At 63.6% G+C, this 55560-nt stretch carries 58 protein-coding genes and 1 tRNA gene (1 of these 59 only partly in view); 21 read left to right on the top strand and 38 right to left on the bottom strand.

Features of this window, described 5'->3' with window-relative positions:
- Window positions 1-1190, bottom strand: the 5' portion of a protein-coding gene (ftsY, locus tag KG088_RS05395; protein ID WP_213824596.1) for a signal recognition particle-docking protein FtsY. The gene continues 76 nt to the left of window position 1, outside the view; the window shows 1190 of its 1266 coding nt (coding positions 1-1190); its start codon is at window positions 1188-1190; its stop codon lies beyond the left edge, outside the window.
- 91 nt (window positions 1191-1281) lie between these two features.
- On the opposite strand from ftsY, the gene rsmD reads away from it, so the two are divergent.
- Both rsmD and KG088_RS05385 read left to right on the top strand, forming a co-directional pair.
- Window positions 1282-1923 carry a 16S rRNA (guanine(966)-N(2))-methyltransferase RsmD gene (gene rsmD / locus KG088_RS05390; protein WP_213824479.1) on the top strand — a complete coding sequence of 214 codons (642 nt, stop codon included), beginning with the start codon at window positions 1282-1284 and terminating at the stop codon, window positions 1921-1923.
- 76 nt (window positions 1924-1999) lie between these two features.
- Window positions 2000-2203, top strand: a complete 204-nt coding sequence (locus KG088_RS05385; RefSeq protein WP_213824478.1) for a cell division protein ZapB — start codon at window positions 2000-2002, stop codon at window positions 2201-2203.
- An 18-nt stretch (window positions 2204-2221) separates the two neighbouring features.
- Here KG088_RS05385 and KG088_RS05380 read toward each other — a convergent pair whose 3' ends face one another.
- The 8 genes from KG088_RS05380 to KG088_RS05345 form a co-directional block, all read right to left on the bottom strand.
- Window positions 2222-2671 carry a GNAT family N-acetyltransferase gene (locus KG088_RS05380; RefSeq protein WP_213824477.1) on the bottom strand — a complete coding sequence of 150 codons (450 nt, stop codon included), beginning with the start codon at window positions 2669-2671 and terminating at the stop codon, window positions 2222-2224.
- Entirely contained in the window at window positions 2664-3521 is an 858-nt protein-coding gene (locus tag KG088_RS05375; protein ID WP_213824476.1) for a hypothetical protein, read from the bottom strand. The genes KG088_RS05380 and KG088_RS05375 overlap by 8 nt, the downstream gene beginning before the upstream one ends.
- Window positions 3518-3829: a BolA family protein gene (locus tag KG088_RS05370; RefSeq protein WP_213824475.1), complete on the bottom strand. Its 312-nt coding sequence runs from the start codon at window positions 3827-3829 to the stop codon at window positions 3518-3520. The genes KG088_RS05375 and KG088_RS05370 overlap by 4 nt, the downstream gene beginning before the upstream one ends.
- A 54-nt stretch (window positions 3830-3883) precedes the next feature.
- A complete protein-coding gene (locus tag KG088_RS05365; RefSeq protein ID WP_213824474.1) occupies window positions 3884-5308 on the bottom strand; it encodes an MFS transporter in 1425 nt (474 codons plus the stop codon).
- Between the two features lie 70 nt (window positions 5309-5378).
- The gene (locus KG088_RS05360) at window positions 5379-5765 is read right to left on the bottom strand and encodes a hypothetical protein (protein ID WP_213824473.1); all 387 of its coding nucleotides are present in this window, start codon (window positions 5763-5765) and stop codon (window positions 5379-5381) included.
- Window positions 5766-5847: 82 nt separating this feature from the next.
- Window positions 5848-7392 (bottom strand): lysine--tRNA ligase, encoded by a 1545-nt coding sequence (gene lysS / locus KG088_RS05355; RefSeq protein ID WP_213824472.1) that lies wholly within the window; start codon window positions 7390-7392, stop codon window positions 5848-5850.
- A gap of 39 nt (window positions 7393-7431) precedes the next feature.
- A protein-coding gene (gene prfB / locus KG088_RS05350; protein WP_406565592.1) for a peptide chain release factor 2 occupies window positions 7432-8530 on the bottom strand; the annotation gives its coding sequence in 2 pieces (ribosomal slippage) (window positions 7432-8454 and window positions 8456-8530; 1098 coding nt in all).
- A gap of 186 nt (window positions 8531-8716) precedes the next feature.
- Complete coding sequence (locus KG088_RS05345; RefSeq protein ID WP_213824471.1) at window positions 8717-10078, bottom strand: OmpP1/FadL family transporter; 1362 nt, start codon at window positions 10076-10078, stop codon at window positions 8717-8719.
- Between the two features lie 277 nt (window positions 10079-10355).
- Here KG088_RS05345 and KG088_RS05340 point away from each other — a divergent pair, with 277 nt between their 5' ends.
- The 3 genes from KG088_RS05340 (at window position 10356) to KG088_RS05330 (ending at window position 13916) form a co-directional block, all read left to right on the top strand.
- Window positions 10356-10799, top strand: a complete 444-nt coding sequence (locus tag KG088_RS05340) for a MerR family transcriptional regulator (protein WP_213824470.1) — start codon at window positions 10356-10358, stop codon at window positions 10797-10799.
- The gene (locus KG088_RS05335) at window positions 10796-13366 is read left to right on the top strand and encodes a heavy metal translocating P-type ATPase (RefSeq protein ID WP_213824469.1); all 2571 of its coding nucleotides are present in this window, start codon (window positions 10796-10798) and stop codon (window positions 13364-13366) included. Before KG088_RS05340 ends, KG088_RS05335 begins: the two co-directional genes overlap by 4 nt.
- A gap of 118 nt (window positions 13367-13484) precedes the next feature.
- Window positions 13485-13916 (top strand): VOC family protein, encoded by a 432-nt coding sequence (locus KG088_RS05330; RefSeq protein WP_213824468.1) that lies wholly within the window; start codon window positions 13485-13487, stop codon window positions 13914-13916.
- Between the two features lie 10 nt (window positions 13917-13926).
- Here the strand turns inward: KG088_RS05330 and KG088_RS05325 are convergent, their stop codons facing one another.
- From KG088_RS05325 to ffh, 11 genes are all read right to left on the bottom strand, one after another.
- Window positions 13927-14544 (bottom strand): YitT family protein, encoded by a 618-nt coding sequence (locus KG088_RS05325; protein WP_213824467.1) that lies wholly within the window; start codon window positions 14542-14544, stop codon window positions 13927-13929.
- A 22-nt stretch (window positions 14545-14566) separates the two neighbouring features.
- Entirely contained in the window at window positions 14567-16381 is a 1815-nt protein-coding gene (locus tag KG088_RS05320) for a single-stranded-DNA-specific exonuclease RecJ (RefSeq protein ID WP_213824466.1), read from the bottom strand.
- Between the two features lie 3 nt (window positions 16382-16384).
- Window positions 16385-17773 carry a threonine synthase gene (gene thrC, locus KG088_RS05315; protein WP_213824465.1) on the bottom strand — a complete coding sequence of 463 codons (1389 nt, stop codon included), beginning with the start codon at window positions 17771-17773 and terminating at the stop codon, window positions 16385-16387.
- Between the two features lie 3 nt (window positions 17774-17776).
- The gene (locus tag KG088_RS05310) at window positions 17777-19093 is read right to left on the bottom strand and encodes a homoserine dehydrogenase (protein WP_213824464.1); all 1317 of its coding nucleotides are present in this window, start codon (window positions 19091-19093) and stop codon (window positions 17777-17779) included.
- A 98-nt stretch (window positions 19094-19191) separates the two neighbouring features.
- Window positions 19192-19923: a DsbC family protein gene (locus KG088_RS05305; protein WP_213824463.1), complete on the bottom strand. Its 732-nt coding sequence runs from the start codon at window positions 19921-19923 to the stop codon at window positions 19192-19194.
- A gap of 3 nt (window positions 19924-19926) precedes the next feature.
- A complete protein-coding gene (gene xerD, locus KG088_RS05300) occupies window positions 19927-20829 on the bottom strand; it encodes a site-specific tyrosine recombinase XerD (RefSeq protein WP_213824462.1) in 903 nt (300 codons plus the stop codon).
- A gap of 117 nt (window positions 20830-20946) precedes the next feature.
- The gene (gene rplS / locus KG088_RS05295) at window positions 20947-21303 is read right to left on the bottom strand and encodes a 50S ribosomal protein L19 (RefSeq protein WP_213824461.1); all 357 of its coding nucleotides are present in this window, start codon (window positions 21301-21303) and stop codon (window positions 20947-20949) included.
- A gap of 158 nt (window positions 21304-21461) precedes the next feature.
- A complete protein-coding gene (trmD, locus tag KG088_RS05290) occupies window positions 21462-22223 on the bottom strand; it encodes a tRNA (guanosine(37)-N1)-methyltransferase TrmD (protein ID WP_213824594.1) in 762 nt (253 codons plus the stop codon).
- 47 nt (window positions 22224-22270) lie between these two features.
- A complete protein-coding gene (gene rimM, locus KG088_RS05285; RefSeq protein ID WP_213824460.1) occupies window positions 22271-22807 on the bottom strand; it encodes a ribosome maturation factor RimM in 537 nt (178 codons plus the stop codon).
- A gap of 43 nt (window positions 22808-22850) precedes the next feature.
- The gene (gene rpsP, locus KG088_RS05280; protein WP_213824459.1) at window positions 22851-23099 is read right to left on the bottom strand and encodes a 30S ribosomal protein S16; all 249 of its coding nucleotides are present in this window, start codon (window positions 23097-23099) and stop codon (window positions 22851-22853) included.
- Between the two features lie 253 nt (window positions 23100-23352).
- Window positions 23353-24777, bottom strand: coding sequence for a signal recognition particle protein (gene ffh / locus KG088_RS05275; RefSeq protein ID WP_213824458.1), 1425 nt, complete (start codon window positions 24775-24777; stop codon window positions 23353-23355).
- A gap of 180 nt (window positions 24778-24957) precedes the next feature.
- Here ffh and KG088_RS05270 point away from each other — a divergent pair, with 180 nt between their 5' ends.
- On the top strand, window positions 24958-25758 hold the full coding sequence (locus tag KG088_RS05270; RefSeq protein WP_213824457.1) for a cytochrome C assembly family protein: 801 nt from the start codon (window positions 24958-24960) through the stop codon (window positions 25756-25758).
- Window positions 25759-25845: 87 nt separating this feature from the next.
- Window positions 25846-27129: an HlyC/CorC family transporter gene (locus KG088_RS05265; RefSeq protein WP_213824456.1), complete on the top strand. Its 1284-nt coding sequence runs from the start codon at window positions 25846-25848 to the stop codon at window positions 27127-27129.
- Here the strand turns inward: KG088_RS05265 and KG088_RS05260 are convergent.
- Together KG088_RS05260 and KG088_RS05255 are read right to left on the bottom strand one after the other, a co-directional pair.
- The gene (locus KG088_RS05260; RefSeq protein ID WP_319941389.1) at window positions 27126-27848 is read right to left on the bottom strand and encodes a 1-acyl-sn-glycerol-3-phosphate acyltransferase; all 723 of its coding nucleotides are present in this window, start codon (window positions 27846-27848) and stop codon (window positions 27126-27128) included. The two genes, KG088_RS05265 and KG088_RS05260, sit on opposite strands and share 4 nt — an antisense overlap.
- Window positions 27845-28465, bottom strand: a complete 621-nt coding sequence (locus KG088_RS05255; RefSeq protein ID WP_213824455.1) for a TetR/AcrR family transcriptional regulator — start codon at window positions 28463-28465, stop codon at window positions 27845-27847. The genes KG088_RS05260 and KG088_RS05255 overlap by 4 nt, the downstream gene beginning before the upstream one ends.
- A gap of 200 nt (window positions 28466-28665) precedes the next feature.
- On the opposite strand from KG088_RS05255, the gene KG088_RS05250 reads away from it, so the two are divergent.
- Together KG088_RS05250 and KG088_RS05245 are read left to right on the top strand one after the other, a co-directional pair.
- Entirely contained in the window at window positions 28666-29340 is a 675-nt protein-coding gene (locus tag KG088_RS05250) for an SOS response-associated peptidase (RefSeq protein ID WP_213824454.1), read from the top strand.
- A 46-nt stretch (window positions 29341-29386) separates the two neighbouring features.
- Entirely contained in the window at window positions 29387-32245 is a 2859-nt protein-coding gene (locus tag KG088_RS05245; RefSeq protein WP_213824453.1) for an insulinase family protein, read from the top strand.
- Window positions 32246-32339: 94 nt separating this feature from the next.
- Here the strand turns inward: KG088_RS05245 and sbcB are convergent, their stop codons facing one another.
- The 4 genes from sbcB to minC all read right to left on the bottom strand — a co-directional run bounded on the left by sbcB (window position 32340) and on the right by minC (window position 35791).
- On the bottom strand, window positions 32340-33827 hold the full coding sequence (sbcB, locus tag KG088_RS05240; protein ID WP_213824452.1) for an exodeoxyribonuclease I: 1488 nt from the start codon (window positions 33825-33827) through the stop codon (window positions 32340-32342).
- 86 nt (window positions 33828-33913) lie between these two features.
- Window positions 33914-34165, bottom strand: coding sequence for a cell division topological specificity factor MinE (gene minE, locus KG088_RS05235; RefSeq protein WP_089794720.1), 252 nt, complete (start codon window positions 34163-34165; stop codon window positions 33914-33916).
- Entirely contained in the window at window positions 34162-34980 is an 819-nt protein-coding gene (gene minD, locus KG088_RS05230) for a septum site-determining protein MinD (RefSeq protein ID WP_213824451.1), read from the bottom strand. Before minD ends, minE begins: the two co-directional genes overlap by 4 nt.
- A 61-nt stretch (window positions 34981-35041) precedes the next feature.
- The gene (gene minC / locus KG088_RS05225; RefSeq protein ID WP_213824450.1) at window positions 35042-35791 is read right to left on the bottom strand and encodes a septum site-determining protein MinC; all 750 of its coding nucleotides are present in this window, start codon (window positions 35789-35791) and stop codon (window positions 35042-35044) included.
- A gap of 296 nt (window positions 35792-36087) precedes the next feature.
- Here minC and KG088_RS05220 point away from each other — a divergent pair, with 296 nt between their 5' ends.
- Complete coding sequence (locus KG088_RS05220; RefSeq protein WP_213824449.1) at window positions 36088-38889, top strand: DUF349 domain-containing protein; 2802 nt, start codon at window positions 36088-36090, stop codon at window positions 38887-38889.
- A gap of 139 nt (window positions 38890-39028) precedes the next feature.
- On the opposite strand, the gene phbB is transcribed toward KG088_RS05220, so the two are convergent.
- Window positions 39029-39775 carry an acetoacetyl-CoA reductase gene (gene phbB, locus KG088_RS05215; RefSeq protein ID WP_213824448.1) on the bottom strand — a complete coding sequence of 249 codons (747 nt, stop codon included), beginning with the start codon at window positions 39773-39775 and terminating at the stop codon, window positions 39029-39031.
- Between the two features lie 196 nt (window positions 39776-39971).
- Here phbB and KG088_RS05210 point away from each other — a divergent pair.
- Window positions 39972-40048: transfer RNA gene (locus KG088_RS05210), tRNA-Met, on the top strand.
- 157 nt (window positions 40049-40205) lie between these two features.
- Here the strand turns inward: KG088_RS05210 and KG088_RS05205 are convergent.
- The 6 genes from KG088_RS05205 to KG088_RS05180 form a co-directional block, all read right to left on the bottom strand.
- The gene (locus KG088_RS05205; RefSeq protein WP_319941388.1) at window positions 40206-40541 is read right to left on the bottom strand and encodes a hypothetical protein; all 336 of its coding nucleotides are present in this window, start codon (window positions 40539-40541) and stop codon (window positions 40206-40208) included.
- Between the two features lie 193 nt (window positions 40542-40734).
- Entirely contained in the window at window positions 40735-41403 is a 669-nt protein-coding gene (locus tag KG088_RS05200; protein ID WP_213824447.1) for an amino acid ABC transporter permease, read from the bottom strand.
- A gap of 3 nt (window positions 41404-41406) precedes the next feature.
- The gene (locus KG088_RS05195; protein ID WP_250148085.1) at window positions 41407-42147 is read right to left on the bottom strand and encodes an amino acid ABC transporter ATP-binding protein; all 741 of its coding nucleotides are present in this window, start codon (window positions 42145-42147) and stop codon (window positions 41407-41409) included.
- A 19-nt stretch (window positions 42148-42166) separates the two neighbouring features.
- Window positions 42167-42835: an amino acid ABC transporter permease gene (locus tag KG088_RS05190; protein ID WP_213824446.1), complete on the bottom strand. Its 669-nt coding sequence runs from the start codon at window positions 42833-42835 to the stop codon at window positions 42167-42169.
- Window positions 42836-42897: 62 nt separating this feature from the next.
- Window positions 42898-43755, bottom strand: a complete 858-nt coding sequence (locus tag KG088_RS05185) for an ABC transporter substrate-binding protein (protein ID WP_213824445.1) — start codon at window positions 43753-43755, stop codon at window positions 42898-42900.
- Window positions 43756-44383: 628 nt separating this feature from the next.
- Entirely contained in the window at window positions 44384-45157 is a 774-nt protein-coding gene (locus tag KG088_RS05180; protein ID WP_213824444.1) for a DUF3750 domain-containing protein, read from the bottom strand.
- Between the two features lie 81 nt (window positions 45158-45238).
- Between KG088_RS05180 and KG088_RS05175 the strand changes: the two genes are divergently transcribed.
- Window positions 45239-46174 (top strand): co-chaperone YbbN, encoded by a 936-nt coding sequence (locus tag KG088_RS05175; RefSeq protein ID WP_213824443.1) that lies wholly within the window; start codon window positions 45239-45241, stop codon window positions 46172-46174.
- A 67-nt stretch (window positions 46175-46241) separates the two neighbouring features.
- Here the strand turns inward: KG088_RS05175 and KG088_RS05170 are convergent, their stop codons facing one another.
- Window positions 46242-47417, bottom strand: a complete 1176-nt coding sequence (locus tag KG088_RS05170; protein WP_213824442.1) for a MalY/PatB family protein — start codon at window positions 47415-47417, stop codon at window positions 46242-46244.
- A gap of 42 nt (window positions 47418-47459) precedes the next feature.
- Between KG088_RS05170 and KG088_RS05165 the strand changes: the two genes are divergently transcribed.
- The 6 genes from KG088_RS05165 to KG088_RS05140 all read left to right on the top strand — a co-directional run bounded on the left by KG088_RS05165 (window position 47460) and on the right by KG088_RS05140 (window position 50335).
- On the top strand, window positions 47460-47894 hold the full coding sequence (locus KG088_RS05165) for a hypothetical protein (protein WP_213824590.1): 435 nt from the start codon (window positions 47460-47462) through the stop codon (window positions 47892-47894).
- Window positions 47895-47958: 64 nt separating this feature from the next.
- The gene (locus tag KG088_RS05160) at window positions 47959-48366 is read left to right on the top strand and encodes an acyl-CoA thioesterase (RefSeq protein ID WP_213824441.1); all 408 of its coding nucleotides are present in this window, start codon (window positions 47959-47961) and stop codon (window positions 48364-48366) included.
- A complete protein-coding gene (gene ybaK / locus KG088_RS05155) occupies window positions 48363-48833 on the top strand; it encodes a Cys-tRNA(Pro) deacylase (protein ID WP_213824440.1) in 471 nt (156 codons plus the stop codon). The genes KG088_RS05160 and ybaK overlap by 4 nt, the downstream gene beginning before the upstream one ends.
- A gap of 70 nt (window positions 48834-48903) precedes the next feature.
- A complete protein-coding gene (locus KG088_RS05150; RefSeq protein ID WP_213824439.1) occupies window positions 48904-49230 on the top strand; it encodes a hypothetical protein in 327 nt (108 codons plus the stop codon).
- On the top strand, window positions 49202-49723 hold the full coding sequence (locus KG088_RS05145; RefSeq protein ID WP_213824438.1) for a DUF501 domain-containing protein: 522 nt from the start codon (window positions 49202-49204) through the stop codon (window positions 49721-49723). Before KG088_RS05150 ends, KG088_RS05145 begins: the two co-directional genes overlap by 29 nt.
- Window positions 49724-49780: 57 nt before the next feature.
- Entirely contained in the window at window positions 49781-50335 is a 555-nt protein-coding gene (locus tag KG088_RS05140) for an LOG family protein (RefSeq protein WP_213824437.1), read from the top strand.
- A gap of 16 nt (window positions 50336-50351) precedes the next feature.
- Here the strand turns inward: KG088_RS05140 and KG088_RS05135 are convergent, their stop codons facing one another.
- Entirely contained in the window at window positions 50352-50852 is a 501-nt protein-coding gene (locus KG088_RS05135) for a hypothetical protein (RefSeq protein WP_213824436.1), read from the bottom strand.
- A 78-nt stretch (window positions 50853-50930) separates the two neighbouring features.
- A complete protein-coding gene (locus KG088_RS05130; protein WP_213824435.1) occupies window positions 50931-51446 on the bottom strand; it encodes a tetratricopeptide repeat protein in 516 nt (171 codons plus the stop codon).
- A 225-nt stretch (window positions 51447-51671) separates the two neighbouring features.
- Here KG088_RS05130 and KG088_RS05125 point away from each other — a divergent pair, with 225 nt between their 5' ends.
- A complete protein-coding gene (locus KG088_RS05125) occupies window positions 51672-52703 on the top strand; it encodes an NADP(H)-dependent aldo-keto reductase (protein ID WP_213824434.1) in 1032 nt (343 codons plus the stop codon).
- Between the two features lie 95 nt (window positions 52704-52798).
- Entirely contained in the window at window positions 52799-53578 is a 780-nt protein-coding gene (yaaA, locus tag KG088_RS05120) for a peroxide stress protein YaaA (protein ID WP_213824433.1), read from the top strand.
- Window positions 53579-53602: 24 nt separating this feature from the next.
- Here the strand turns inward: yaaA and KG088_RS05115 are convergent, their stop codons facing one another.
- On the bottom strand, window positions 53603-54175 hold the full coding sequence (locus KG088_RS05115) for an isochorismatase family protein (protein ID WP_213824432.1): 573 nt from the start codon (window positions 54173-54175) through the stop codon (window positions 53603-53605).
- A 101-nt stretch (window positions 54176-54276) separates the two neighbouring features.
- Between KG088_RS05115 and KG088_RS05110 the strand changes: the two genes are divergently transcribed.
- A complete protein-coding gene (locus KG088_RS05110) occupies window positions 54277-55074 on the top strand; it encodes a Tim44 domain-containing protein (protein ID WP_213824431.1) in 798 nt (265 codons plus the stop codon).
- A gap of 107 nt (window positions 55075-55181) precedes the next feature.
- Here the strand turns inward: KG088_RS05110 and KG088_RS05105 are convergent, their stop codons facing one another.
- Window positions 55182-55370 carry a hypothetical protein gene (locus KG088_RS05105; protein WP_213824430.1) on the bottom strand — a complete coding sequence of 63 codons (189 nt, stop codon included), beginning with the start codon at window positions 55368-55370 and terminating at the stop codon, window positions 55182-55184.
- Between the last annotated feature and the right edge of the window lie 190 nt (window positions 55371-55560).

The following is a 55560-nucleotide window of genomic DNA, read 5'->3' as shown; positions in this document are numbered from 1 at the left end:
TCCAGCGACTCACCAACCCCGATGAAGCGGATCGGTGTGCCAAGCTGCTTAGCCAGGGCGAAGATGATGCCGCCCTTGGCGGTACCGTCGAGCTTGGTCAGGGTGATGCCGGTGATCGGCACCGCCTCGTTGAAAGTACTGGCCTGAGAGATGGCGTTCTGACCGGTGCCGGCATCGAGCACCAGCATCACCTCGTGGGGCGCGGTGTCATCGAGCTTGCCCATAACACGGTGGACCTTCTTGAGCTCTTCCATCAGGTGCGCCTTGTTGTGCAGACGGCCGGCAGTGTCGGCGATCAACACATCGATCTTGCGCGCCTTGGCGGCGGCCACGGCGTCGAAGACCACCGAGGCGCTATCGGCCCCGCTATGCTGGGCGATCACCGGCACGCTGTTGCGCTCGCCCCATACCTGAAGCTGCTCAACGGCGGCGGCACGGAAGGTGTCGCCGGCCGCCAGCATTACGCTGCGGCCCTCACGCTGGAAGCGCTGGGTCAGCTTGCCGATGGTGGTAGTCTTGCCCACGCCATTGACCCCCACCACCAGGATGACGAAAGGCCCACTTCCCTTGGGAGGTAAGACGAGCGGCCGGGTGACTGGCTCGAGCATGCCGGAGAGCTCTTCCTGCAGCGCGCGATAGAGGGCCTGCGGCTCCTTGAGCTCCTTGCGCGACACGCGATCGGTGAGGCGATCGATGATCTCGGTGGTGGCCTCGATCCCCACGTCGGCCATCAGCAGCTGGGTCTCCAGCTCCTCCATGAGGTCATCGTCGATCTGCTTGCTGCCGAGGAACAGCCCAGCCACGCCCTCGGTGAAGCTCGCCCGGGTCTTGCCGAGCCCCGCCCGCATGCGCGAGAACCAGCCGGCCTTTTCTTTTCCGGCCGTGTCTTTTCCAACCATATCCTTTCCGGCCGTGCCGCTGCTTCCAGGCTTTTCCTGGAGCGCGGCCCTGACGGGCTTTTCGACGGGCGGATCCGGCGTCTCGACGGGCGGTTCATCAGGGGCCTCGACGGGAGGTTCGGCAGTCGGCGCAGCAACGTCGTCTACGGCCTCCGGCTGGCGCAGCTCAGCGGCCTCGGCGGTCGTGTCATCGACGACATCGCTGGTGTCGTCCGTTAATGCTTCGCTCTCGGCCGAGTCTGGTGTTTGGGAGCTATCCTTGGGCTTCTTGCGCTTGAAAAAACCGAGCATGGAATGAATCAGCCTCGCGGGTGAACGAATCATCACATCCTACCACCGCGCACCATGACTGTGGACAATCCTCCGGTTACAATCCTCCGCCATGACACCGCGTCGCTCCCCCTCCCGCCGCTCCAGGCGCTCGCCAGGCGTCAACGGCACGCTACGCCTGATCGGCGGCGAGTACCGCCGTCGCCGCCTACCGGTGCTCGACAGCCCCGGGCTGCGGCCGACACCCGACCGTGTCCGCGAGACGCTGTTCAACTGGCTGGCCACATTGACGCCGGGCGCCCGCGTGCTGGACCTGTTCGCCGGCACCGGCGCCCTGGGCCTCGAGGCACTTTCGCGCGGGGCTAGCGAGGCGTGCTTCGTCGAGTGCGACCCGCAAGTGGCCCGACAGCTTGCCGACAACCTGGCCACCCTGGGAGCCGAGCCGTGCGGTCGTGTGGTGACCAGCGACGCAGTGGCCTTCCTTGGGCGCGAGCCCAGCCCTCATTCGCTGGTGTTCATTGACCCTCCTTTCCATCAAGGGTTCGCCGCCGCCTGCTGCGCGGCGCTGGAGGCAGGCTGGCTTGGCGAAGATGCCTTCATTTATCTGGAAACCGAAGCGATGCTAGAGCCCGAGGTGCCGGCCCATTGGCAGCTACATCGGGAGGTGCGCGCTGGCGACAGTCATGGCCGCCTCTACCGCCGCCAGGTCGTGGCAAATACCGCCGGCGGGTCGCCGGACAGCAACGCTTGCTGAGCCCCGGCCGCGGCGTTACGCTGCGCGCTGATTATGGCCATGCGGGCCGCGATCAGGCCCCTTACAGGAGAACAGGATGAGCATCGAACTTTTCAACCAGCTCGAACAGAAGGTCTCCAGCGCCGTCGAGGCGCTCGAGCTCTTGAAGATGGAGGCCGAAGAATTACGCGAGGAAAACGCCCGCCTGAAGCAGGAGCATGAAGAGTGGGAGCGCCGGCTGACCGCTGTCCTGGGCAAGTTCGACGAGATCGATATCGAGAGCAGCCAGACCGCGTCCTGATCACGACGCGACCACCGCTCAGCCCAGCGGGAGCGACATCAGCAACGCGTCCTCCCGCGACGACCCGGCCCCCATGGGAGGGTAATAACGACTCCTTCGGCCATCCTGAACGAAGCCCAGCCGTCGATACAGCGCCAGTGCGGCCACATTGCCGGCCCTGACCTCCAGTAACAGCCGCTCGCGCTCCCAGTCACGCGCCTGCACGATCACCGCTTCCAGCAGGCAACGCGCCACCCCCTGCCGACGATACGGCTCAGCGACCAGGATCGCCTGCAGCTCGGCCTCGAAGGGTAGCCTTGCGACTGTGGCATAGCCGATCAATCTTTCATTACCGCCAATGCCGAAAACGCGCGCATCCTCCTGTGCCAGTTCGCAGGCCAGGATGTCGTGCGATCGCGTCGGCTCCAGCGCCACCAAGGCATCCAGCCGGGTAGGGCCTAGGTGCTCAATGGGGCTTGCCTCAACCATCGTTATCCTTTTGCGCCTCACCCTGAACCTCATCTCTATCACCACGCCAGGCCGCTCGCCAGCCGGCCATCTGCGGCCAGAGCGCACGCTTGGCCTCGGCGCTCGCGGCCAGCTCACTCAGCGACGGCCCCTGCCAGGCGGGTAGGGCAAGGGTCGGGCAGTGGCCGTCGGCCAGGGCAAGAATCGCTTCCAGATCCGCGTCGTGGCCGAACAGCAGCACCCTTTCGGGGGCCCAGCCCCGCCGGCGACGGCCATCCAGGAACGCCTTAAGGCCCTGACGGGCCTCGTCCAGCGGCGCCTCCACCGGCAGCCCTTCCATCTGCGGCCAGTGATAGGCCTCGAAATGCGAAAATTGCTCAGGGATTACGCCGGCCGCCTGCAACAGATTGGCCAGCAGGCGCGCCTGCTCGGCGCGCGGGGCGGCGCGCTCCGCCAGCATCACCAACCAACGACCATCGAGACAGGCGACCTGAACGATAAAGCGCAATGCCTCACCGGCGGCAGGGGCCGGGGTCGTGTCAGGGTCTGCCTGGAGTTCCGGGGATGTCGACTCGCGCGCCTCGTCGGGCGGCTCGCCCAGAAGCGCCCGTGCCTTGCCGCGCGCGACGGGTCGCAGATGGCGCTCGGGCCGCGTCACCTCGGGGGTGGACGACGACGGCGGAGACGGTGGCCTTGCCGCCTCGTCGAGCAGGGCGTGAAGGCGCTCACTGGGAGGCTCGGTCGCCACCGGGGCCGGAATCTCCCACTCACAGGCCGGCGTCGGCCGGGCATTGGGCAGGCGGTAACGGGCCACCCAGGCCGTCACGCCCATGGCCTCCAGGTACTGAAGGCGCTGGGGATCGGGGCTCACGACGCGTCGCCACCCCGGCAGTTCGGCGAGTCGGGCCGGGCCTCGCCGCGGGCCGCCCACTCCGCTGCCGTATAGGGGTGCAAGGCCAGTGCATGCACGGGGCCTGCCAGCTCGTCGGCCAGCAAGGCGTAGATCTGCTGGTGGCGTTTGACGGGCATCATGCCCTCGAACCGGCCGGAGACCAGCGTCACCTTGAAGTGGGTCTCGGAATTCGCGGGCACGTTATGCCGATGGCTCTCGTTCTCCACCGCCAGGTAGGTGGGCTCGAGGGCCTGAAGCTTGTCTTCGATGATGGCCTGTATGCGCATGTTGGCTCCTCGATGAATGAAAGGGGACATTGTAACGCCTTGGCGGCGATTCGCTCAGTCGCAACGCGGCACCGCGGAACGGCTCGCCTGTTGACGCTGCCTGGCCTGGGCCTCTCCGGCCAGCGTGACACGGCCGAGACTGGCCACCAGCGCCAGCAGGCAAGCGGCACAACCGGCCCAGAGCGTGGCCTGCACGGGCGCGTTGGCGGCAAGAAAGGCACCCACCAGGGCGACCCCCAGCGACTGGCCCACGGTACGCGTGGTGCTCATCACCCCCGAGGCGCTGGAACTGAACTGCCAGGGCACGCTGGCCATCATCTCGCGGTTGTTGGGCGGCTGAAAGAGCCCGAAGCCAAAACCACAAAGCCCTGTACGCCACAGGCCATCGATCACCCGTGCCTCGGCGTCGAGGAGCGCCAGAGAGGCCAGTCCGAAAAACAGCAGCACCAGTCCGGCACACGACAACAGGCTGGGATTGACCCGATCGGCCAGCCGGCCGGCCAGCGGTCCCACCAGCATGATCGCCAGCGGCCAGGGCGTAAACAGCCAGGCCGTCTGCAGCGGCGTAAAACCCATTTCCTGTTGATAGAGAAACGACAAGGCCACGAAGGTAAGCCCCTGCCCGATAAACGCCAGCCCCGAGGCCGAGACCGCCAGGCTGAAGCGCCGCTCGGCGAACAGCGAGAGCGGCAGCAAGGGGTGCGTGGCACGACGCTGGCGCCCCACGAAGCAAATCCCGGCCAGCAGGCTCGTCGATAGCCAGGCGAGCGTCTGCCAGAGCGGTGCGCCATGCCCAATGCCGTCCATACCGATGAACAGGGAGCCAAGCGTGGCCACCGACAGCAGCGCTCCCCAGCCATCGAAGCCACCTTTCCGCCCGGGTTCACGCGGCAAGGCGCGCCACGCCAGCACCAGCGCGAAGATCCCCAGCGGCAGATGCAGGACGAACAGCCACGGCCAACTGGCCACGGACAATACCAAGCCACCGATCGTTGGCCCTGCCGCATAGCCTGCCGCCACCACCAACGCACTCAGCCCCAGAGCCGAACCCAGCAACCGCGAGGGAAAAATCGAGCGATATAGCGACGGCCCGATCGACAGCGTGGCCGCTGCCCCGAGTCCCTGGAGGGCACGGAACGCCAGCAGCACGTTCAACTCGCGCGACAGCGCAGCGCCCAATGAGGCGAGCACGAAAAGCGTCAGGCCCGCCACGTAGAGGCGCCGACGGCTGATCAGCTCGCTGACTGCGGCGAACACCAGCAGAAAAGCCGCACAGACGATCTGGAAGAGGTTGGTCACCCACACCGCGCGCGCCGAGGAAATCGCCAGGTCATCGGCGATCGACGGCAACGCCAGGTTGATCATGGTGGTATCCACCACCGCCATCAGGGTGCCGAGAATCAACGCCAGTACCGCCAGGCGACGCTGGGGTGACGGCAGACCGTCATCGCCGGGGCGTATCTCGAAGAGTCGGCTCATGTGTCGGGCATCCATCGTGAAGAAACCGGCCGAAGCCGGTTTCTCGAAAGCACGGCATTACTGGCCTCGGTCAATCCCGGTCGGTTTCCAGCAGCAGCGAATCGTCCACTTCGGAGATCTCGAGGGGCGCCTCGTCGTCCAGGTCGATGGCCAGATAGCTGTGCTCGATCTGCAGGAAACGCTGAAAGAGCGCCCAATCCAGGCGCTCCGGCCATTGGCGCTCGTCCTCTTCCCAGGCGCGCAGCTCGGTCTCGAGAATTGCGGCGTAGCGCTCGCGAACGAAGGACTCAAGCGCCTCGGGCGTGTCCATTTCCGGGATCAGGTAGACGGTGCTTTCGCGTTCGACATCGTCCAGGGTCAGATCGTCGTCCCCCATCGTGGGCTCGAGCTCATTGATCCAGTCCACGAAATGCCGGGTCGGTCTGACGCTCAGGGCGGAGCGGTTGAGCAGTTTCATCACGGTCTCCTCGACATCGAAACGCCGATCAGTATGGTCGCTTGGCAGGCCGCTTACCAACTTATTCCGGCCACATGGCGGGTTATTCCGGCCGCATGGCGGGGAACAGCAGCACGTCGCGGATCGAGGCGCTGTCGGTGAACAGCATCACCAGCCGGTCGATGCCGATCCCTTCGCCGGCGGTGGGCGGCAGGCCGACTTCCAGCGCGCGGATATAATCGGCATCGTAGTACATCGCCTCCAGATCGCCGGCCTCCTTGTCCGCCGCCTGCGACCGGAATCGCTCGGCCTGATCCTCGGCATCGTTGAGCTCCGAGAAGCCGTTGGCAATCTCGCGGCCGCCGACGAAGAACTCGAAACGCTCGGTGACGAAGGGGTCGCTATCCTGGCGTCGCGCCAAGGGGCTGACCTCGGTGGGATAGTCGGTGATGAAGGTCGGCGCCTGCAGGCGATGCTCGACGGTCTTCTCGAAGATCTCGATCTGGATCTTGCCGAGCCCCCAGCCGTCCTTGACGTCGATGTCCAGGCGCTCGGCGATCTGGCGTGCGGCGGACGTATCGGCCAGTGCCTCGGCGTGGATGTCCGGATTGTAGGCGAGGATGGCGTCGAACACGCTGATCCGCTCGAGCGGCTGGCCGAAATCGTAATGGTAGGTTTCCAGCACCTCCCCTTCGGCGTTGCGCACGGTATTGACCACGGTGGTGGTGCCGAGCACCTTCTGGGCCACGCTGCGCAGCATCTGCTCGGTGAGTTCCATCAGGTCGTGGTGGTTGGCATGGGCCTGATAGAACTCGATCATGGTGAACTCGGGGTTGTGACGCGTTGAGAGGCCTTCGTTGCGGAAGTTGCGATTGATCTCGAAGACCCGCTCGAAGCCGCCCACCACCAGGCGCTTGAGGTAGAGCTCCGGCGCGATGCGCAGGTACATATCGATATCCAGCGCATTGTGGTGGGTCACGAACGGGCGCGCCGTGGCGCCGCCGGGAATCGGCTGCAGCATGGGGGTCTCCACCTCCATGAAGCCGCGATCCTCGAAGAAGCGTCGCATGGCGCTGATCACCCCGGCGCGGGTCTCGAAGACCTTGCGCGAGTCCGGGTTCATGATCAGGTCGACGTAGCGCTGGCGATAGCGCGCCTCCATGTCGGTGAGGCCGTGGAACTTGTCGGGCAGCGGACGCAGGCTCTTAGTGAGCAGCGTCGCCTCCGCCATCTTCACGTAGAGATCGCCCTTGCCGGACTTGTGCACCGGCCCGCGCGCCGCGACGATATCGCCGATGTCCCAGCTCTTGACGTCCTCGAGCACCTCGACCGGCAGGCCCTTCTTGTCGACGTAGAGCTGAATCGTCCCCGACGGGTCCTGGAGGACGATGAAGGGCCCGCGCTTGCGCATGATGCGCCCGGACACGGCGGCCTGGCGGTCGCGTGTCTCCAGTTCGGCCTTGTCCACCTCGCCGAGCTCGTCGATCAGCTCGGCGGCCAGGCTATCGCGGCGAAAGTCATTGGGAAACGCGCTCGTGCCACTGGCGGCCGCCCGCTCGCGGCGAGCCGCCAGCTTTTCGCGACGCTCGGCGATCAGGCGGTTCTCGTCGGCCTGGGGGCCGGTCTGGGAAGAGCGTTGGTCGGCCATTGCGCTACCTGTCGCTACCTAAAAAGTGATTGTTGAGCCCTACAGGCCCTGCTTGAGACTGGCTTCGATGAACTGATCCAGATCGCCATCAAGCACCTTTTCACAATTGCTCGACTGCACGCCGGTGCGCAGATCCTTGATGCGCTGGTCGTCCAGCACGTAGGAGCGGATCTGGCTGCCCCAGCCGATATCGGACTTGGAATCCTCGGCCTCCTGCTTGGCGGCGTTGCGCTTCTGCATTTCCAGTTCCCACAGCTTCGCCTTGAGCTGCTTCATGGCGAAGTCGCGGTTGGCGTGCTGGCTGCGCTGGCCCTGGCAGGCGACCACGATACCGGTCGGCTCGTGGGTGATGCGCACGGCGGAGTCGGTGGTGTTGACGTGCTGGCCGCCGGCACCGCTCGAGCGGTAGGTATCGGTGCGCAGGTCGGACGGATTGATCTCGACCTCGAAACTGTCATCGATCTCCGGCGACAGGAACACCGAGGCAAACGAGGTATGTCGACGGCCGCCCGAGTCGAAGGGGCTCTTGCGTACCAGGCGATGAACACCGGTTTCGGTGCGCAGCCAACCGAAGGCGTAGTCGCCCTGGATATGCAGCGTCGCCGACTTGATGCCAGCTACATCGCCGGCGGACACCTCGATGATCTCGGCCTTGAAGCCATGGTGCTCGCACCAACGCAGGTACATGCGCAGCAACATGTTGGCCCAGTCCTGGGCCTCGGTACCGCCGGAACCCGCCTGGATGTCGAGATAGGCGTTGTTCTCGTCCATCTCGCCGGAGAACATGCGTCGAAATTCGAGCGTCTCGAGGCTAGCCTGCAGGCCGTCCAGCTCCTTCTGGACCTCGGCGACGGTGGCCTCATCATCTTCCATTTCGGCCAGCTCCAGCAGGTCAGCGCTGTCCGCCAGGCCCTGGCTCAGCCGGTCGAGCGTCTCGACCACCGTCTCCAGCGCCGCCCGCTCCTTGCCGAGCTTCTGCGCATGGTCCGGATCGTTCCAGACATCGGGCGCTTCCAGCTCGCGGGTGACTTCCTCTAGCCGATCCTTCTTTTCGGCATAGTCAAAGATACCCCCTCAGGACGTCTGTCCGCTCGGCCAGGTCCTTGATGAGACTATGAATCGGGTTGGTTTCCAACATAAGCTCGCTCGCCTGAAGAGACAGTGGCAAAACGGCCGCCGCGGCGCTGGCATCACGACAGGCCCATCGGCGGCACGGAAAAGGCGACTAGTGTAGCGAATGTGCCGACTCGTCGCATCCATCATGGCGGAACCAAACGACGAAACCCGGCCGCAGCCGGGTTTCAGCAAGACCTTGCCGTCGAGCTCAGAAGCGATAATCCACCGAGAGCGCGACGACATCGGCCGAGACCTCATAGGTCCCCGCCAGGTTGCCGCGAGTCTGGTTCTCTTCTTTGAGACCGTCCTGATCGATACCGCCATCATCGCCGAAGACATGCATGTAACCGGCGGTGATGCCCAACTCGGGCGTCGGCATCCAGGTCGCGCCGAGCGTCGCCCACTGACGATCAGCATCCGGCACCCGCGGCGTGCGGAATTCAGCGCTGGGCACCGGGCTCTCGTCGACGCCCAACCCTGCGCGCAGCAGCCATTGAGGTGTGAGGGCGTAGTTGGCGCCCACCGAGAAGGCCCAAGTGTTGTCCCAGTTCTCCTCGGTACGACTATTGGGCGTATTGTCCTCGAACTCGACGACTAGCTCGTCGAAGCTGCTCCACTCGGTCCACTCTGCATTGGCCATCAGCGCCAGCCGATCGGTCAGCTGATGATAGACGCCCAGATTGAGGTTGGCCGGTGTCGTCAAGTCGGCGGTGCCACCACCATTCGTCAGTGTATTGGTGGACTGAGCGCCCGCCAGCACCTGTTGACCGGCAGGATCGTCCGAACTGAAGCGAGCCTCGCCGTCCAGCGTCAGATCGATCTCGGAGCGGTAGCTGATCCCCAGGCGAGTCTGGTCGGTGACCTGAAACAAAGCGCCCAGAATATAGCCATACCCCCAGTCATCGCCAGTAACCTCAGCTATACCATCGGCATTGCCAATAGCTTGCGGAGGCAATTGGCCGGCCTGGACGCCACGCCCACCGAGGTCGATGGCATTCGAAAGGGTGGCATCTGCATATTGCGCGCGCAGACCCACCGCCAGGTTAAGACGATCGCTGGCCCGATAGTTCAGCGTCGGCTGGAAATCGACGGTGGTGAGTTCCGTCTCGATGGCGTGGTACCGCCCGATCCAGTCGTTATCGTATTTTGTCGAAAGGCCGTAGGGCGCATAAACCGCCAGGCCCAGGTCCAGCTCATCGCTCAGTTGCGTCTTGGCGGCAAAGCTTGGCACCACGGCCGTTTCGCCCCCCTGCCGAGAGCCCCCCCTGTCGTAGCTGAGGCTGGGCGGCGCTCCAGTCGGGTAGGCTTCAGCATCCTGCAACTCGAAATTGGCATCGATATAGGCCAGACCACCAGCGACCTGATCCCCCTCGATATTACCGATGGCCGCCGGATTATGGGCCATGAAACTGGCATCCTCGGCGCCTGCGGCGGCGTTGGAGAAGGCGTTGGCCAGGGTCTTGGCGCTTTGCTCGCGGACTTGGAAGCCGGAAGCGGACGCCTGGGAGGCGATCAGTGCCGTTGAGGCAATAGCGACGGCGATGGAGACTTTATTGAGTTTGTTATGCATGGCGGCACCCTCTGGCATGAGGTGTTGGTAAGCGCACTCTGGGTGGTGCGTTGCGTATTGACGTGTTTTCGCCCATCAGCGCCCACCAATCAAGTGCAAACGTTCGTTTTAATCTCTGGAACCGCTAATACTTTTGTCTTATAGGATAATAAGCATCATTATTTCATAAGGTTAGAAAACCAAACCGAGCCGATTATTGTACACCAAGATGGCGCTTGACCTATGGGTTACCCAAAGGTTTTAGACTGCTGGCATCGATTTTATCCAGGAAACCACGATGAAGGTCAGCGAACTGGCACGCCTGGCCGGCGTTACCGCCGAAACCGTGCGTCACTACACCCGAGAAGGACTCCTGCACCCCGAACGCGACCCGGAGAACGGCTACCAGCTGTTCGGGCAGACCGACCTGGAGCGGCTGCGTTTTATCCAGCGCGCCCGCACCCTGGGCTTCGGTGTCGCCGAGATCCGCGACATCCTCGCTCACGCCGACCATGGCGACTCGCCCTGCCCCATGGTGCGCGACCTGCTGGCCAGCCGACTCCCCGAGATCCGCGCCCGTATCCAAGAACTCGAGGCATTGGCGTTGCGCATGGAACAGGCCCTCGATGCCTGGGCCGAGATGCCCGATGGCACACCCGATGGCCATAGCCTGTGCCGGTTGATCGAAAGCTTTCCCGAACCGCTCAATGCCGACCACGAAGCCGACAAGGAGACCCGATGACCACTCGACACTCACTGAAGCGCCAGGTCCCGGGCATGAACTGTCAGGGCTGCGTGGCCAATATGCGCAAGGCCATCCAGGCTCGCGACGCGCAGGCCGACGTCACCGGCACCCCCGCCGAGAAGCGCCTGGAAGTCGCCACCGTACTGGATGGTGACGCCCTGGACGCGGTGCTGCGCGAGGCTGGCTACCCGCCCGCGACTCCCGAAAAGGATATCGCCCCCACACCGTCCGAGCCCACCGAGGCCACCGCCGCTCAGGCGCCCTCAGCGACCGAGGCCGACGACACGCGCGCCACCACGCGGCGCCTGTCGATCAGCGGCATGACCTGCGCCAGTTGCGTTAAAAGCGTGCGCGAGGCGCTGGAGCGCACGCCGGGGGTGGTGGGTGCGGAGGTCAACTTCGGCACGCATACCGCCCAGGTACGCGGCAGCGCCGACCTCGATGCCCTGATCCGCGCCGTGCAAGACGTAGGCTACGATGCCGAGCCTATCGTCGACATGCGCGAGGCCGAACAGGCCCGTGCCGAGAAGGACGCGAAGGCCTATCGCCAGCGCATCCGGGGCAGCTTCCTGTCGCTGACGCTTGCCGTACCGTTGATGGCCAGCATGTTTTTCTTCCACCCCCACCCGATGGGTGGCGGTCGCCTCTACTGGTTGGTGATCGGCCTGCTGACCCTGACCGTGATGGCGGGCCCGGGGCGGCATTTCTTCGTTAACGCCTGGAAGAATCTCAAGCACCACCAGGCCAACATGGACACCTTGATCGCCATGGGCACCGGCACCGCCTGGCTCTATTCGATGGCGGTGGTGGCCTTCGCGCCTTGGCTGCCCGAGGTGTCCCGGGGCATTTACTTCGAGGCATCGGCGATGATCATCGGCCTGGTGCTGCTCGGCAATGCCCTGGAATTGCGCGCCCGAGGCCGAACCAGTCAAGCCCTCAAGCGCCTGCTCGACCTGCAGAGCCGCACCGCCCGGGTGATCCGCGACGGCGAGGAGCGCGAGGTCGAGATCGACGAGGTCCGCCAGGAGGATCATATTCGCGTGCGCCCCGGTGAGCGCCTGCCGGTGGATGGCGAGGTCACCGAGGGTCAGAGCTACATCGACGAATCGATGCTCACCGGCGAGCCGCTGCCGGTCGCCAAGGGCAAAGGCGACGAGGTCAGCGCCGGCACCGTCAACGGCAAGGGCGGCCTGGTTTATCGTGCAACGCGCGTAGGGGCTGACACCCGCCTGGGACAGATCACCGAACAGGTGGCCAGCGCGCAGAATTCGCGCCCTCCCATTGGCGAACTGGCCGACAAGGTATCGAGCATCTTCGTGCCCACGGTGATGATCATCGCCGTGATCACTGCGCTGGCCTGGTTTAACTTTGGTGCCGAGCCGCGGGTGATTCACATGCTGGTCACCGCCACCACGGTGCTGATCATCGCCTGTCCCTGCGCCCTGGGCCTGGCCACCCCGATCTCGACCATGATCGGCGTCGGCAAGGCGGCCGAGCACGGCGTGCTGGTAAGAAGCGGCGAGGCCCTGCAGACCGCCAGCAAGCTCACCACCCTGCTGGTGGACAAGACCGGTACCCTGACCGAAGGCAAGCCGCGGGTCACCGAGGCCGACGTCATCGAGGGCGACGAGCAGAATATCCTGGGCCTGGTCACCGCCTTGGAGCGTGGTTCCGAACATCCACTGGCCGCGGCCCTGATGACCCATGCCGCCGCGCGTGACGCCAAAGCCGCCGAGATCACGGGTTTCGATACCGTCACCGGCGGCGGGGTGAAGGCGAGAAGCGCCGATGGCCAGTCGCTGCTGCTGGGCAATGCCCGCCTGTTGGAGGACGCCGGCATCGAACTGGCCCCCGGCCGCCAGGTTGCCGCGAAGCTGGAAGAAAAGGCGCGCACCGTGGTGTATCTCGCCGTGGATGGACGGCTGGCCGCCGTGTTCGGCATCAGCGACCCGCTGCGCCACGACACCGTCGAGGCGGTGAAGCGCCTGCAGGACGATGGTCTCAAGGTGGTGATGCTCACCGGCGACAACGCCCACACCGCTGCCGCGATCGCCCAAGAAGTCGGCATCGACGACTTCCGCGCCGGCCTGCTGCCCGAGGACAAGCATGCCGAGATCGAACGCCTGCAGCAGGCTGGCGAGGTCGTGGGCATGGTCGGCGACGGCATCAATGACGCACCGGCGCTGGCCCGCGCCAACGTGGGCTTCGCGATCGGCCAGGGCACCGATGTGGCCATCGAGAGCGCCGGCATCACCCTGGTGCGCGGCTCGCTGCACGGGGTCGCCTCGGCCATCGAGATCAGCCGGGCGACGCTTGCCAATATCAAGCAGAACCTGGTGGGCGCCTTCGGCTATAACGCCCTGGGCATCCCCATTGCGGCCGGTGTGCTCTATCCCTTCACCGGCACCCTGCTCTCGCCGATGATCGCCGGGGCGGCCATGTCGCTGTCGTCGATCACCGTAGTAAGCAACGCCAATCGGTTGCGCCTGTTCAAGACGCGCCGCGAAACCGCGCGAGGGGATGACAACATCGCGTCCGATCAAAAGCAGGAGGCTACCGCATGAGCTGGATCGTCAATCTCGCCGGCCTGGCGTTGATCGCATTGATCATCTGGTGGTTCTGGGGGCCGGCACAGCGCTAGCTTGACTATGCTGAAGACAACCCCCGGATCGCGAGGTACCCATGCCCCACCCCACTCCGAAACTGAACGGTGTGCTGGAAACCGCGCTCTACGTGGAAGACATGCACCGGGCACGGCGCTTCTTCGAGGCCGTGATGGGACTGGCACCCTTCACGGCCGACCACCGCTTCACCGCCTATGATGCCGGCGCCGGCACGGTGCTGCTGCTGTTCCTGCACGGCGAGACGCTGGAGACCGTGGTGCTGCCCGACGACATGGGCACCATTCCACCCCATGACGGCGAAGGCCGGGTGCATCTGGCATTCGCCATCGCCGCCCGCGAGCTTGCGGCCTGGGAAGAGCAACTAGAGGCTCTCGGTATCGCCATCGAGGGGCGCACCCACTGGCCGCGAGGCGGCGAAAGTGTTTACTTTCGCGACCCCGACGGCCACCTGCTGGAGCTGGCTACCCCTGGCGTCTGGCCAACCTACTGATTCACAAATTTTAACTGACGCCCATATAGCGCCCCGGCTTGTGGTTCAGCGCAATGATCAGATTCAGCGCCACCGCGCCGAGTACCGAGAGCCCTACTCGCTCCATGGGGAGCACCAGGAGCGCGGCGAGCATGATCAGGCCGTCGATACCCAGCTGCACATAGCCGGCTCGCAGTCCGTAACGGTCCTGCAGGAAGAGCGCAAGGATATTGATCCCGCCGAGGCTGGTGCGGTGACGAAACAGGATCAACATGCCGATGCCGATCAGACTGCCGCCCATCAGCGACGCGTAGAGCGGATGGAGGGAGTCGATAACGATCCAGCGCCCGGTCAGCTCCGAGAACACCGACACCAGGGCGATCGCGGCGAAGGTACGCAGCGTGAACGACCAGCCCATGCGCTTGATGGCCAGATAGTAGAACGGCAGGTTGATGGCGAAGAACCAGACGCCGAAGCGCCAGCCGGTGGCATATTGCAGCAGGAAAGCCAATCCGGCGGTGCTGCCGGTCAACAGCAGAGCCTCTGTGTAAAGCGTCACGCCGAGCGCCACGAACAGCGTGCCCACCAGCATGGCCATGACATCTTCATGGGGGCGATGCGGGTCTTTGGGCAGGTCCTGGGGATCCATCGGTGTTCCTTAAACAGGGTGCCTAACAGGCTTCCGCATGCTCGATCATCAACTGCAGGCTCTCCCGCCCTCGCCAGCGATTGCGATTGAGCTTGTAGGCGCAGCGAAGGCGGTCGCCGACGCCAAAGGCCGGCAACTCCCCAGGGGTCAGGGCGCGGAACCAGATTCCCCGCTGGGTCACCGCGCCCGCCGACAGCTCCATCATCAGATGATTGCCATCGGCCCCCACCGGACGCAAGTGTTCAACCAGAAACTCGCCCTCGAACAGCGGGGCATCGAATTCACGCCCGTAAGGCCCGAGCACAGCGAGCTCATCGAGAGTGGCGAGGCTCAACTGCGCGGGCGTCAGCGCGCCATCGGTAAAGACCCGCGGGCAGAGTTCCCTATCGCCGAGCTGCTCACTTACCGCCTGGAGAAAGGCCACGCGGAATGCCGCCATTTGCTCGACCGGCACCCCCACCCCGGCGGCGCCGCGATGGCCGCCGAAGCGCGGCAGGCACAGGGGCGCCAGCTCAAAGGTGCGCTGCAGGGCGTCACGCAGATGCAGCCCCTCGATGGAGCGACCCGAACCAGTCAGCATGCCCGGGGCGGCCGCCGGGGTCAGTACCAGCGCCGGTCGGCCGAAGGCCTGGACCAGCCGCGAGGCGACGATACCCTGCACGCCGGGGTGGCCACTCTCGAGGTAGAGCACGATGGCCGGCTCATTGGCCACCAACGAGGGAATAGCCAGCTGGCGGGCCTCCTCGCTCATCTCGGCCTCTATCGCCTTGCGCGACTGATTGTCCTGATCCAGCGTTGCCAGATGCCGATGCGCGACCGCATCGTCTTCGGCGAGCATGAAGTACAGCGCCGCATAGGGATCGTCGAGGCGCGAGCGGGCATTGATTCGCGGGCCCATCTGGAAGGCTAGGGTCTCGGCGTCAAAGGGCACACTGTCGGCCCCCAGCCTGGCCGCCATGGCCCGCCAGCAGGCGGCATCCATGCGGTTGATCAGGTTCAAGCCGTAATTGACCACTGCCCGGTTGGCGGCACTGCCGCCCAGCGACACGCAGTCGGCTACCGTCCCCAGTGCCACGTAGGAGAGCCAGGGCGCAAGCTTGGGCGTGGCGGCCGCCAGCAGGCCCCATTCGATCAACACGCTGCGCGACAGCGACATGACCAGCCAGGCGACCATGCAGCCGGCGATCGTGGTGTCGGGATAATCACAGTCCTCGCGGGTGGGATTGACGGTGGCGTAGGCCGAGGCCGGTGGCCCCTCCAACGGCAGGGCGTGATGGTCGCTGACCACCACGTCGATGCCTTCGGCCTTGAGGCGCGCGATACGCGGCTCGTCGGAGCTGCCGCAATCCGCCGTGATCACCAGGCTCGGCCGCGGCGAGAGCGCGAGCGTGCGCTCTACCAGCGGCAGGCTGATGCCGTAGCCGTCGTGGATGCGATGGCCGATCAGGCTATGCAGCCGTGCCTCGGGCACGCCGAACAGCTCGACCAGGGTGCGCCGAATCACGACGTGGGAGGTGATGCCATCGACGTCGTAGTCGGTCAGGATGCCGATATGCTCGCCGTCGACCACTGCCTGGGCGATACGCTCTGCCGCGCGGCGAGCGTCCCGGAGTTGCTCGGGATGGGTCAGGTGGCGCAGGCTCGGGGTCACCAGCGGGGCGAGTTCCCCTCGGTAACCGTTGAGCCGCCCAGCCAGCACCCGCGCCTGCAGCTCGGAGAGCCCCTCGCTCAAGGCACGCGCATAGAGCGCCTCATCGCGGGTGCGCGCCTGAAGGCGGGGCTTGAGCCGCTCATGCAGGTCGCTGGAATAGGTCGCCACCTCGTCCAGACCAGACATCACCTACCGCCGGTTCTCGGCCACGAACTGCTGCACGGCAGCGAGGTCAGCCGGCAGTACCGTATAGCGCTCTTCACGCTCCAGCAGATCCTCCATGTGCGCCGGGAGTGGCACACCGGAGAAGCCCGCCTTGACCACCGCCTCGGCGAACTTGGCGGGATGCGCCGTAGCCAGCGTGATCATCGGCGTCTGGGCATCGCCGCGCACCCGCTCCGCGGCACGATAGCCAGTGGCGGTATGGGGATCGAGGAGTTCCTTGGTGCGATGGCGCGCCTCGCGGATCACCTCGAGCAAGGTGGCGTCATCCACACGGTAACTGGCGAAGCGCTCGCGCAGCTTGGCCAACGGGGCATCGGCCAGGGCCGCGGGCTCATTCTGGAAACGCTCGAGCAGAGCGCGAACGGCATCGCCATCGCGCTCGTAGGCTTCAAAGAGCAGGCGCTCGAAGTTGGACGACACCACGATATCCATGGACGGCGCCAGCGTCGCGACGAGTTCCCGCTTGGAGAAGTCGTTGTCAGCCAGCGTGCGGTGCAGGATGTCGTTGGCGTTGGTGGCGATGATGAACTGCGTTACCGGCAGGCTCATGCGATAGGCCATGTAGCCGGCGAAGAGGTTACCGAAGTTGGCCGAGGGCACGCAGAAACTGACCGGTCGGTGCGGCGCCCCAAGCGCCACGGCGGAGGCCACGTAGTAGACGATCTGGGCCATGATCCGCGCCCAGTTGATGGAGTTCACCGCCACCAGTCGCGCGCCATTCAGGAAGGCCTGGTCGGCGAAGCTCGCCTTGACTATCGCCTGGGCGTCGTCGAAGTTGCCCTCGATCGCCACGTTGAAGACGTTGTCGGCGAGCACCGTGGTCATCTGGCGGCGCTGGACCTCGGAGACCCGCTGATAGGGGTGGAGAATGAAGATATCGAGATTGTCGCAATGACGGCAGCCCTCGATAGCCGCGGAGCCGGTATCGCCGGACGTAGCGCCCATGATCACCGCACGCTCGCCTCGCTTATCGAGGAAATGGTCGAGCAGACGGCCGAGCAGCTGCAGGGCCACGTCCTTGAAGGCCAGGGTCGGTCCGTGGAACAGCTCGAGCAGGAAATGATTGGCATCGAGCTGGTTGAGTGGCACTACGGCGTCGTGGCTGAAGGTGGCGTAGGCCTCCTCGACGATACGACGGAAGGTCGCGTCGTCGATCTCGCCGCCGACATAGGGTTTCATGACCCGAAAGGCAATCTCGGCATAGGACAAGCCCGCCATGCTGGCCAGGTCGTCATGTGAGAGCCAGGGGATGGTCTCCGGGACGTATAAGCCCCCGTCGCTGGCCATGCCGGTGAGTACGACCTCCTCGAAGGAGAGCGCAGGTGCCTGCCCGCGGGTACTGATGTAGCGCATGGCCTACTCCTGCTCGTCCAGCGACTCGACGCGGATGCGCGTTACCGGGCCGGCGATGTCGGCCATCGACTCGATCAGGCGAATGGCCTCGTTCATCTGCTTCTCGCGCGTGCGGTGGGTCAGCAGGATGATCGGCACCAGCTCACCTTCGGTCGCCTCCTTCTGGATCAACGCCTCGATCGAGATCCCCTGCTCAGCGAGGATGGTCGCCACCCGGGCCAGTACGCCGGGGCGGTCCACCGCCAGCAGACGCAAGTAATAGGCGGTGATGATGTCCTCCATGGGCATGATCGGCAGCTTGTTGATCTCGTCGCCGATCCCGCTGAACGCCAGGTAGGGAACCCGATAGTGATGATCGGTGCTGATGTCGCGTGCGACGTCCAGCAGATCCGCCACCACGGCGGAAGCAGTGGGCTCCGCGCCGGCCCCAGCGCCGTAGTAAAGCGTTGGTCCCACGGCATCGCCCATGATCGCGATGGCGTTCTTCACACCATAGACACTGGCCAGCAGGCGCTGCTTGGGAATCAGCGTCGGGTGCACGCGCAGCTCCAGCCCGGCCTCGGTGCGCTTGGAGATCCCCAGATGTTTGATCACATAGCCCAGGTTGTCGGCCTGCTCGATATCTTCTGCCGTGATGCGCGAGATACCCTCGGTGAAGGCCTTGTCGAACTGCAGGGGCACACCATAGGCGATAGACGCGAGGATAGTGAGCTTGTGGGCAGCGTCGATGCCCTCGACATCGAAGGTCGGGTCGGCCTCGGCATACCCCAGCGCCTGGGCCTCGGCGAGCACATCCTCGAAGGCGCGCCTTTCTTCGCGCATATGGGTGAGGATGTAGTTGCCAGTGCCGTTGATGATGCCGGCGACCCACTCGATGCGGTTGGCGCCGAGGCCCTCGCGCAGTGACTTGATGACCGGGATACCGCCGGCGACCGCCGCCTCGAAGGCGACGATGACGCCTTGCTCGTGAGCCGCCTTGAAGATCTCGTTGCCGTGCACGGCGATCAGCGCCTTGTTGGCGGTCACCACGTGCTTGCCGTTGGCAATGGCGGTCAACACCAGTTCGCGGGCCAGATCATAGCCACCGATCAGCTCGACCAACACATCAATATCAGGGTTGGTGGCCACCTCGAAGGCGTCAGTGGTGGCCTTGATGCCAGTGATGTCACACTCGGGATTGAGGCTGCGGTAGGCGACCTGTTCGATGATGATCGGCCGCCCCGCCCGCCGGGCAATGTCGTCGGCGTTGCGTGTCAGCACGTTGAAGGTGCCGCCGCCGACGGTCCCCAGACCACAGATTCCCACTCTCACCGGTTTCAATGTTATTCCCCTTGTTTTCTGACGTGTGTTCTGGCGTGTTTCATAGAATGACGGACCCTGATCGGGCCCCTGCCGCCGACGATTGTTGGTGGCGGCGATTATTCGTTCAGGCCGAGCATTTCAACCAGGCGCTCCGCCGGCACGTAGCCTGGCACCAGACGCCCGTCGGGAAGAACGATCGCTGGCGTGCCCTGAACACCAAGCTCCAAGCCTAGATGATACTGCTCCTCGACCGGATTGTCGCAGCTTCCGCCACCCTCGAGGCGTTCCTCGCGCTTGGCGGCAGTCATCGCCTCCGTGGGATTGCCCGCGCACCAGACCTGCTGCATCACCCGGGCCCCCTCGCCCTTCATGCCCGTCCGCGGGAAGGCCAGATAATGCACCTCGACACCCATCTCGTTGAGCTTGGGTACTTCCTCGTGTAACTGGCGGCAATAGGGACAAGTGGTGTCGGTGAAGACCGTCACCGTGGCGCGGCTCTCACCGTCCCCTCGAAAGACCACCCGGTCCTGCTGCGCCACCTGGGCCAGGCGCGCGGCGCGTTCGCCGTTGCGGCCCTGCTCAGTGAGGTTGACCAGGCCGTTCTCGGCATTCTGGTAGAGATCGCCGACCAGGAAATGATCACCCGAAGCGTTGCTGTAGAAAGTTTCGCCGCTTTCCAGTCGCACCTCGAAGATATTCGCCATGGGCGTCTCGCGAACGCTCACCACCGGCATGGGCTGACCGTTGACCTCGAGAGAGTCGGCCAGGCGCTCGGCAGGATCGGCCTGCACGACTATCGGCAGGGTCAGGGAAGCGGCCAGCAGGCTCGCGAAGAAACGTGGTGTCATGATTCAGCCTCGAGGATGATGATCGGCGTGCAGGGCTTCCAGTCGTACCTGCGCGACATGGGTGTAGATCTGCGTGGTCGAGAGATCACTGTGACCGAGCAGCAGCTGTACGACACGCAGGTTGGCCCCATGATTCAATAAATGGGTGGCGAAGGCGTGTCGCAGGGTGTGAGGCGACAGCGGCCTGTCGATGCCCGCGGTGCGGGCATGGACCTTGATGCGATGCCAGAAGGTCTGACGCGTCATGGCCCGATCGGCGCGACCGGGAAACAGCGCCGGATGGGTGATGTCGCGCATCAGGGAGCCGCGCGCGCTGCGCAGATAGCGCTGCAACCAGACGATGGCCTCCTCGCCCAGCGGCACCAGGCGATCCTTGTCACCCTTGCCGCGCACTCGCACCACACCCTGGCGCAGGTTCAAGGCATCGGTCGTTAACCCGACCAGCTCTGAGACCCGCAAGCCCGCGCCGTAGAGCACCTCGAGCATGGCGCGATCGCGCATACCCAGCGCCGATGACAAGTCCGGCGCCTCGAGAAGACGCTCCACTTCGGCTTCCTCGAGCGTATTGGGTAGCGATGGACGCACCCGCGGCAGGCGCACCTCGACGAGCGGGTCGTGAGTGATGATCTCCTCAACCAGCGCCCAACGATAGAAGCGCCGCAGGCTCGACAGCAACCGGGCATTGCTGCGCAGCTGATAGCCGGCCTCGCGGCGCTCGTCGAACCAGGCGGGCAACATATTGCCGCCCGGTGCGCGCCAGTCACGACCGAGGCTCTCCAGCCGTGCCATCCAGGTCGTCAGGTCGTGCCGGTAAGCGCTCAGGGTATTGTCGCTTACTCCCTGCTCGAGCCAGAGACCGTCGAGAAACGCATCGATCACGTCAGCGGTTTTCTCGCCTGTCGTCATCTTTTGCTCCTATCGAGCCGCCTAACGACAAAACCCCGCCCCGCGGAGCGGTGACGGGGTTTCGGGGCAGCCACAGGCGTCAGGCCTGGGCGGCGCTGACCGGCGAAGGGGCTCGCCTCAAGACAGCTTTTCCTTGATGCGTGCGGAACGACCGCTACGCTCACGGAGATAGTACAGCTTGGCCTGGCGCACGTCACCGCGACGCTTGACCGCGATGGAGTCGACCAGCGGGCTGTAGGTCTGGAAGGTCCGCTCGACGCCGACACCGTGGGAGATCTTGCGCACGGTGAAGGCAGAGTTCAGGCCGCGGTTGCGCTTGCCGATCACCACGCCTTCGAAGGCCTGCAAACGCTCACGGCTACCTTCCTTGACCTTGACCTGAACGACCACGGTATCGCCCGGGGCGAATGTCGGAATTTCCTTGCTCATCTGCTCGGTTTCGAGCGCCTGGATCACCTTGTTCTTGCTACTCATGACAATACTCCTCGATAACATGACTGGCCGGCTGTCGCGTGTTGCCGGCCAATCGTGATCCCGGCGCCCGAGTCACGACCCGAGAGCGCGGGAGCTGATTGGTGACACAGGTCCACGTCCTGTCAGGGACTCGACGCGTCCTGCACCTCCGCCCTGACCTACTTGCTGGACAGCGCGTATTCTTCGATGAACTCCTCGAGCAGCTGTTGCTGCTCTCGATTCAATGACCGCGTCTCGAGCAGGTCCGGGCGCCGTTGCCAGGTACGCCCGAGGGACTGCTTCAATCGCCAGCGCCGGATGGCGCCATGATGGCCGCTGAGCAGCACCTCCGGTACGCGCCGCCCGTCGACTTCCTCCGGGCGAGTATAGTGCGGACAGTCCAGCAGCCCATCATTGAAGGAGTCCTCGACGGCGGAATCCCGATGCCCGAGCACGCCGGGCACCAGCCTTGCCGCCGCATCGATCAGCACCATGGCCGGCAGCTCACCGCCGCTGAGCACATAGTCGCCAATCGACCACTCCTCATCGATGTCGGCTTCTACCACGCGTTCATCGATGCCTTCGTAGCGCCCCGCCACCACCACCAAAGGGGGGCCGGACACCAGTTGTTGTACGCCCGGCTGATCGAGCCGCCGCCCCTGGGGCGACAGGTAGATCACCCTCGGCCGCTGACCGGTGGCCTGCTCGGCCCGCCAACGTGCGGCATGGATCGCCGAACGCAGGGTATCGACCTTCATCAGCATGCCGGGGCCGCCGCCATAGGGCCGGTCATCCACACTGCGATGACGGTCGGTGGCGTAGTCGCGCGGGTTCCAGAATTCCAGTGCGATGCGGCCGGTCTCCACCGCTCTGCCGGTCACGCCATGGCGTGTGACCGCCTCGAACATCTCGGGGAACAGCGACACGACACCGATCCATATACCCTGTTCGCCCCGATTCAATGGCATACACGACGTCGAGCCGACACTCAAAATTCGGGATCCCAGTCGACCGTCATCACGCCAGCGACGAGATCCACGCTCAGGATCACGTCCTCCGGGAGGAAGGGCAGCAATCGCTCACGATCATCGCCACCCCCCTTCACGACCATGACATCGTTGGCGCCGGTCTCGAAGAGATGATCGATACGCCCCAACGCCACGCCCTCGCGGGTGACCACGGTCAGGCCTTCCAGCTGATACCAGTAGTAATCGCTGCCGGCGAGTTCGGGCAATTCAGTCTTGGGCAAGAGAATCTCGGCGCCCGCCAGAGCCTCGGCCGCCTCGCGACTATCGACGCCCTCGAGCTGGGCCACCAACCCCTTACCCTGCCGACGACCTTGCACAAGCAAATAGCGAACCAGATGCCCGTCCTGTCTCAGGACCCAGTCATCGTAATCGAGAATGCCATCCATGGGGCTGGTGTACGAATACACTTTCAGCCAGCCTTTCACCCCATAGGGGCTGGTCAGCTTGCCCAGCACCACATGATCGTCGCGCGGCTGTGCTTGCGCGTGTTCGCTCATCGACGACACCTTGACGGCACTTCAGTCAAGCAAGTCAGGCGCTTCAGGCCTGCTTGCGGGCTTCCTTGACCAGCTCGTTGACGCGCTCGGAAAGTTGCGCACCCTGGCCCTGCCAGTGGGTCACACGATCAAGATCGACGCGCAGGCGCTCTTCCTGGCCGCGCGCGACCGGGTTAAAGAACCCCAGACGCTCGATGAAACGACCATCGCGGGCGTTGCGGGAATCCGTCACGGTCAAGTGATAGAAGGGACGCTTCTTGGCGCCAGAACGTGCCAGACGAATGGTAACCATGCGTAGTCTGTCCTTCGGTTGAGATTTCGGTTGACTCTGCTGGGCCGCGGCGGCTCGCCGCCGACCTCCAACAATGCTATTTCTGAGTGCTCGGGAAGCGGGCAGTAGACCCGGCTTCAGGCATAGGGTCACAGAGGCAGTCGCAAGTGCTCGCGATCACTGCCAGTGAAGACGCGATAGTCTACGGAAAACCGGTCCGCTTGGAAAGCATTTCCCATGGCGGCCCATGATAAACACCAGCACACTACGCGGTTCAGCGCCTGGGGAAGTTCCCCGGCCCTCCCATTCCACCGGGACCGCCCATGCCTCCGGGACCACCTGGGCCGCCGGGACCACCACCCATCATGCCCGACATGCCGCGCATCATCTTTTGCATGCCACCCTTCTTGCCGGCCTTCTTCATCATTTTCTGCATCTGCTTGTGTTGCTTGAGCAGCCGATTGAGGTCGGGCACCTGCAAGCCGGCACCAGCGGCGATGCGTCGCTTGCGCGAGCCGTTGATGATCTCGGGACGGCGGCGCTCCTTGGGCGTCATGGAATTGATCAGCGCTTCCAGCCTGCCCATTTCCTTCTCGGGGCCAGGGCCTTGGGCCATTTCCGCCATCTGCCCCATCCCTGGCAGTTTGCCGAGCAGGCCGCCCATGCCCCCCATCTTTTTCAATTGCTGCAGTTGGTCGCGAAAGTCCTCAAGGTCGAACCCATCGCCCTTCTTGACCTTCTTGGCCAGTTGCTCGGCCTTCTTCTTGTCGACGGTGCGCTCGGCTTCCTCGATCAACGACAGTACATCGCCCATGCCGAGGATGCGTGAGGCGACGCGGTCCGGATGGAAGGGCTCGAGGGCATCGACCTTCTCGCCGACGCCCATGAAGCGAATCGGCTTGCCAGTGATGTAGCGGACCGACAGCGCCGCCCCGCCGCGGGCATCGCCGTCCGCCTTGGTGAGGATGACACCGGTCAGCGGCAGCGCGTCGGCGAAGGCCTTGGCGGTATTGGCGGCGTCCTGGCCGGTCATGGCGTCGACGACGAACAGCGTCTCCTGGGGCGCGGCGGCCTGATGCAGCGCCTGGATCTCGGCCATCATCGCCTCGTCGATGGCCAGTCGACCGGCGGTATCAACGATCACCACATCATGGAACTGGATTCTGGCGTGCTTGATCGCCGCTTCGGCAATGGCGACCGGCGACTGATCGCTGCGCGACGGGAAGAAATCGACGCCGACTTCTTCGGCCAGGGTCTCGAGCTGGTCGATAGCCGCCGGACGGTAGACGTCGGCGGACACTACCAGCACTTTCTTCTTCTCTCGCTCGCGCAAATAGCGCGCCAGCTTGGCCACCGAGGTGGTCTTTCCGGCGCCCTGCAGGCCGGCCATCAACACGACGGCGGGCGACCCCTTGAGGCTTAGCCCCTCGTTGGCCTCGCCCATGATCGCCTCGAGCTCCTGCTGGACGATCTTGACGAACTGCTGCCCCGGGGAAAGGCTCTGCGACACTTCCTGTCCCACCGCGCGCTCACGAACGCGATCGACGAACGCCTTGACCACCGGCAGGGCGACATCCGCCTCGAGCAGGGCTCGGCGGACCTCCCGCAGCGTGTCCTTGACGTTTTCCTCGGTCAGGCGCGCCTGACCCTTGATCGACTTGAGCGTCTGCGATAGACGCTCGCTGAGATTCTGAAACATTGGCCTCTCCAGTGGCGACGGCCCGAATATGACGGGTGATTATACGCGCTGCGGCTGTGAGTCTCCATGCGTCCCGCATGGTTGATGGTCGCAGCCTGTGCGCGACCCCGTCGATTGGGTATAGTAGCGGCATCCGTTTCTCATTCTCTGGCGCGCGCAAAGGCGCATGGAAAGCAATCGATGCAGGCGCTTCTATTGGCCCTTGTGGCCTTCTTGCTCTATCTCGCCGCCGCCGCCTGGCAAGCCCTGACCCTGGCACGCTGGGTTGCGCCGCGCCCGCTGCTGGTACGCGGCCTGGGCGTGCTCGGACTGTTGTGTCATCTTCCGCTCACCGCAGGCCTGTTTCACGATGGGCAGGCCGTGCTGCCAGGGCTCTCTACCAGCGCGATCCTGATAGGCGCCGTGGTCGTTCTGCTGTTGCTCTTGATCAGCCTCTTCAAACCGGTGCTCAACGCCGCCGCTGGGGTCTTCCCGCTGGCCGGCATTGCGCTGCTGCTCGCGGTAGGGCTCCCCAGCCCCGAGCGAACCACCGACATGTCCCCGGGCATCGCCCTGCATGCGATCAGCTCGGCGCTGGCCTTCGCCGTGCTCGCTATCGCCGCCGTCCAGGCGGTGCTGCTCGGCGTACAGAACCACGCCTTGCGCCATCATCACATTCGCGGCGTGGTCCAATCGCTGCCGCCGCTAACGACCATGGAACGTCTGTTGTTCGAGTTCATCTGGGCCGGCATGGCCCTGTTGACCCTGTCGATCGCCAGTGGCTTCCTGTTCCTCGACAACATGTTCGCCCAGCACCTGGCCCACAAGACGATCCTGTCGCTTGCCGCCTGGGTGATATTCGCCGTTCTGCTCTTCAGTCATCATCGCCTGGGCTGGCGCGGCATGCGCGCGGTGCACTGGACCCTGGGCGGCTGCGCCGTATTGTTACTCGCCTACTTCGGCAGCAAGTTCGTGCTCGAGATCGTGCTGAACCGGGCATGAGCCCCGCCTCTTCGCTGGGGGCGGCTTGACACTGCCCGACCGACCCCCTACAAATCGAGCCTGACCCGCCACTGAGGACCCTTCTACTTGAGCGACGACTTCCCCCTGGGACTGCTGTTCGGCCTGCTGTTTCTGCTCATTTGCCTATCCGCTTTCTTCTCAAGCTCCGAAACCGGCATGATGTCCATCAACCGCTATCGCCTGAGCCATCAAGCCAATAGCGGGGAATCACGCGCCCAGCGAGTGGTCCGGTTACTGGCACGGCCCGATCGACTGATCGGCGTGATCCTGATCGGCAACAACTTCGTCAACAACCTTGCGGCCTCGATTGCCACGATCATTGCCATTCACTATTTCGGGGAAGTCACTGGCCCCGCGGTTGCCACGATCCTCCTGACCATTACCATCCTGATCTTTTCCGAAGTCACCCCCAAGACCTATGCCGCGATCAGGCCCGAGCGGATCGCCTACCCGGCATCGCTGGCGCTCGAGCCTTTGCTAAAACTGCTGTATCCGCTGGTGTGGCTGGTCAACGTCATCTCCAACGGCCTGCTGCGGCTGATCGGCGTCAAGAACATCGACGGCGGCGCCGATAACCTGACCCGCGACGAGTTGCGTACCGTGGTCCACGAAGCGGGCACGCTGATTCCCCGCCGTCACCAGGCAATGTTGCTGTCGATCCTTGATCTGGAGAATGTCACCGTCAACGACATCATGGTGCCCCGGCACGAGGTGGCAGGGATCGACCTCGATCATGATCTAGAGGACATCCTGGCGCAGATACGCACCAGTCAGCACACCCGGGTGCCGGTCTTCAAGGGCGACATCAACAACATCATCGGCATGCTGCACCTGCGTAATGCGGCGCGCTTCCTGTCCCGCGACGAGGTGACCAAAGCCGCCATCGTGCAGGAGGCACGCGAGCCCTATTTCATTCCCGAGTCCACTCCGCTGCACACTCAACTGCTCAACTTCCAGAAGCAGAAACGACGGATCGGCATCGTGGTCGACGAGTATGGCGACGTCGAGGGCCTGGTGACACTGGAGGACATCCTCGAGGAGATCGTCGGCGAGTTCACCACCGACGTGGCCGGGCAGGATCAGGAAATCCACGTTCAGGACGATGGCAGCCACGTAATCGACGGCACCGCCAATATCCGCGAAATTAACAAGGCACTGGGATGGCTGTTGCCCACCGACGGACCCAAGACCCTGAACGGCCTGATACTCGAACACCTGGAATCCTTCCCGGATGGCGCCGCCTGCCTGCAGGTCGCTAATGTGCGCATGGAGATTCTCGAAGTACGCGACAACCTGATCACCGCTGCTCGCTGCTGGCAGGCCCCCCGACGGGCGAGCCGAACGCGCTAGGGCCGGTGTACCTTGCCGAGCTGATCACGTGTTGCGATCCAGTCATCGGACTCCGCCTTGAGCGCTCGCACCCTGGCCTCGACCCGAGCTCGGCTGACGTCGTGGGGTTCCATGGGCTCGCCAAAGGTGAGGGCCACCCTGGCGCGAAAACGACTCGGTGGCATGCTCAGCGCCGCACCTTGGCTATACGAGGTCCAGGATCCCCAAAGCCCCGACAGGCCGGCCGGAATCACCGGCACCGGATCTCTCGCCAGGATCAGCTCCAGACCCCGACGAAACGTCTGGACCTCCCCATCAAGTGTTAGACGGCCCTCGGGGAAGAGCATCACCACCTCGCCCTCAGCCAGCGCCCGGCTGACTTCCTGAAGCGCCCGGCGCACATTGCCCGGGTCGCGCCGCTCTGACTCCACGGGGATCGCCCCTACCAGCCGGAACATCCAGTTCAGCCAGGGTGAATCAAAGATCGGCTTGTCCATCAGGAAGCGCAACGGCCTGCGGCTGGCGCCCCCGACCAACAGGGCATCCATGAAGCTGACATGATTGCACACCACGATCGCCGCACCCTTGTCGGGGATATGCCGTCGACCGCGCAGGCGCAAGCGATACATGACATGGATCAGCACGAAGACCAGCCGCCGCATGGCGTCACGCGGGTGCCGCCTGAACCACCAGACCGCTACCAACAACAGGCCCACTGCGACCGAGGCAAACAGCATCATCGAGTGACGTCTTGGCGAGTTTTCAGCCCGGCCAGAAGGGTCGCCAAAAGTTGATCAAGGAGCTCGCCCACCTCCAGCTGCTGGCCCTGCCAGTACCCCAGACGCTCGTTGAGCCCCAGTTGCACCAGACCGTGGACGCTCCCCCAGAGGGTGCGGCCCAGGCGCCTGGCCTCGAGATCATCCAGCGCGGGCTGGTATTCCTTCAGCGTAGCTTCGACGCGCAGGAACAGCGCTTCGATCATGTCATTCTGGCGCTGGTCGAGCTCGCCCTCCTGCGCGAGGGGAAAGTCGAACAGCAATTGCCAGCGATAAGGCGCCTGATGCGCGAACTCCCAATAGGCATGCGCCAGCGACGTCAGACGCTGCTCCGGGGTCGCCCTGCTGGTCAGCGGCTCGACCACGTTGCGCAAACGCGCCAACGTCTCGATGTTGACGTGCTGCAGCAGGTTGCTGAAGCTGCCGTAAAGCTTGAGCAAGGTGCTGGGCGCACAACCAACCTCTCGCGCCAGGGCGCGTAAAGACAGCGAATGCACGGGATTGACCTGCAGCCAAGCATCACAGGTAACCATGACCTGAGCATGTAACGCCTCGGGCGCATGCTGTCTAGGACGGGCCATCGGGTTCCTCGCAAGGTAGTAAAGGCAAGCCATCGGCTCGCCGCAAGTGCTGACCCTGTAGGATAGCGCACATCGAACACTGTTTTCGACAGATTATCGTGGGATTTTCACCGACGTTCGCGCCATCGCCCCCGTCACTACCGGCTTTCCCCGCGCTCGAGACTTGGATACCCTGTCGCTCCATCATTCGAGGAGGGCCCATGGCCGGCCGACTCTATATTCCGCCCCTCGATTTGACGCGACTGCTGCCCGACCTGGCGCTCGATGCGACGCCTGTCACCAACCCCAACCTGGCGCCGCGTCGCTTTCTCTCGGCGATTCGCCTGGAGGGTGGACGGCTCACGCTCTCGTCACTTTTCTGGGGCCTGACTCCGCCCTGGCTGGAGGTGCTCGACCACGCCCCGCATTGCGCACGGGCAGAATCGCTGGACACACGGCCGATGTTTCGTGAGGCCTTCCGGGCCCGGCGCTGCCTGGTGCCGGTCGGGGGCATCTATGCCTGGAAAACGCTGCCCCGCGCCAAGCAGCCCTTTCTCATCACCCGCATCGATCGTGGCCCCTTGCTGCTGGCCGGCCTATGGTGCCGCTTTCACACCAGTCTGGCCGAACATACCGACTCCCTGGCGCTGATCACGGTACCGACCAACACGCTGCTCCACTCGCTCACCGATCGCCTTCCCGCCATCGTTGAGCCTCACGAGGCGCGGCGCTGGCTGGACCCCGATACTGACCCGGCGGCAGTCAAAACCCTGCTGATACGCGCCCCCAGGGAACTGTTGGGCGCTTTTCCGGTATCAAGACATGTCAATGATCCCGCGCATCAGGATGCAAGCTGCGCCCGTCCCATCGGCCCCATGCTTCGCGTCGACTCATGACCCCTACCTTCATGAACCGTTCCGGACCCCCAATTGAGGAGAGACGATGCCTATCGCCCCCCAACACGCCATTGTTCGACGACCCCTAGCGTTGCTCGGCCTGCTGGCGCTATCCGCCTTGCTGCTGATGAGCCCGGTCGCCGCGGACGACACCAACGAGACCGTCGACGAGGTCATCACGCCCAAGGTCAGCCCTCACGACAGCCGTGACTACCGCGTCCTGACGCTGGAAAATGGTCTCGAGGTGCTACTGGTCAGCGACCCCGACGCCGACAAGGCCGCTGCCTCGATGAACGTGGATGTGGGCAGCGCCCAGGACCCCGAGGACTTGGCTGGCTTGGCGCATTTTCTGGAACACATGTTGTTCCTGGGCACCGAGGCCTATCCCGAACCGGATGCCTACCAGGGTTATCTTTCGCGCCACGCGGGCAGCCATAACGCCTTCACCGCGTCACAGGACACGAATTACTTTTTCGATATCGAGCCCGACGCCCTGCCGGGTGCCCTGGACCGCTTCAGCCGCTTTTTCATCGACCCGCTGTTCAACGCCGATCGCCTGGAAAGCGAGCGCAATGTCGTCCACTCGGAATACCAAGCACGCATTCGCGATGACGGGCGCCGCGAGAACGACGTGCTCAACCAGCTGCTCAATCCACGCCATCCGATGACCGGTTTTTCGGTGGGCAGCCGCGACACCTTGTCCGACCGTCCCGACGGCGAGCCGCCCCTGCGCGAGCGGGTGATCGATTTCTACGAGCAATATTACGATGCCAACGTCATGCATCTGGCGGTGATCGCGCCCCAGCCTCTGAATAAACTCGAGGCCATGGTCGTCGAGGACTTCGCCCCGATTGCCGACAACGATCTCGAAAGGCCGGTGATCGAGACGCCGCTGGTGACTGCCGACAACCTACCGGCGGCCGTGGAAGTGCAGTCGCTTCGTGACAGCCGCCAGCTGCGCTTCATGTTTCCGGTCCCCGACCCGATCCAGCAGTATCGCCACAAGCCCGCCGACCTGCTGGCCCACCTGCTGGGCCATGAAGGCGAGGGCAGCCTGCTGGCCGTGCTGCGTGACGCCGGCCTGGCCGACGGCCTGTCTGCCGGCATCTCGCGTAACGACGGCCGCCATGCGCTTTTCACCGTGAGTATCAGCCTCACGCCCGATGGCGCCGAGCGCCTCGACGAGATCGAAGTCACGCTCTTTGCCGCCATCAAGCGGATTCGCGAGGCCGGCCTGGAAGAATGGCGCTACAAGGAACAGGCCCGACTCGCCGAGCAGGATTTCCGTTTCCAGCAGCATGGCTCACCGCTTAGCGGTGCGATGCGCCTGGCCATGAACCTGTCACGCTTCCCGGTGCAGGACGTTCAGTACGCTCCTTACCGGATGGACGGCTTCGACCGGCAAGCGACCGAGCGTTATCTCGATGCCCTGCGGCCGGAAAACCGGCTGCGACTCTACAGCGCCCCTGATGTCGAAGGTGAAGAGGTATCGCCCTGGTTCGACGCGCCCTGGCGCGAGGTCAGCGTCTCAGAGAATCCAGACGCCGCGCCCTTGTCTGGCCTTGCCCTGCCCGCGCCCAATCCCTACATCGCCGAAGACCTCGAGCTGCTCGACGAACAGGACGAGCAACCCAGCCGCCTTCTCAATGATCCAGGTTTCGATCTCTGGCACATGGCCGAGGCGAGTTTCGATACGCCCAAGGTCGAGTGGCGGTTCAGCCTGCAGCACCCCGACGCGTCGGCAACGGCGCGCGACGCCGTGCTCGCCCGGCTGCTGGCCGGCTGGCTGACCGACAGCCTCAACGAGGCCCTCTACCCGGCACGTCTCGCCGGCCATCATTTTGATGCCTATGCCCATGCCCGTGGGATCACGCTGTCGTTCTCTGGCTGGCGCGACCGCCAAGACCAGCTGATGCAGCGGGTCCTGGAACAGCTGCAGCAGGGCGGCATCGACCCGGCTACCTTCGAACGAGTGCAATATCGGCTGCAGCGCGAATGGCGTAACGCGCCTCAGGCGGCGCTGCATCAACAGGCCCAGCGCACCCTGGCCGAAGCGCTGGTGCGCCCGCAATGGCCCACCAATGCCCTGCTCGAAGCGAGTCGCGAGCTCGACGTCGACGCCCTGCGCGACTTCCGCGGCGACTTCCTGGCCGAGCTGCGCCTCGAGGCCATGGCGGTCGGGAATCTGGATGCCGAACTGGCGACCCGTGAAGGCCAATTGGTCGCCGACGCGCTCGCGCCCAGCCTCGCAGAGACACAGATTCCCGACCTGGTTCCGCTGCGTGCCGAGCCCGACCTTCCCGAGCTGGTACCCGACACGACACGCAACGAATCGGTGGTGCTGCGCTACCTGCAGGGTCCGGATCGTTCGCTGGAAAGTCGCGCACGCCTGGCAGTGCTCGGTCAGTTGCTCGACACCCCTTTCTATCAGCAATTGCGCACCGAGGAACAACTCGGTTACGTGGTCAACGCCGGGTATTCGCCACTGCTCGACGCACCCGGCATCAGCTTGCTGGTGCAATCACCTGAGACGCAGAGCGAGGTCATCCAGGCACGTATTGACGCCTTCCTGACCGACTTCGCCACCCGCCTGGAAACGCTCGACGAGCAGGGCCTTGCCCCCTATCGCCAGGCGGTACACGACAGCCTGGTGCGTCGTGACACTAGCCTTTCGGGCAAGGCCAACCGGTTATGGCAGGCTATGTCATTTGGCGACACCGACTTCGACGAGCGCGAGAAACTGGCCGAACAAGCGCTGGCCGTGACCGCGGATGATCTTCGGGCGCTATGGCCTGAACTGCGCGAGCAGGCCGTGGCCAGCGTCACCTTTGACCCGGGCGACGAGCCCAGCGACGTGGTCGAGCTGACCCGCCATCTCGACCCGCTGCCCGAATCCGACGCCTGAAAAGACCCAAAGTGAGCAGGCACATCGCTCGCAACGACGGGGCCCGGCCAATTGGCCGGGCCCCGTCACGTTATCCCCTACCTACCGGTAGCGCTCAGTCGAAGGCTTGTGCCGGCATGATCGCCTCCACGTGCATCACCAGCTCCTCGAGGATCTGTCGCTCCTGGTCGTCGAGCGTTACCTGATTGAGCCGTTCGATCTCACGAGCGAAGGCCTTGAGGGTCAGACTCGAGAGGGCGGGATCGTTCATCCGCTCCCAGCGGAAACTCTCCCACCGGACCAGCTCGTCGCCTTCCAGGGTATGCGGGTAGCTGCGCGCCCGATAGCGAAACAGCATCTCTTCGAGTCGCGGGTCCTGGAAGGCGAAGCTGGCGCCGACCAGATCCCAGGGCGCGGTCTCGCGCACGCGCTGCATCTGCTGGCGATCCGCCGGCGAGAAGAAGCCGCCTGCATAGAGCATCATGTCCGGATCTTGCGGCCCCTCAGGCGGCGGCTCGGCAAACACCTCGGCGACGCGGACGGCGACCTCTGGCCGCGCGGCGAGCTGCTTCCAGTGCTCGCGACAGGCCGCAACGTCCAGCCCCAGACGCGCCACGATCTCGCCATACTCGCCTTGGTGCGGACCATCCACGTCCTTGAGGGCGCTGGCCGGAAAGAGCACCGGGCACTTGTTGATATGGATCACCTTGAGCGGGATACGCTCGGCGCCTTCGGCCAGGTCGTCGTTACTGACGAAGACTCGCTGGCGGATCTGGTCGGCATCGAGGTCGAACAGCGGGGCGGGGGCCATCGAGAGATCGTAGACGATCACCCCGTTGGGGTTGGTGGGATGCTCAGCCAGCGGTACCACCAGGGCGCTGCAGCCGCGGCTGGCCGGATAACGGCGCGAGATGTGCAGCACCGGCTTTCGTCCCTGCACATCCAGCAGTTTCGCCGCCTGGCGTTTGGTGCGAAGCCGCAGCAGGTGATCGAAGAGCCGGCCATTATGGGCCTTCAAGAGTCGCGCCAGCGCGATGGTCGCCCGCACGTCGGCGAGCGCATCGTGAGCGCCCTCATGGTCAATGCCGTTGGCGGCGGTCAGCGCCTCCAGCTTGAAGCTCGGCGCGCCATCCTCGCGGGTCGGCCATTCGATCCCCTCAGGGCGCAAGGCATGAAAAGCGCGCACCACATCGATCAAATCCCAGCGCGAATTGCCGTTCTGCCACTCGCGGGCATAGGGGTCGAGCAGGTTGCGATAGAAAAGATGCCGTGTCACTTCATCATCGAAACGCAGGCTATTGTAGCCCAGGGCACAGGTACCGGGCTGATTCATCAGCGCCTCGATACGACCGGCAAACTCTGCCTCGGGCAAGCCGCGACGGCGTGCCTGCTGAGGCGTAATGCCGGTGATCAGGCAGGCCTGGGGGTGGGGCAGGAAATCGTCGGCCGGCTGGCAGAACCACTCCACCGGGTCGCCAACCTCGTTGAAGTCGGCGTCGGTGCGAATGGCGGCAAACTGGGAAGGACGATCACGACGTGGGTCGGCACCGAAGGTCTCGTAATCGTGCCAAAGGAAGGTCGTCGGGACGGCAGGCGGCGCCATGGGCGAGTCTCTCCGAACGGTGCTGTCAGGGGTATGAGCGTGGGCAAGAGCCACAGCCTAGCACAGCACCGCCTGCCGCTCAGCCGTCAGGCACGGGGCAGCGTGACGTTGAGCTCCAGCACCGAACAGTTGTCCTCGCTGTCGAGACTGATATTGATGGCATCGTCATCGACCTGGACATAGCGGCGAATCACCTCCAGCAGCTCCTTTTCCAGCATCGGCATGTAGTCGGGCTGGCCACGCTGGGTCCGCTGGTGGGCGACGATGATCTGGAGCCGCTCCTTGGCAACCGACGCCGACTTCTTGCGCTCTCTCTTGAGGAACTCGAGCAACTTCACCGGCGACCTCCTCCGAACATTCGGCTCAACAGGCTCTTCTTCTCATATTGATGGAAACGCAGAGGGACTTCCTCACCGATCAGCCGCGCTACGGTATCGGTATACGCTTGTCCGGCATCGCTGTCGGCATCGTGGGTGACCGGCACCCCGTGATTCGAGGCCCGCAATACCGCCTCGGACTCGGGTATCAAGCCAATCAAATTGATCGCCAGGATCTCGCGAATGTCCTCGAGGTTGAGCATGTCGCCCGAGTCGACCCGTGCCGGGTTGTAGCGAGTGACCAGCAGGTGCTCCTTGATCGGATCCTCACCGCGCTCGGCACGCCGAGTCTTGGAGGCCAGCAGGCCGAGGATGCGGTCGGAATCGCGCACCGAGGACACTTCAGGATTGGTAACCACTATCGCTTCATCGGCGAAGTACATGGCAAGCTGCGCGCCGCGCTCGATACCCGCCGGTGAGTCGCAGAGGATGTAATCGAAATCCTTGCTCAGCGTATCGAGAACCTTCTCAACACCTTCCAGGTTCAGTGCATCCTTGTCTCGGGTCTGAGAGGCCGGGAGGATATGCAGGTTGTCGACCCGCTTGTCACGAATCAGCGCCTGATTGAGCCCCGCTTCACCCTGGATGACATTGACGAGGTCATAGACCACACGACGCTCGCACCCCATGATCAGGTCGAGGTTGCGCAGCCCCACGTCGAAGTCAATGACCACGGTCTTGTTGCCACGCAGCGCCAGTCCGGTCGCGATGGCTGCTGCGCTGGTCGTCTTGCCGACCCCGCCCTTGCCGGAGGTCACCACAATGATCTTGGCCAAGTTGTGCTTCCTGTCAGTCAATAAAAAATGTTGGGCTAGCCGGATCAGGCACCCGTCTTGCTCAGGTTAGCGGCACGATGCCCAGCTGGTCATCCTGCAGGCGTACCTGTACGGCGGTCCCCAACAGGCGAGGGTCGACATCCTCGAGTCGCTTGTAGTTGCCGGCCACGGAAAGCAACTCGGCATTCAATTCGCGACAGAAGATAACGGCCAGGGGATCACCGTGAATCCCCGCCAAGGCGCGTCCACGCAGGGCACCGTAGACATGGACGCTACCGGCGGCCAGTACCTCGGCCCCGGCGTTGACGGCACCGATCACGATCAAGTCTCCCGACGGAGCCGTGACCTGCTGGCCGGAGCGTACCGTACCACGGTAGATACGCCCTCCACTGACGACGCCTGCCGTCGCCTGCGGCTCGGCCAGCTCGACCTCGTCCGTTTCGGGTTCGACGGGCGCCACACTCTCCAGCGGGCGCGCGCGCGCCGATTCTTGTGGCGGAAACCAGCCAAGCCCCAGCGCCCAAGCCGACTGTTTGACCGGATCCGGGCCACCGCGCACCGCCACTGGCAGCAGCTTGTGCGCGCGGCACACCGCGCAGATGCGTTCCAGCGCCAGATGCGGCTCGTCGAGCTTCTCGACATTGAGCACGACCGGGGTATGCTGAAAGAAGGCGGGTGACTGGCTAAGCTTGTCGGCGAGCTGATCACGAATACGCTCGGGATCGGCGCTGGTCAATTCCATGACCGTCATCGGCAGCATGCCGCCTTTAAAGGTGAACGCCATGCCGTCCCTTTCCACGTTGAGACTCATTGCCGAACTCCACGTCGGGTGATATTCGGGGATATTAGCTTAAAGCTAAGCGAGTGAATCGCTCCCTGCAACCGATCATATTCTCTCTGGCGAGGGCTTGTCAGTGTCTCCAATTGGCCACACCCGAGGTACGGCTAGCCTTTTCCCCAGGCTCAACGCGTGCTTAGATAGCCGAAGGCACCCGAGTTACCGCCTCAGCAACGTTCATCGCACCCAACAGCGTTGCCTAAAACAGTTATTTACAGCAATAGTCTCGCACATCCCGTCGCGGGATCTAACCCATGTCAGGATGGCCAATGTCAGGACTCTTTCGCCGCCTCTTTGCCCCACGCTGGCAGCATCCCGATCCCGAGGTTCGCCGCCAGGCCGTCGAGCGGCTCGACGCAGCCCACCCCGAACAGCATCAGGCCCTCGAGTCTCTCGCCCGGGATGACGACTCAGGGGTGCGCAGCGCATCCCTCGCCCGCATCGACGACCCGGTGGCGTTATTGCGACTACTCGAGGGTGGTGCTGCATCATATGAGCTGGCCCAGCGGCTGCTGACACTCGTGACCGGCCGTGAAGGGTCGCAGGACCTGGACAGCCGTATCGCTATCGTCGAGCGTCTCGAGGACCAGGCACTGCTTGCCGATATCGCCATGAAAGGCGACAACCAACAGTTGCGCCTGGCGGCCCTGGCAAAGCTTGAGGACGAGGAGGCGTTGATTCGCCAGGCCTGCGACAACGGCATCGCCGCCGTTCGCCATGCCGCCGCCGCCCGGGTGGAAAGCGAGGCTGGCCTGTCACGGCTCGCCCAGTCCGCGCGCCGCGACCGCCAGGTGATGCGCCAGGCACGCGAGCGACTCAACCGCCTGCGTGCCGACGCCGCCTCCTTGGCCGCCGCCGGTGCCAAACGAGTTGCGCTGATCGAGACGCTGGAACGACACGCCAAGGCCGCCTGGGAGCCACTCTATGCCGGACGCTTTCGGCATCTGGTGCGAGAGTGGGAGGCCCTCGGCGACATGCCGGATGCCGAGCTCGAAAGGCGCTTCCAGGATGCCTGTATGCGCTGTCGCAAGGTCATCGGCGATCACGAGGCACAGCAACGCTCGCGCGATGCCGACCACCTGCGTCGGGAGGGAGCCGACCAGTCGCGCGAAGCGCTGATCGAGGCGCTCGAGGAGAGTCTGGATGCGCTGCACCGCAGCGAGCGAATCACCGACCAGGACATCGCCAGTCTGCGCGCACAGAAGCACCTTCTAGCCAACCGCTGGCAGGAACTCTCCGACCAGCATCTGGTCAACGAGGCGCTGGGCCAGCGCTATGATGCGGCCCTACAATCCTTTGATCGTATTGCCCAGGCACGGATTCGTCTCGATGAGCGCGCCGATGCCATCGAGCAAGCGCTACAGGAAGGCGACGACGAGCGCCTCAAGGCCCTCATCGAGGCCTGCTCCTGGCCCGAGGGCTTGTCTCCGACGCCACTGCTGGGGCGCGCGCGTGAGCGACTCGCAGCCAGCATGGCAGACAAGGCTGTGGAGCAAACCAGCGCACTGGAGCGTTTCTCCGGAGAACTGGTTGAGCTCGAGCGACTGCTCGAGAGCGGCTCATTCAAGAGCGCGAGCCGCCTGCACCAAGGGCTGCGCCACCAGGCCGAGGCGCTTCAGCAGGCCCGCGGCATGCCCAGGTCGCGCATTGCCTCGGAACTGGCCACGCTCAAACGCCTGGGTGCCCAACTGGCCGAACTGCGCGACTGGCGTGGCTTTGTCGCAGGTCCCAAACGCGATCAACTGTGCCACGCCATCGACGAACTTGCAGACGACCTGACACTCTCCGACGCCGAACTGGACCGGCGCCATCGTCAACTCGTCAAGGAATGGAAGTCGTTGGGCGACGCTGCCGCCAACCGCGAACAGGCGAATCGCTTCCGTACCGCCTCCGAGCGAATCCATGAAAGGCTGGGTCCTTGGCGGGAGCGTCTCGAGAGCGAACGACAGCAACACCTCGCGGATCGTGAAGCCCTCTGCGATAAGCTCGAGACGCTGCTCGCCCAGCCAGCCCATGAGGCCGATCCCGACGCACTTCGTCAGATACGTGACCGCGCCAGGGAGCAGTGGCGCCATAGCGCCCCCATCCCCCGCGAGCATGCTGAGGCCATCGGCCGGCGTTTCGCGCGCATCCGCCACGAGTTGCAGACGCTGATCGACCGCCGCGCGCGCGAGATCGCCGATGCCAAGCGCGAGCTGATCGAACAGACCCGCCAGTTGGCCGAGCACTCCATGCCGGCGGCGCGGCGCGCCGAACAAGCCAAGGCACTACAACAGCGCTGGCGAGCGCTAGGCCGCGCGCCACGCGGCGAGGAACAGGCACTATGGCGAGAATTCCGCGGCATCTGCGACACGATTTTTGCCAGCCGCGAGGCCGAACGGGGCGATCAGTTGCGCCGCGACCAGGAAAGGCTCGATGCCATGCAGGCGCTGATCGATCGTCTCGACAGCTGGCAGCCCACCGATAGCCGGGACACGCCGTTTCTTGAACAGGCGATCCGGGAGGCCGCAGCGTTGGAGCCACTGCCAGGTGGGCGTCGTACCGAGGGCATGCGCCGCCGCTGGTCGGGGATCGTCAGGGCCCGCCGCGAGCGGCTGGCCCGTCTGAGCGTGGTCGATGAAATCAACCGTTGGCGTCACGTCCAACCACTGCTGGCGGCTCACTTGGAGGCCGACGCCGCCTGCCTGACCGGCGAACGCGTCGCCGACGTCCAACCGCCGGAAACGCTGACATTGGGCGACGACATGTTCAGCGCCCATACGCGTCGTAACGCCTCGCGACGCGAGCCGATCGACGAAGCACAGGTTGAGGAGAGACTCGCTCGCCTGAGGGTGCATCTTTCTTTACTCGCAGTCGGCCGTGTCAGTCAGCGCGACGATCCCATGCGTCTAGCGATTCAGGTGGAGCGTCTCAACGACAACCTTGGCCGCGAGCCTTCGCGCGCCGAGGAGTTGCATGGCGTATTGCTGGAACTACTAGCCACCGGGCCGGTCTCCCCCCTGCTCTGGGCACGCGAGGTCGGCGAGTTCGATCACATGCTTGAAAAGCTGGCTCGCCTACCGCCTACCTGACCCGACGTCTCCCTGACCGCAAGGTCGCAACAAGAACGCGAGGCCCCGATCGACATCGTTGGGGCCTCGCGTTCTTGTTGCGTGGCGTCTCTAGCGCTGCCGGGATCACCGGCAGCACTAGAGCCTGACAAGCGAACGATCAGCCCATGAACTGTCCACCGTTGATGTCGATATTGGCTCCGGTAATGAAGCCCGACTGCTTGTCGGCCAGGAACGTGACCAAACGACCAATTTCTTCTGGCGTGCCGTAACGCTTGACCGGAATGGTCTCGCGAATCGCTTCACGCACCTTCTCGGGAATATTATTGATCATGTCAGTTGCGATATAGCCGGGTGAAACCGTGTTCACGGTAATACCCTTGGTGGCCGTCTCCTGTGCCAGCGACATGGTCAGACCATGCATGCCCGCCTTGGCGGCCGCATAGTTGACCTGCCCGAACTGCCCCTTTCGGCCGTTGATCGAGGAGATATTGATGATGCGACCATAGCCGTTCTCGAGCATGCCCTCGATCACGCTTCTGCAAGTATTGAAAACACTATTGAGGTTGGTATCGATGACCTCGTGCCACTGTTCAGAGGTCATCTTCTTCATGGTGCCGTCCCGGGTGATGCCGGCGCAGTTCACCAACACGCTAATGGGGCCATGAGCATCGCTGATCTCCTTGACCCCCGCAACGCAGTCGTCGTAGCTGGTGAGGTCGATACCAGACAGCGCGATGTTGTCATAACCATCGGCTTTCTGGGTTTCCAGCCATTTCTTGGCTTTTTCGGGGTTGTGATACCCCGCAACCACCTGGTAGCCATCGGCAGCCAGCGAGCGGCAGATTGCGGAGCCGATACCTCCGGTACCTCCGGTGACCCATGCGACGGGTGCTTGGTTGGTCATTGACTACCTCCCTGATTCGAATGACACATATTCGCCCGAATAGCATCGGGACGAGTCAGTGTTGTTGTGTCGATTGCCGAATTCGTGACAACCGACATCAGTATGGACCACGAAATGCATTATGGACGAGCGTTTGAAGTCTCCGAGTCTTCTCTTGACCTTGGGAGCAAGACCTGTACAATATGCCTCACGTTGATGCGGGGTGGAGCAGTCTGGTAGCTCGTCGGGCTCATAACCCGAAGGTCATCGGTTCAAATCCGGTCCCCGCTACCAATATTTCAAGAGGCAGATCAGTGACTTACCGATCTGCCTCTTTTTCGTTGCCTGCTCGAAAATCCGGATCTGACACCACTGTGACACTCTTGTGCCCAACCACCGGATTTGTACACGTGAAGACCTTCATGCAGGTGGTGACGACGACACAACCTGTTTAACTGGGCGGATCAACCTGCTGCTGACGCCACCACTCGGCGTAGCTGCTGTTGCATGGGTGCTTACCAGTTTCGTCCGGGACCCCGTCGTCCCACCACACCGGGCCGCGCTCACCGAGGGCGATCTTGGCGGCATCCACCGCCTGACGGGCCTCGCGCAGGGCAACCTCGTCGGCAGCGTGCTTCACTGCACGGCGGGCTTTCATCAGCGTCTTGACCCGCTCACGGCGGGCAGTTTCATCCAGCCGGGGGTCGGTCTTGCGCCAAAGTTTTTCCTTGGCGATGAAGTATCGGCCATCCGGCGTTTCGGGATAGTGTTTGCGCAGCTTGTTCACAGCGCCTCCAGCTGCCAGCAGTGGGCGATATTGACTCTGCCTCGGGGTGGTTACGTGCGCCGTAGGCGGCATGCGAGACAGGCACCCAGCGGTAGCAACACCCAGCTGTGGCAGGCACTTGTTACCGCAATCAAACATCTAACGGTGTAATCGCGTCCTGGGTAATCGGTTTCATGTGACCCGACACTTACCTTCATACATTTGTCACTCCGGGCACGTAGGTGCGCCGCTCGAGGAGCCCCAACAGGCTCGCCACCGTGGAGGTGAGCACGAGATAGATAATCCCCGCCCAAAGGAAGACCAGGAAGAAATCCAGGGTGCGCGACCCGACGTCCGATGCGATGGCAGTGATCTCCACCACGCCGATGGTATAAGCGATAGAGGTGAACTTGAGCTCGATGATCGCCTCGTTGGACCACTGGGGAATCACGCGGCGAAGCGCCTGGGGCAGCATGATGTGGCGAATTGCCTGCCACTGGGTCATGCCGCAGGACCGCGCCGCTACCAGCTGCCCCTTGGGCACCGACAGCACCGAGCCACGAAAGTACTCCGCTTGGTAGGCGGCGCTGTTGAGAGTGATGGCGATCACCGCCGCAGTGAAGGCGTCGAAGACGATGCCCACGTGGGGCAGCCCCAAGTAGATGAAAAACATCTGCACCAGCATTGGCGTGCCGCGAAACAGTTCCACGTAGACGGTGCTGATCCAGTAGAAGAGCCGATTGCCATAGACCCTGGCCCAGCAAAGCACTAGCCCCAGGAAGAAACCCAGGGTGATGGCGATCACCCACAGCGACAGCGTGACCGGCACGCCCTTGAGAAGCTCGGGCAGCCACTCGATGCCGAACTCAATGAATTCCCGCATGGCTCACCCGTGCTCCGCGATAACGTTGAGAAATGCCCGGGTCCGCTCGTGCGTGGACTCGGTGAACATGGTCTCCGGCGGCCCCTGCTCGACGATGTACCCGTTTTCCATGAAGATGATCTCGTCGGCGGCCTGGCGGGCGAAGCTCATCTCGTGGGTTACCACCACCATGGTCATGCCTTCGAGGGCCAGTTGCTGCATTACCCTCACCACCTCGCCGGTCAATTCCGGGTCCAGCGCCGAGGTGGGCTCGTCGAACAGCAGCACGTCAGGGTCCATGGCCAGGGCCCGTGCGATGGAAACGCGCTGCTGCTGACCGCCGGAAAGCTCGGCCGGGTAGGCAGCCGCCTTGTCACCAAGGCCCACCCGTTCCAGCTCGCGATGCGCACGCTGGGTAGCGGCTGCCTTGTCCGTGCCGTTGACTTTCATCTGGCAGATGCGCACGTTGTCGAGCACCGTCAGGTGAGAGAAGAGGTTGAAGTCCTGGAAGACGAAGCCCATACGTGCCCGCATGGTATCAATGTTGGTGTTCAGCACCTCCTTGCCGTTGAGGTAGATGCGTCCAGCATCCGGCACGGTGAGGTGATTGATACAGCGCAGCAGGGTACTCTTGCCCGATCCGGAAGGGCCGATCAGCACCTTGGTTTCACCCTTTCTCAGGCTGAAACCGATGCCCTTGAGCACCTCCAGGCCATCGTAGGCTTTCCTCACGTCCTGCACGTCCAGAATCAGATCGTCGGCCATTATCCGCGTTCCTCTCGCATCATTTTTCGAAGCCCGGCACGGCCAGCTTGCGTTCAAGGGCATACAGCAGGCTATTGCCTGTGCGATTGAGGATGAAATACAGCAGCGCCACTACGGCGAACACGGTCAGCACATTGCCCTGGGTACTGGTGATGATGTAATGCGCCTGGCGGGTCAGCTCGACCACTCCGATGACATAGGCCAGGGAGGTCTCCTTGATCTCCGAAGAAAATTCGTTGGTCCAAGGGCCGATGGCATGTCGCCCTGCCTGGGGAAAGACGATATGGCGGATCGCCTTGATCTTGGACATACCCATAGCCCGGGCAGCCATCATCTGCCCGGCAGGTACCGACTGGAAGGCGCTGCGAAAGATCTGCGACTGGTAGGCCGCCGAGCGCAGCCCCATGGCCAAGACCGCAGCACCGAAGGCCGAGATGTCGAACACACCCGACATGCCATAAAAGAAGATAAACAGCATGATGATGATCGGCACGCCCCGAAAGACACGCTCGTAGAGCACCAGCGGCCACTGCACCAGCCGGGACTTGGGACCATAGAGTTGCACCAGGCAGATGCCCAAGCCCAGCACGAAACCGATCACCAGCAGGGCGGCCAACAGCACGATGGCCACTCCCAGCCCCTTCAGCAGGAAGGGAAAATCGCGTAGCAATACGTCGTAGATATCCATGCCGGCTTCCCTAACGTGACGGGCGCCTTCCCTGCCAGGAAGGCGCCCGTCCTCACAGCGACTTAGTCGTTACCGAGCTCGGGAAGACCGGCCACCGGCTTCTGGTAGGTGTCGACGAAATCGGGCATGTGTCCCGGGATCGAGGGTACGGAGACGCCGGGGATGTACTCCTCGACGATCTTGCCCCACTCACCGGAATCGTAGATGGCCAGGATGCCCTGGTTAAGGTCGCCCAGAATCTCCTGGGGATCGTCCTTGGACACAGCGAGCGCCAGCGGCGCCCGGATATAGATCTTGCCGGCCATCTTTATAGGCCTGCCGGCGTTGATGTACTCCTGAGCGGAGGTGTCGTCGACGATGACCGAGGAGATCCGACCGATCGCCATGTCGTCGACCGCGGTGACGTAGTTGTCGTACTTGGCCAACTCGACGTCGATGTCGCTGGAATTCACCACGTTCTCTTCCATCCAGGCCTGCTGGGAGGAGCCGCCCTGAACGCCGACGCGGGCCCCGCAGCACACGGCGGTGAAGACGTTGAGATCGGAATCCTCGGGTACCAGCACTACATCGTTGGTTTCCCACCAGGGGATGGTGAAGTCGATGTTCTCGCTGCGCTGTTCGGTGACGGTGAGACCGGTGGCAAGGATATCGATCTTCTCTGCCGCGAGCGCCGGGATCAGCGATGGGAACGGCATGTCCTGGAACTCGATCTCGATACCGGCTTCCTCAGCGATCGCCTCCATGGCATCGATGGCGATCCCCTTGAATTCTCCCCCCTCCACATAAGCCCAAGGCGGGAAAGAGGCCTCGACGCCGACCGTGTAGGGGTCTTGTGCGAAGGCGGTCGTGGCCAGTCCGCTGCCGATGACCATGGTCCCCATCAGGGCGGCAGGCAGGAGCGATGCTTTTATGACTTTCATGTTCATCTCGCGTGTTGGTGAGGTTTGTTATTCCGCCAATTCAATATGAGTGTGTCGTTTCACGGCTGTCAAATCGGCAGGAAGCTTTATTCCGCTGAAGCTTTATTCCGCTATTGGCGGCAGCCGTCAGGTCAAGCTCGTCGGGCTGCGGCCTGTGGTGTCGCCTAGGTCTCGGTGGTCAGCATTCTGATGGCACTACCGTGGCTCCCCGGAGACGTTTGGTCGGTCGACCAGCTCTGCGCCGTCATGACCCCGGTGCTGGCCTATGCGGGTTTGGCCCTGTCGACATTCGGCACCCTGATGAATTAGGCAGGTTGATGCTTGGCACATCACGTAATCGGGCCACCCGACTGGGTGGCCCGTGATCTACGTTTCGCTTTGACTGATGCCCAGCCGCGCCATATCAGGGCTGGGTTCAACCACTCGAACTGCTCTCGACGTAGTTAATCACATCCCGCCGCGCCGGCGTTGCTCGACAGGTTTTTACGGCTACAATAATAATTTATTAGATTTCGGATATAAGGCGATAAAGCCGTAATCTACTTTCAGGACGATTTGTCAGGTGTCGTGAGGCCCGATGCCTAACAGGCATGATTCGCAATGGTAAGTCACCTTGCCGGGCTCCTGCTTACTCTTTCGTTTGCAGCCCCGAGATCATCGCTGCCATGCCCAGCCGGCCGATACCCGGCAATTTCAGCGCTGGGCGTTGCACATCGATGCCCAGCGAGAGACCCAGAAGATTGATTTCCACTCCCTCGCCTCGCCCCAACGTCAGGCCCAGCACGCCACCCAGCGACGCCGTCCATCCACTCCCGCCCGGTGCCGGTGCCAGGACCCCATCCAACAGGTAATCCTTGCCCACGGCGGTCACCGGCAGCACGGCCTCGAAACCGTCCACTTCGCGCAACACCCACGCCGTGAAGCTGTTACTGTTGGGGCCCGGCCAGGCGCGATACTGCGAGGGTGCGGGATAAGCCGCAACGGCCGCCTCGATCTCGTCGATCAATGCTGCGGCCGCGTCGCCACGATAATCGGCGAGCAGCACCGGAGCATTGCCATACCAGGCGCGATCCGGTGATGCCGTGGTCTGGGAGACCAGGGCGGGGCGGCGCCAGCTCAGTAGATGATGCAGCCGATAGGCCTCGCCACCGGCGGCCCGGGTGACAATCCAGGTATGTACGCCGAAGGCGCCTCTCCACCCCCAGGTGCGCGCCGCATAAACCTGGACCACCGCCCTGGCGCCTTCCTCGACGCCGGGAGCCAGACCTGCCGGCTCCCGGTCTGCCGAGGCCCAGTGACCGCCGCCTTCCACGCGCTCGGTGGCAAGCATCCACAATGGCCCCGCCAGCAACAGGGCGATCAATATCCCCAGGCTCGCCATCAGACGCAGGAATCGCTCCATCGAGGCCATGCCTCCCCTTGAAGTTGCGGTCGATCACCCGCATCTGTGGGGTGAATTCACTCTGACTCAAGGCCATAGCCCATGTCCATCGTCGACCCCCGTACCGGCGAGCCACTGACCGCCGACACCACTTCCGGCGACAGCCCCGCTTCGAGCCAGGGCCGGGAAGACATCGAGCTAATCCTCGATGTCGACCGCAGCAATATCCAGCAGCTGCTCGAGACCTCCATGCAGGTTCCGGTGCTTCTCGACTGCTATCGACCCGGCGATGAAGGCAGCCAACGCCTGACACCCTTGCTCGAAAAGCTGACGCGTGAATATGGCGGCGCCTTCCTGCTGGCCAAGCTCGACATCGATGCCAATCAGGAGATTGCCGCTCAGCTGGGCGTGCAATCGGTGCCGGACGTCAAGCTGGTCAGTCAGGGCGGGCTGGTTGATCACTTCCAGGGCGCCCTGCCGGAAAAGCAGGTCCGCGAGTGGCTGAGCCGCTACTTTCCGGCCCCCGAGGAAGTTCCGGCCAGCCCCGAGGAACAGGCCGCCGAAGCCTTGGCCGCTGGTGACGCCGCCACAGCGCGCGCACTCTATGAGCAGCTGGTTCAGGAAAACCCCCAGCACACGCCCTATCAGGTCAACTTGGCAAGCGCCTCGGTCGCCGATGGCAAGACGGCGGATGCGCTGACGATTCTCGACAACCTGCCACCGGAAGAGCGCGACGCCGCCCCGGCACGTGGCGTGCGCGCTCGTATCCAGTTCGGCGAACAGGCCCCCTCGGCGGAGGAGCTTGCCGCCCTTGAAGGGCGTGACGACAGCGAAGCTCATTACTTGCGAGCCCTGCGGCAGATCGCCGATGGTGACTATGAGGACGGCGTGGAGGCGCTGCTGGCGCTGATGAAGCGTGATAGACAGTATGGCGAGGACGCCGCTCGCCAGACGCTGCTGCGGGTCTTCGATGCTCTGGGCGCCGATCACCCGCTGACGGTCACCTACCGCCGACGCCTGTTCGCCCTACTTTACTGAGCGACTTTCTTGTACCGCTTTATTGAGCGGCGTTCGCTGTTCGCGCCCTGAAGACTGGCTTACACACTCAGCCCTTCAAGACGTCATCGAGGCGGCCCAATGCCGCTTCGAGCTGGCTCGCCGTGGTGCCGAAATTGAGCCGAGCGAAGCCGGGACAGCCAAAATCGGCACCCTCGGAGAGTGCCACGCCGGTACGTTCCAGTAACGCCTTGGCCGGTGGCCCTGCTTCTTGGAGCTCACGGGCCTCGCGAAGGTCCAGCCAGGCCAGATAGGTCGATTCGGGGACGCTCATCGCGACGCCCGGCCAGTGTGCCACGCGTGAGACCAACCTCTGGCGGTGATCGCGCAGCACCTCGAGCAAGGCCCGGCGCCACGGGTCTCCCTGGGCATAGGCCGCCTCGGCGGCCACCAACCCCAGCACATTGGCATCCGGCTGCAACCCCTTGGCCATGCCGGCGAAGCGTCGACGCAGCTTGGCATCGGGGATGACCGCGCAGGCGGTGGTCAACCCCGCCAGGTTGAAGGTCTTCGAGGGTGCCCACAGCGTCAGCGTGCGTGCCGCCAGCTCGGGGAATGCCACCGCCAGCGGCGTGTGACGGGCGCCCTCATCGAGCAGCAGGTCACAGTGCAGCTCATCTGAGACCACCAGCAGATCGTGGCGCCGGACCAGTGAGGCAAGGCCGGAAAGCTCCTCTGACGACCAGATCCTGCCAGTGGGGTTGTGCGGCTGGCACCACAGCAGCAGGCGTGTCTCGGGGGTGATCGCCGCCTCCAGCGCCTCGATATCCAGTCGCCAAGGGCCACCGGGGCGATCAGGGGCACGCATCGCCGCCTGCTGGGCAAGTCGCCCGGTCCGCTCGGCCACGCGCAGGAAAGGAGGATAGATGGGCGTCACGGTGAGCACGCCCGCGCCCGGCTCGGTCAACGCCAGGCTCGCCAGATGCAGCGCCGGCACCACGCCCGGTAGCCAGAGCTGCCATTCGGGCTCAATGGCCCAACCGTAGTGCTCGACACTCCAGTCACAGAGGGTCTCGCGCAGTGAGTCGGGTACCCCACCATAACCAAAGACCCCGTGGTCGACCCGCGCTCGGAGGGCCTCGATGACCTCGGGTGGCGACACAAAGTCCATGTCGGCGACCCAAAGCGGCAGGACATCGTCGGCATGTCGATGCCATTTTTGGGAGGGCCAGTGGCCATTGGAGGGGTGGCGACGCTCCACCGGCGTGGCAAAATCATACTTCATGCAAGTTCCTCGACTCAGGAAAGTCATCAGATGAACGAGACCATGCCGCATGACGGCTTCTATGCCAAGGTGCGCCGCGGCTTACCAGCACTGATCGGCCAATGGCGCCGACTCGGTCAGGGCGATGAGGACCGCCTGGCGCTGCTGCTCGCCGAGACCGCCCGGGTGGCGAAGCTCGGCGAGCCCGAGGCTACCCCCGATGGCGAAACGCTGGTCGACTGGAGCGCCCCTGAGGCCGGTGACGCCATTCCGCTCTGGGCGCCGCGCACCGCCACGTTCCTGCTGGTGCAGATGCCGGCTCGGCCTGTACCCCACAACGACGACGAGGCCTGCGCCTGGGCCTACTGCTGGCTGCGCAACCGTGCGTTCGATACCTGCGCCGACGCTGAACGTGCCTTGCCCGAGCATCTACGCGAGCCGCTGGCGGCGGCCCTCAAGGCCGCCTGGAGGGATCGCCAGGGCTTGCGTCTGGTATAACCTCTAGACACGCGCGGGTCGGGGCACCTTGGCTACCGGCTTCTACCATAAGGAACCCTCGCTGATGTTCGTCCGCACCATCGAACCTGCCTTCTACGACACCGACGCGCTGGGCCACGTCAACAACACACGGTTGCCAGCCTGGTTCGAGCTGGCGCGCAACGATCTCTTCCGGTTGTTTACGCCCGACCTCGACCCCCGCCAGTGGCGCCTGATCATGGCGCGAATGGAGGTCGACTACCGCGCCGAACTGCACTACGGCCAGGAAATCGAGATCCGTACCTATCTCTCGCGCCTGGGTAAAAGCTCCTTCACCGTGACCCAGGAAGCGCGCCAGAATGGCCAATTGACCAACGTAGGCCACACGGTCTTGGTGCATTTCGATCACCAGACCAAGCGCGCCGTCCCGATCGAGGGCGCCTTGCGCGACGCCCTCGCGGCCCATCTGCAATGCGCCCCGGAGGAGGCGTGACCCCTGCGGTCAAGGCGCTCGAGAAGGCTAACATCGCCTTCTCGCTGGCGACCTACGATCACGACCCGCGCAGCCCGGCCTTCGGTGAGGAAGCCGCCCGCAGGCTGGGCTTGTCTGTCGATGAGGTATTCAAGACCCTGATGGCCAGGCTCGACGATGGCCGCCTGGTGGTCGCCATCGTCCCCGTATCCGGCCAACTCGATCTGAAGGCCCTGGCGCGGGCCGCCGGCGCACGCAAGGCCGACATGGCCGAGCCAAGCGAGGCCGAGCGCGCCACCGGTTATATGTTGGGCGGCATCAGCCCGCTAGGTCAGAAGAAACGCTTGGCCAGTTTCCTGGACGTCACCGCCGAGATACATGCCGCCATTTATGTCAGCGGTGGACGCCGTGGCCTGGAAATATGCCTGGCGCCCCACGACCTGATGCGCATTACCGGGGCGCAGCTGGCCGAGCTGGCGCGCTGCTGAGCCGAACGTGGATGATCGCTGTCTGAGCGTAACCCCGGCATCACCGAACCACCCACCACAGGAGCCGGTCATGGCCATTCGTTACGATCTCTGGCTAGACCCCGACAATATCGCTCGCCATCGCGCCGTGGAGGCAGACCTGATGCGCTACTTCATGGAGCGCTTCGCCGACTATCCCCACATCCGCTTGTTTGGCGCCGACCCTTACGATTATGATGCGCCGTTCAATCGCCTCTATGACGTACTGATGGCCAGGGCGGGAGAATACTGCGAGCGCGAATGGCGCTACGCCCCCAGCCCCGAGCAGCTAAATCGCGCCTTCTTCCTGGCCGTCAGCCGATCCAACAAGTTTGTACGAGACCCCGACGATGGTGATCCGCACCGATCAGACTCCTGACAAACACCAGCTGGTCATCATCGCCGCGCAGCTGGGCCGCTCGCCCCGCGGCATCGACGCCGTCTCGGCCACTGATGGCGAGGGCACACCGCTGGTGCTGCGTATGGCTCCGATCGTCGACGGCAAGCCCTTCCCAACGCTCTACTGGTTGAGTTCGGAACGGTTGAAGGTCGAAATCTCGCACATCGAGGCCGCGGGCGTAATCAAGCAGCTAGAGACCCGCCTGCAGGAAGACGCCGATTTCCTCAGCGCCTATCACGCCAGCCACCGCGACTATGTCGAGGCGCGCTGGCGGCAGATGAGCGCGGCACAGCAGGCCGACGTGCAACGGCTGGGTTACCAGACAGTGCTCAGGGAGCGCGGCATCGGCGGTATCGGCAACTGGGATCAGGTGCGTTGCCTGCACACGCAATATGCCCACCACCTCTGTGGCAACAATGTCATCGGTCAATGGCTGGATGCCGAGTATGGCATCGCCGATAGCCTGCCGTGAGAACGCCCCGCCCCTGTCTTGGCGGCAACGATAGGGGCTCCTGCCGAGGAGGAGAAGATGTCGAGGTTCTGTATTTATCTGGGCTCGCGCGACGGTCGTAATCCGCAATTCGCCGAGGCCGCCGGCCGGCTGGGCACCGAACTGGCTCGCCGTGGCCATGGTCTGGTTTACGGAGGGGCGCGCGTTGGCCTCATGGGCACGCTGGCCGATGCCGTCATGGCCGCCGGTGGCGAGGCGGTCGGCGTCATGCCCGATCATCTCGTGGAACGCGAACAGGCGCACAGAGGGCTCACCGAGCTGATCCGGGTGCGCAACATGCATGAGCGCAAGGCGCGCATGGCGGCCCATGCCGATGCATTCATCATGTTACCGGGGGGAATCGGCACCCTTGAAGAGTTTTTCGAGACCTGGACCTGGCACTATCTCGGCCTGCACGACAAGCCCATCGGCGTGCTCGATACCGAGGGCTTCTATGCACCGCTGCTGGCCTTTCTCGATAATACCGTGGAACACGGCTTTCTCAACGGCCGCACGCGTGCCGAGTTGTTTGACGCCGGTGAGCCAGCGTCCTTATTGGACGCGCTTGAGGCGCGGCTATCGGCAAGTGACTAGGAGTGGCGGGAGAGATTCAATTAGCGCGGGTCAGCTCACGCGTACGCTGAAAGGTAAGCTGCAACAGGCGGGCATCTTCGCCCGCTCTGTGCCGATGGATGCCACGCTCGAGGATCATGGTTTCCTTGATGGTGCTCCAGAGCGCTTGCTGGTCTTCGCTCATCAATTTGCGCAGCGCCTCGAGTCGAAAAGACGGCAACATGCCGGCATGATGAAACAGTAGCGATAGCCAAGTGTTGTCATAACCCCAGCTATCACTGTAAGCAATGCCGATCTCACCGAGTTCATCGTTGAGCCACCGGGCTACCTGCCTGACCGGGAAGCCTTCTCGCATCAACCGATCGCGGCTAATTCCGTGCAGCAATTCTGCCTTGGGGTCCCAGTGGGTCCATTCATCAAGCGGTTGCACGAGAAAGGCGCAGATGCTGCCATCGGACCTTGCCAGGCCGATTTCGATGGGGTAGCTGCCACGCCCAAATCCGGACGCCTCGATATCCAGCAGTGTCGGTAGCGTCACGTGAAGAGGAGTCCTCGGAATGGATGGCGGGTCAATGGCGAACCCGCCTCAGCATGCACAGGCCGGCTGCCCGTGCCGCTAGTGTCGTGTCTCAACCCGACCGCTGTCCAGTGGATTGGCCAGGCCAGCACAGGCGTCCGACAGTTGCTGCCAATACGCTCCACGCGCGGCATCCTCGGGCAACCCGAGCTCACCCTGCTGGTATGCCACTGCCAGCCGCGCGGCGGCCAGGGGATGACCGGCTTCCCCGGCACGGGCGTACCAGGTGACGGCATGGTCATCACGCTGCGGATGGAGCGCACAACCATACTCGTAGATCTGCCCGGCCTGATACTGGGCACGGGGATTCCCGGCGTGGGCCGCTTCGATCACGTAGCGAGCACCACGCGCCTTGTCCTGGGCACTGACGCCACGATGAAACAGCATATGCCCGTATATCGACAGGGCCGCCGGGTGTCCGGCATCGGCGCAACGCTGGAACAAGTGCATGGTCAGTTTTTGAGTGCGCGGCGAGCGAGGAAGCCAGCGGGTATGAAATAACTGTTCCGCTAGGCGGTACTCGAGCCGGGTGAACAGTGAGGATGCCTCAGTCATGGCAAGCAACCCTGGTCCTGTATTACCGGATATGACGACACTCACCACCCTGTGGGTGCTTAATCCGCATGCGGTAGAACTGCCCTGTCGGCCTCCGCCGGGGCAACGGGCCGCAAGCATACGCCCGCGCGGACGCCGACTCAACCCCCCGCATTTGCCGCCCTGGTCGCCCTGCCGCTACCATGCCGACTCCCATTCCAGTGAGCCTTCAAAAGGAAGTGACGGATGCAGATGCGACCGCTTGGCAATACCGGCATCGAGGTCAGCCGCTTGTGCCTCGGCACCATGACCTATGGCGAGCAGAACAGCGAAACTCAGGCCCACGAACAGCTTGACCGTGCCGTGGCCTTTGGCATCAACTTCATCGATACCGCCGAGATGTATCCCGTCCCTCCCAAGGGCGAAACCCAGGGTCGAACGGAGTCTTATATCGGCAGCTGGCTGACGCGTCGCGGCCGCCGTGATGATCTCGTCATCGCCACCAAGGCGGCAGGCCCGGGGCTCGACCACATCCGTGGCGGCTCCTGCCTGACCCGTGAGCATCTTCACCAGGCGATCGATGCCAGCCTCGATCGCCTGCAGACCGATCATGTCGATCTCTACCAGCTTCACTGGCCGGATCGTCGTACCAACTTCTTCGGCAAGCTGGGCTATGTTCATGACGAGCAGGAGGACGCCACCACGCTCGAGGAAACGCTGTCGGCGCTCAAGGAACTGGTCGATGCAGGCAAGGTGCGCGCCATCGGGCTTTCCAATGACACGCCCTGGGGCGTGATGCGCGCCCTGCATCTTGCCGACACTCAGGGGCTGCCGAGGGTGGCGTCGGTTCAGAACCCTTACAATCTGCTCAACCGCAGCTTCGAGGTCGGCCTGGCCGAGATCGCCCATCGCGAGAATGTCGGGCTGCTGGCTTACTCGCCGCTGGCCTTCGGTATGCTCTCAGGCAAGTACCTGGATGGCGCCCGACCGCCCGGCGCGCGGTTGACCCTCTTCGAGCGCTTCCAGCGCTACACCAACCCGCTAGCCGAACAAGCGACCCGCGACTACGTAACGATCGCCCGTGAGCATGGCCTCGACCCGGCGCAGATGGCGCTAGCCTACGTCAATTCGCGCAGTTTCCTGACCAGTAACATTATCGGCGCCACCTCCATGGCGCAGCTGGAGAGCAACCTGGCCAGTGAGTCGCTCACGCTCGACCAGCCGGTACTGGAGGCCATCGAAGCCGTTCACCAGCGCATTCCCAATCCCGCCCCCTGACAGCGCAAGCGACCACGGGCTATCATGCCAATAGCCCGTGGCGGGTGAGCGCCTTGGTATAATCGATTCCACTATTTCCCTGACAGGAGCGCCGCATGCTGAGCGTGATCTCGCCCGCCAAGAAGCTCGACTTCGAGACGCCTGCCACCCAGGCCCTGCACACCCAACCCGACTATCTCGATCGCAGCCGCGAATTGATCGATATCCTGCGCGGCTATTCGCCACAGCGACTCAGCGAGTTGATGGGCATCAGCGACAAACTGGCCGGTCTCAATGCGGCGCGCTATGCCGAGTGGCATACCCCTTTCACCCCCGACAATGCCAAGCCTGCCGCCCAGGCTTTCCGGGGCGATGTCTACGTCGGACTCGAGGCCGAGACCTTCAGTGACTCGGAGAACGCCTTCGCTCAGGACCATCTGCGCATTCTTTCCGGTCTCTATGGCCTGCTTCGCCCGCTGGATCTGATCCAGCCCTACCGCCTGGAGATGGGGACCCGTCTTGAAACTCCCGCCGGTCAGGATCTCTATGCCTTCTGGCGGGAAACGCTTACCGCCGAACTCGATAAGGCAGTCGCGGCAAGCGGCAGCCGTGTGCTGGTCAATCTGGCCTCCAACGAGTATTTCAAGGCGATCGATGCTCAGGCACTCGAGGCCCGGGTGATCACGCCGGTATTCAAGGACGAGAAAAACGGCAAGCTCAAGATCATCAGTTTCTACGCCAAGAAAGCTCGTGGTCTGATGGCCGCCTGGATAATCCGGCAAGGCGTGAACGACCCTGAGGCCCTGAAGGACTTCGACGTGGCCGGTTATCGCTTCAACGCGGCGTTATCGGACGCCGACACCTTGGTCTTCACTCGGGCGGAAGCCGCTAGCTGAAAGGCCTCCCGGGGCGCGAGGAGTTCAGAAGATCAACGTCCGGCCGGCACGTGGCCTGAGAAAGCGACGATGCGCCTGCTTGAAACAAACATTGTCGCAACGATGCAGCCACTCATATGCCACCATGTCGGCGCTCACCGGGACTGCCCCAGCCTGCACCATACGCTCCCGGGCCAGGACGGCTTCAGCGGTACGACGACTGGCCGTGGCCTCGACCAGCCAGAAGACCTCGTAACCCGCCTCCAGCAGGCCTAGCCCGGTTTGCATCACGCAGATATGCGCTTCTGCACCGCACAGCACGATCTGACGTCTCCCGCTCTCGGCCAAGGCCCTGGCGAAGGCCGGCTCGGCGTGAGCATCGAAGTGCACTTTCTGCCATAACCGACATCCCGGCAGAGCCTCCAGCAAATGCGGCTCACACCCTCCCAGGCCCTCCGGGTACTGCTCGGTAACCCACACGGGCACCTCGAGCTCGCCGGCCATGCCGCCCAGCCAGGCGGCCTCGGCTGCGGCCTGTTCACCATGCTCAATCACTCGCATCAGACCCGTCTGCATGTCGACGATCAGCAATAGGCTTTGTTCTCGCATCAGGCGCATTATTGCCCCTTGTATTTATCTCGTGGACAACTGACAGAGTCGCTAGAATAGTGGCGTTAGAGCGCTACTCATGCAATATCATCGCTCAAGGAGATCCTGCGATGCGTCACCTTTTCGTCATGTTGATCGTTGGCTTGCTGGGCTTCGGCTTGGCCGTGGACGACGCCGATGCGCGCCGCTTTGGGGGTGGCAAGAGCTTTGGCACTCAGTCACGCTCGGCAGAACAGCCTGCCAGCCAGACAGCCGTCAACCGCAATGCCCAGACCCGTCCTGCAGGCACCTCCCGGATGGGCGGTATGTTGGGGGGCATGCTGGCAGGAGGGCTGCTCGCGGCCTTGTTCTTCGGAGGCGCCTTCGACGAACTGCGCCTGGTGGATATCCTGCTGATTGCCGGTGTCGCTTTTCTGCTCTTCCGGCTGTTGGCCCGCCGGTCTGCAGTCGCGGCAGGGTCGACGCCGGCCGGGCGACCTCAAGCCTTCCAGACTGACGCTTCGGGGATGACGTCAGACGCCGCCTTTGCGACCGAACCCGACTGGTTCGATCGTGAACGCTTCCTGAGCGGCGCCAAGGAGCATTTCATGACGCTACAGCGAGCCTGGGACAACCATGACCTCAGCGGTATCCAGGAATACGTGACCCCTGAGCTCTACAACCTGCTGCGTGAGGAAAGGGCCAACCAACCCGCCAATAATCGCACCGAGATAATCCGCCTTTTCGCCGAGCTAGGTAACGTGCGTGAGGTCGCTCAGCGAGCCGAGGCGACGGTCATCTTTCATGGCATCCTCGATGAGAACGGGGAGGAGAACGAATTCAACGAGACCTGGCATCTGATCCGCGATCTACGTGACGGCGCACCTTGGTACCTTCAGGGCATCGAACAGAATTCGACCAACGCCTGACCCCATCAGAGCTAGACGCCATTGAGACAGCCCCCATAACCAAGTGAGGCCCGGAGCAGTGTCTTCCCGGGCCTCCGCTGGTTATGGCTTAACGGTGGCAGAAACCATCAATCTTCTGCGGCCTCCTCCATCTCGTCGCCCATCTCTTCCATTTCATCGCCGGTATCTTCCATGGTTTCGTCGATATTCTCGCCGGCTTCTTCGGCAGGACCCTCGTCTTCACAAGCCACCAAACCAGCACCCAGCATACCGATCAACAAGGCCAAGCCCAGCTTGCGCATCATTTCGTTTTTCATCGTCTTCTCCTCCTGAGATCAGAGTGTCCATTAGTCGTACACAGATGAGTTAGCCTAGCTCTTGGCCAGTTCACTTTCCACCCTAGCCTGTAACCATGGACTCTTTTTCTTTCCCGCACACGAGAGCCCCCCAGCATCGCGTGATGCTGGGGGGCCGGGAGAGGTGCCTGACGATGACCTACTCTCGCAT

The sequence above is a fragment of the Halomonas jincaotanensis genome (assembly GCF_018448785.1).
Lineage (GTDB): Bacteria > Pseudomonadota > Gammaproteobacteria > Pseudomonadales > Halomonadaceae > Halomonas > Halomonas jincaotanensis.
This window is presented reverse-complemented; position numbering and strand designations above follow the sequence as displayed.

Bases quoted from the DNA above. Each gene is read 5' to 3' on its own strand.
- rsmD (WP_213824479.1), top strand. From the start codon at position 1,282: ATGACACCGCGTCGCTCCCCCTCCCGCCGCTCCAGGCGCTCGCCAGGC.
- KG088_RS05385 (WP_213824478.1), top strand. From the start codon at position 2,000: ATGAGCATCGAACTTTTCAACCAGCTCGAACAGAAGGTCTCCAGCGCC.
- KG088_RS05380 (WP_213824477.1), bottom strand. From the start codon at position 2,671: ATGGTTGAGGCAAGCCCCATTGAGCACCTAGGCCCTACCCGGCTGGAT.
- KG088_RS05370 (WP_213824475.1), bottom strand. From the start codon at position 3,829: ATGCGCATACAGGCCATCATCGAAGACAAGCTTCAGGCCCTCGAGCCC.
- KG088_RS05365 (WP_213824474.1), bottom strand. From the start codon at position 5,308: ATGAGCCGACTCTTCGAGATACGCCCCGGCGATGACGGTCTGCCGTCA.
- KG088_RS05360 (WP_213824473.1), bottom strand. From the start codon at position 5,765: ATGAAACTGCTCAACCGCTCCGCCCTGAGCGTCAGACCGACCCGGCAT.
- lysS (WP_213824472.1), bottom strand. From the start codon at position 7,392: ATGGCCGACCAACGCTCTTCCCAGACCGGCCCCCAGGCCGACGAGAAC.
- KG088_RS05345 (WP_213824471.1), bottom strand. From the start codon at position 10,078: ATGCATAACAAACTCAATAAAGTCTCCATCGCCGTCGCTATTGCCTCA.
- KG088_RS05340 (WP_213824470.1), top strand. From the start codon at position 10,356: ATGAAGGTCAGCGAACTGGCACGCCTGGCCGGCGTTACCGCCGAAACC.
- KG088_RS05335 (WP_213824469.1), top strand. From the start codon at position 10,796: ATGACCACTCGACACTCACTGAAGCGCCAGGTCCCGGGCATGAACTGT.
- KG088_RS05330 (WP_213824468.1), top strand. From the start codon at position 13,485: ATGCCCCACCCCACTCCGAAACTGAACGGTGTGCTGGAAACCGCGCTC.
- KG088_RS05325 (WP_213824467.1), bottom strand. From the start codon at position 14,544: ATGGATCCCCAGGACCTGCCCAAAGACCCGCATCGCCCCCATGAAGAT.
- KG088_RS05320 (WP_213824466.1), bottom strand. From the start codon at position 16,381: ATGTCTGGTCTGGACGAGGTGGCGACCTATTCCAGCGACCTGCATGAG.
- thrC (WP_213824465.1), bottom strand. From the start codon at position 17,773: ATGCGCTACATCAGTACCCGCGGGCAGGCACCTGCGCTCTCCTTCGAG.
- KG088_RS05305 (WP_213824463.1), bottom strand. From the start codon at position 19,923: ATGACACCACGTTTCTTCGCGAGCCTGCTGGCCGCTTCCCTGACCCTG.
- xerD (WP_213824462.1), bottom strand. From the start codon at position 20,829: ATGACGACAGGCGAGAAAACCGCTGACGTGATCGATGCGTTTCTCGAC.
- rplS (WP_213824461.1), bottom strand. From the start codon at position 21,303: ATGAGTAGCAAGAACAAGGTGATCCAGGCGCTCGAAACCGAGCAGATG.
- rimM (WP_213824460.1), bottom strand. From the start codon at position 22,807: ATGAGCGAACACGCGCAAGCACAGCCGCGCGACGATCATGTGGTGCTG.
- rpsP (WP_213824459.1), bottom strand. From the start codon at position 23,099: ATGGTTACCATTCGTCTGGCACGTTCTGGCGCCAAGAAGCGTCCCTTC.
- ffh (WP_213824458.1), bottom strand. From the start codon at position 24,777: ATGTTTCAGAATCTCAGCGAGCGTCTATCGCAGACGCTCAAGTCGATC.
- KG088_RS05270 (WP_213824457.1), top strand. From the start codon at position 24,958: ATGCAGGCGCTTCTATTGGCCCTTGTGGCCTTCTTGCTCTATCTCGCC.
- KG088_RS05260 (WP_319941389.1), bottom strand. From the start codon at position 27,848: ATGATGCTGTTTGCCTCGGTCGCAGTGGGCCTGTTGTTGGTAGCGGTC.
- KG088_RS05255 (WP_213824455.1), bottom strand. From the start codon at position 28,465: ATGGCCCGTCCTAGACAGCATGCGCCCGAGGCGTTACATGCTCAGGTC.
- KG088_RS05250 (WP_213824454.1), top strand. From the start codon at position 28,666: ATGGCCGGCCGACTCTATATTCCGCCCCTCGATTTGACGCGACTGCTG.
- KG088_RS05245 (WP_213824453.1), top strand. From the start codon at position 29,387: ATGCCTATCGCCCCCCAACACGCCATTGTTCGACGACCCCTAGCGTTG.
- sbcB (WP_213824452.1), bottom strand. From the start codon at position 33,827: ATGGCGCCGCCTGCCGTCCCGACGACCTTCCTTTGGCACGATTACGAG.
- minC (WP_213824450.1), bottom strand. From the start codon at position 35,791: ATGAGTCTCAACGTGGAAAGGGACGGCATGGCGTTCACCTTTAAAGGC.
- KG088_RS05220 (WP_213824449.1), top strand. From the start codon at position 36,088: ATGTCAGGACTCTTTCGCCGCCTCTTTGCCCCACGCTGGCAGCATCCC.
- phbB (WP_213824448.1), bottom strand. From the start codon at position 39,775: ATGACCAACCAAGCACCCGTCGCATGGGTCACCGGAGGTACCGGAGGT.
- KG088_RS05200 (WP_213824447.1), bottom strand. From the start codon at position 41,403: ATGCGGGAATTCATTGAGTTCGGCATCGAGTGGCTGCCCGAGCTTCTC.
- KG088_RS05195 (WP_250148085.1), bottom strand. From the start codon at position 42,147: ATGGCCGACGATCTGATTCTGGACGTGCAGGACGTGAGGAAAGCCTAC.
- KG088_RS05190 (WP_213824446.1), bottom strand. From the start codon at position 42,835: ATGGATATCTACGACGTATTGCTACGCGATTTTCCCTTCCTGCTGAAG.
- KG088_RS05185 (WP_213824445.1), bottom strand. From the start codon at position 43,755: ATGAAAGTCATAAAAGCATCGCTCCTGCCTGCCGCCCTGATGGGGACC.
- KG088_RS05180 (WP_213824444.1), bottom strand. From the start codon at position 45,157: ATGGAGCGATTCCTGCGTCTGATGGCGAGCCTGGGGATATTGATCGCC.
- KG088_RS05175 (WP_213824443.1), top strand. From the start codon at position 45,239: ATGTCCATCGTCGACCCCCGTACCGGCGAGCCACTGACCGCCGACACC.
- KG088_RS05170 (WP_213824442.1), bottom strand. From the start codon at position 47,417: ATGAAGTATGATTTTGCCACGCCGGTGGAGCGTCGCCACCCCTCCAAT.
- KG088_RS05165 (WP_213824590.1), top strand. From the start codon at position 47,460: ATGCCGCATGACGGCTTCTATGCCAAGGTGCGCCGCGGCTTACCAGCA.
- KG088_RS05160 (WP_213824441.1), top strand. From the start codon at position 47,959: ATGTTCGTCCGCACCATCGAACCTGCCTTCTACGACACCGACGCGCTG.
- KG088_RS05150 (WP_213824439.1), top strand. From the start codon at position 48,904: ATGGCCATTCGTTACGATCTCTGGCTAGACCCCGACAATATCGCTCGC.
- KG088_RS05145 (WP_213824438.1), top strand. From the start codon at position 49,202: ATGGTGATCCGCACCGATCAGACTCCTGACAAACACCAGCTGGTCATC.
- KG088_RS05140 (WP_213824437.1), top strand. From the start codon at position 49,781: ATGTCGAGGTTCTGTATTTATCTGGGCTCGCGCGACGGTCGTAATCCG.
- KG088_RS05130 (WP_213824435.1), bottom strand. From the start codon at position 51,446: ATGACTGAGGCATCCTCACTGTTCACCCGGCTCGAGTACCGCCTAGCG.
- KG088_RS05125 (WP_213824434.1), top strand. From the start codon at position 51,672: ATGCAGATGCGACCGCTTGGCAATACCGGCATCGAGGTCAGCCGCTTG.
- yaaA (WP_213824433.1), top strand. From the start codon at position 52,799: ATGCTGAGCGTGATCTCGCCCGCCAAGAAGCTCGACTTCGAGACGCCT.
- KG088_RS05115 (WP_213824432.1), bottom strand. From the start codon at position 54,175: ATGCGCCTGATGCGAGAACAAAGCCTATTGCTGATCGTCGACATGCAG.
- KG088_RS05110 (WP_213824431.1), top strand. From the start codon at position 54,277: ATGCGTCACCTTTTCGTCATGTTGATCGTTGGCTTGCTGGGCTTCGGC.
- KG088_RS05105 (WP_213824430.1), bottom strand. From the start codon at position 55,370: ATGAAAAACGAAATGATGCGCAAGCTGGGCTTGGCCTTGTTGATCGGT.